Consider the following 57,671-nt stretch of genomic DNA (forward strand, 5'->3'; position numbering starts at 1 on the left):
CCCCTCCCCCCCCCGCGCGCCTCGCTGCCCCGGCCCGGCCCCGGCCGCCCCCCGCCGGGGGGGGGGCCGCCCCCCCCCCCCGGGCGGCGGGGGGGGGGGCCGGCCCCCCGCCGGGCCCCCCCCACGCCCGTACACACGTGCCTGGAAGGCGAGGACTACTGAGCGGCGCTCAGGATCGCCCGCGCCAGCTCGGCCGTCTCGGTCGGCGTCTTGCCGACCTTGACGCCCGCGGCCTCCAGGGCCTCCTTCTTCGCCTGCGCGGTACCGGAGGAACCGGAGACGATGGCGCCCGCGTGGCCCATGGTCTTGCCCTCGGGGGCGGTGAAGCCCGCGACGTAGCCGACGACCGGCTTGGTGACGTGCTTGGCGATGTAGTCCGCCGCACGCTCCTCGGCGTCGCCGCCGATCTCGCCGATCATGACGATCAGGTCGGTGTCGGGGTCCGCCTCGAACGCCTCCAGGGCGTCGATGTGGGTCGTGCCGATGACCGGGTCGCCACCGATGCCGACGGCCGAGGAGAAGCCGATGTCACGGAGCTCGTACATCATCTGGTAGGTCAGCGTGCCGGACTTGGACACGAGACCGATGCGGCCGGGCTTGGTGATGTCGCCCGGGATGATGCCGGCGTTGGACTGGCCGGGGGTGATCAGACCCGGGCAGTTCGGGCCGATGATCCGCGTCTTGTTGCCCTTGGCGGTCGCGTACGACCAGAAGGCGGCGGAGTCGTGCACCGCGATGCCCTCGGTGATGACGACGGCCAGCGGGATCTCGGCGTCGATCGCCTCGACGACGGCGGCCTTGGCGAAGGCCGGCGGGACGAAGAGGACGGACACGTTCGCGCCGGTGGCCTCGATCGCCTCCTTGACCGAGCCGAAGACCGGGACCTCGGTGCCGTCGAAGTCGACGGTCGTGCCGGCCTTGCGCGGGTTGACGCCACCGACGATGTTCGTACCGTCGGCCAGCATCAGCTTGGTGTGCTTCATGCCCGTGGCACCGGTCATGCCCTGGACGATGACCTTGCTGTCCTTGTTGAGGAAGATAGCCATGTGAGTCTGTGACCTCTGCCCTTACTTCGCAGCCGCGAGCTCGGCGGCCTTGTCGGCCGCGCCGTCCATGGTGTCCACGCGCTGCACCAGCGGGTGGTTGGCGTCCGACAGGATCTTGCGACCCAGCTCGGCGTTGTTGCCGTCCAGACGGACGACCAGCGGCTTGGTGACCGCCTCGCCCTTCTGCTCCAGCAGGGCCAGCGCCTGGACGATGCCGTTGGCGACCTCGTCACACGCGGTGATGCCACCGAAGACGTTGACGAAGACGGACTTGACGTCCGGGTCGCCGAGGATGATCTCGAGACCGTTGGCCATGACGGCGGCGGAGGCGCCACCGCCGATGTCCAGGAAGTTGGCGGGCTTGACGCCGCCGTGGTTCTCACCGGCGTACGCGACCACGTCGAGGGTGCTCATGACGAGACCCGCGCCGTTGCCGATGATGCCGACCTCGCCGTCGAGCTTCACGTAGTTGAGGTTCTTCGCCTTGGCGGCGGCCTCGAGCGGGTTCGCGGCCGCGTGGTCCACGAACTCCTCGTGGCCCGGCTGGCGGAACTCGGCGTTCTCGTCGAGCGAGACCTTGCCGTCGAGCGCGATGACGCCGCCGTTGGCGACCTTCGCGAGCGGGTTGACCTCGACGAGGAGCGCGTCCTCGGCGATGAAGGTGTCCCACAGGGTCACGAGGACCTCGGCGACCTTCTCCGCGACCTCGGCCGGGAACTTCGCCTGGGCGACGATCTCGCGGGCCTTCTCGATGGTCACGCCCTCGTTGGCGTTGACCGGGACCTTCGCGAGGGCCTCGGGGGTCTTCTCCGCGACCTCCTCGATGTCCATGCCGCCCTGCACCGAGGCCATGGCCAGGAAGGTGCGGTTGGTGCGGTCGAGGAGGTACGAGACGTAGTACTCCTCGAGGATCTCGGGAGCGGTCTCGGCGATCATCACCTTGTGGACCGTGTGGCCCTTGATGTCCATGCCGAGAATGTCCGTCGCCCGGGCGACAGCCTCGTCCGGGGTGGCGGCCAGCTTCACGCCGCCGGCCTTGCCGCGGCCACCGACCTTCACCTGCGCCTTGACGACCGACTTGCCGCCCAGCCGCTCGGTGGCCTCGCGAGCCGCCTCAGGCGTGTCGATGACTTCACCGGCCAGCACCGGTACACCGTGCTTGGCGAAGAGGTCCCTCGCCTGGTACTCGAACAGGTCCACGCGCGTCCGTCCCTTGTCTTTTTTAAAGATTCGCAGTGATTCGCGGTTGTCTGCTATCTGCGTGGGCGTGCCGCGGAGGGCAACGTGACGGCGCTGTCACAAGGAAGGCGCACACGGTGACCGTGGACGCGGCATGTCCGTCCCGCAGGTTATCCCCGTGGGCCGTAGGTCCCTAAATCGCAGATCACACCTGAGCGGTGATACCTGTCACAGATCGCCTCACGGTTGAGCTGGAACTTCGTGCGATCTGCCGGTTCCCGGCCGCCCGGGACGGCGGGCGGCCGGGAGGCGGGGACGGCCGGAGGCGGGCGGCCGGTCAGGGCGCCGGTACGGGCAGCGGCCGCTTCTCCAGCGCCGCCGCCATCACCTCCGGGAACAGGTCGGGGGTGCAGGCGAAGGCCGGTGCGCCCAGCGCGGCGAGGGCGGCCGCGTGCTCGCGGTCGTACGCGGGGGCGCCCTCGTCCGACAGCGCGAGCAGGGTCACGAACTCGACCCCCGCCCCCTTCATCGCGGCGACCCGCTTCAGCATCTCGTTGCGTATGCCGCCCTCGTAGAGGTCGCTGATCAGGACCACCACGGTGTCCGCCGGACGGGTGATCTTCGACTGGCAGTGGGCGAGGGCGCGGTTGATGTCGGTGCCGCCGCCGAGCTGGGTGCCGAAGAGGACGTCCACCGGGTCGTCGAGCAGGTCCGTCAGGTCGACGACGGCGGTGTCGAAGACGACGAGGCGGGTGGCGAGGGAGCGCATGGAGGCGAGGACCGCGCCGAACACGGAGGCGTAGACGACGGAGGCCGCCATCGACCCCGACTGGTCGATGCAGAGGATCACCTCCTTCTTCACCGACCGCGCCGCCCGGCCGTAGCCGATCAGCCGCTCGGGCACGACGGTGCGGTGTTCGGGCAGGTAGTTCTTGAGGTTGGCGCGGATCGTGCGGTTCCAGTCGATGTCGTGGTGGCGCGGCCGGCTGATCCGGGCGGACCGGTCCAGGGCCCCGGTGAGCGTGGCCCGGGTGCGGGTCGCGAGCCGCTCCTCCAGCTGCGCGACCACCGCGCGGACCACGGCCCGGGCCGTCTCCCGCGTCGTCTCGGGCATGGCCTTGTTCAGGGAGAGGAGGGTGCCGACCAGGTGGACGTCCGGCTCGACCGCCGCCAGCATCTCCGGTTCCAGGAGCAGGGCGGACAGACCGAGCCGCTCGATCGCGTCGCGCTGCATGACCTGGACCACCGGGGCCGGGAAGTACGTACGGATGTCCCCGAGCCAGCGGGCCACCTGCGGGGCGGACCCGCCGAGCCCGGCCGACCGCTCCCCCGGGGCCTTGCGGGAGCCGCTGCCGCCCCCGCCGTACAGGGCGCCGAGCGCGGAGTCCATCGCCGCGTCCCGCCCGCTGAGCGCGCACCCGGTGCCGTCCGCCTCGCCTCCGCCGAGCACCAGCCGCCAGCGCCGCAGCCGCTCGGCCGCGTCCTGCTCCCCCGGCGCCGCCGCGGGTCCGTCCGTACCGCTCATCTGCCCGTCCCCCTGCACTCGTCCGTACTCGTCGCTCGTCCCGTCCCGCGGACCGGTCCGCATCCGGCGCCGCCCTCCCTGCCCGTGCGCCGCCCCTCGCCCGGCGGGGCCGCCCGGCGGGGCCGTCACCCCGGCGCTGCGGGCTCCCTCGCGGTCGCGGCGCCCAGCAGCAGCCGGACCAGGTCCACCACCGCGTCGGCGCGGGCCCGGTCCAGCTCCGGGGCGAAGCCCTCGGGGGCGGCGCCCGGGCCGGTCGCCGCGGGCGGGGCGCCGGGGCCGCGGCGGACCAGCTCGCCGAGGGTGCGCTTCACTCCCGGCTCGTACGCCCCGAACGTGCGCCGCAGCAGCGGCAGCACGTCCGTGAAGGCCCGCTCCGGCACCCCCGTCAGCCAGGCGTCGATCAGCCCGAGCAACCGGTCGTCGTGGACCAGCAGCGTGCCGCCGCCGGCGCCGCCCGCGAACCCCTCGATCCATCCGGCCGCGTCCGCCGGTGAGGCCGCCGGGGACAGTGCCAGGCCCATCAGCCGGGCGGTCTCCTCCGCCGCCGGCCGGCCGTCGTCGAGGAGCAGCCGGGCCGCCCGGCCGCGTATGAGGCCCGGGACGGTGTCCCGGGCGGCCAGCGTCCGCAGCACCGCGGCCCAGCGGTCCCGCAGGCCCTCGTCCGCGTCGGCCAGCAGGCCGACCGCGCCGTGCACCCCGTCCACGTGCCCCCGCAGTTCCGCCGCCGCGTCGGCGTCCAGTCCGGCCGCGCAGGCGGGCGGCAGGGCGACGCAGATCCGCTCGGCGAGCCCGGCCGCGACCGTGCCGAGCGCCGCCGCGTCGGTACCGCGGACGTCGCCGTACCGCAGGGAACGGGCCAGGGCCGGCAGGGCTTCGGCGAGCCGGGCCACGTCGGTGTCCAGCGCGGCCCGGTCCGCGAGGGCCCGCAGCACGGCGGGCAGCGCGTCGGAGAGGCCCGCCAGCAGGCACCGCTCGGCCAGGGCCGTCACCTCGCCCAGCTGCCGCGCGCCCGCCGCGTCCGCCTCGGCCCGGGCGGTGGCCGCCGCGAGGACGGTGGTGCCCCAGATCCCGGCCTCGGCGACCCGTACCGACAGCTCCGGTTCCCAGCGCAGCCGCCACGTCTCCCGGAACGTCCCGGTGCTGCCCCGCGACGCGGTGGGCGCGCCCCAGTCGACGCCGAGCAGCCTCAGCCGGTGCAGCAGCAGGGACTTGGCCGTGTCGGTGTCCTTGCGCAGGTCGAGCTCCAGCTCCCGGTCCTGGGCCTCGGCCTTGAGCCGCAGCGAGCGCTGCTGCCGGGTCAGGTCCCGCATCAGCGGGACGGCGGGCGCCGCGTCCGGGACCTCGCCGAGCACGTCGCCGACGACGAGGCGTTCCTCGATCAGCGCGAGCGGTACGTCGGAGCCGTCGCACATCACCGCCCGGACCGCTTCCAGGGTCTCGGTCAGTCCGGCCAGCGGCCGGCCGCGCATCGCGGCCAGGGTGTCGGCCAGCCGGACGGCCTCGATCACGTGCGCCGGGGAGACCTGCCGGTCCTCCTCCCGCAGCAGTCCGGCGACCTTGGTCAGCCAGCGTTCGACGGGCCGGTCGGGGGCCGCGAAGAGGTGGGCGTACCAGCCGGGCGAGGCGATGCCGGCGCCGTACCCGCCGGCGCGGGCGAGCCGGCGGTGGGTCCAGGGCACCCAGGTGGTCTCCACCTTGACCTTGGGCAGGCCGGTGAGCAGTGCCCTGTCCGCGGCGACCGTGGTCCTCGCGCGCAGGGCCGGGACGTGCCAGGCCCCGCAGACCACGGCGTAGGCGTCGCCGAACTCCCGGCGGGCGGCCCGCATCCGCTGCCGCATGTGCGCCTCGCGGATCAGGTCCCGGCGGTGGCCGCCGTCCCCGTAGGCCTCGCGGAGGGCTCCCATGGCCTCGCCGAGGGCCTCGAACGCGCCGAGCGGGTCGTACCGCTCCGCCGGGGTCCCGCGGTGTTCCACGACGTCCTCCCACCAGCGCTCGGGATCGTCGTACCCGGCGGTCTCGGCCAGGACCGCGAGGGGGTCCAGGCGTACGGAGTCCTGCGCGCCGGGCTCCTGTTCCGCCGCGGCCGGTTCCCCCGCGGCCGGCTCTCCCGCGGCCGGCGCCCCGGGAGCGAGCGAGTGCGCGGCCGGGAGGTCGATGAACCGCACCGGTACGCCCGCCTCCTGGGCCCAGCGGACGGCGACCCACTCCGGGGAGAAGTCGGCCAGCGGCCAGAACGCGGCCCGTCCCGGGTCGTCGGCGGCGTGGGCGAGCAGGGCGACGGGCGGCCGCATCCCGGGGTCGGCGGCGAGCGCCAGCAGGGCGTCCCCCTCGGGCGGTCCCTCGACCAGCACGGCCCGCGGTTCGGCGGCGTCGAGGGCGGCCCGTACGGCGCGGGCCGATCCGGGGCCGTGGTGCCGTACGCCGAGCAGCAGCGGCCCCGGGGTGGCCGGCGTCACGCGGTCACCTCCCGGCAGGCGCGGTAGAAGTCCTTCCAGCCGTCGCGCTCGCGCACCACGGCCTCCAGGTACTCCTGCCAGACGACCTTGTCGGCGGCCGGGTCGCGGACGACGGCGCCCAGGATTCCGGCGGCCACGTCGGAGGGGCGCAGGACGCCGTCGCCGAAGTGGGCGGCGAGGGCGAGCCCGCCCGTGACGACGGAGATGGCCTCGGCGGTGGACAGGGTGCCGCTGGGCGACTTGACCTTCGTCCGGCCGTCCTCGGTGACGCCGTCGCGCAGCTCCCGGAAGACGGTGACGACGCGGCGGATCTCCTCCAGGCCCTCGGGCGCGGCGGGCAGGTCGAGCGCCCGGCCCATCTGGCCGACGCGGCGGGCGACGATGTCGACCTCGGCCTCGGCGGTGGCGGGCAGGGGCAGGACGACGGTGTTGAACCGGCGGCGCAGGGCGCTGGAGAGCTCGTTGACCCCGCGGTCGCGGTCGTTGGCGGTGGCGATGAGGTTGAAGCCGCGGACGGCCTGCACCTCGTCGCCGAGCTCGGGTATGGGGAGGGTCTTCTCGGACAGGACGGTGATGAGGGAGTCCTGGACGTCGGCGGGGATGCGGGTGAGCTCCTCGACGCGGGCGGTCATGCCCTCGGCCATGGCCCGCATGACGGGGCTGGGGACGAGGGCCTCGCGGCCGGGGCCGTGGGCGAGGAGGCGGGCGTAGTTCCAGCCGTAGCGGATGGCTTCCTCGGGGGTGCCCGCGGTTCCCTGGACGAGGAGGGTGGAGTCTCCGCTGACGGCGGCCGCGAGGTGTTCCGACACCCAGGTCTTGGCGGTGCCGGGGACTCCGAGGAGGAGCAGGGCGCGGTCGGTCGCCAGGGTCGTGACGGCGACCTCGACGATGCGGCGCGGTCCGACGTACTTCGGCGTGATGACCGTGCCGTCGGGGAGTTCGCCGCCGAGCAGGTAGGTGGCCACGGCCCACGGGGAGAGTTTCCAGCGGGCCGGTCGGGGCCGGTCGTCGGCCGCTTCCAGGGCTTTCAGTTCGTGCGCGAAGGCGACTTCTGCGTGCGGTCGAAGCGCCTCGGCGGCCGTGTTCGTCTCGGACATGGTCATGCTCCCCCTCCACTGCTCGACAGCCGTTCCCGACTGCTGTGTCCACGGTGCACCACGGCACTGACAACGGGCCTTGTGTGCAGCGTTGTTGCTGGTCAGAGGGATTGTCAGTGGGGCTGCGTACGGTGGTTCACATGACTGAGCAGGGGGTCCGCTGGACGGCGGAACAGGTACTGGCTCTGGCTCCTGACGATGCCTCGCGCAAGGCGGGGGGCAGACTCGGCGGGGCGGGGTCGTGGTCACAGATCGGAGGTTCCGCTTCCGGTTCTGTATGGGGGATGTGCAAGGGCAGCGGCAGCACGCCGTACCGGACGGTCGTGGACCTGACGGGCCCGGCCTACGCGTGCTCGTGTCCGAGCCGGAAGTTCCCGTGCAAGCACGCGCTGGGACTGCTGCTGCTGTGGTCGGCCGAGGGGACGGGCGAGCCCGGGGAGGCGCCGGACTGGGCTTCGGCGTGGCTCGCCTCCCGGGGGGAGCGGGCCGCGCGGACGGCCGCGGGACCGGCCCGGCCGGTGGACGGGGAGGCGGCCCGGCGCCGGGCCGAGCGGCGGGCGGCGCGCGTCGGCGCCGGCGTCGCGGAGCTGGAGCAGCGGCTGACCGACCTGCTGCGCGGGGGCCTCGCGGGCCAGGAGCAGGCGGGGTACGCGGCGTGGGAGGAGACCGCCGCCCGCATGGTCGACGCCCAGGCGCCCGGACTGGCGGGACGGGTGCGGGAGTTGGGGACGATACCCAGTTGCGGCCCCGGCTGGCCCGCACGGATGCTGGAGGAGGCGGCGCTGCTGCACCTGCTGGACCGGGCCTGGATGGGGGTGGAAGGGCTGCCGGAACAGCTCGCTGCGACCGTGCGCAGCCGAGTGGGACTGCCGGCCTCCGGGGAGGGGGAGGCCGTACGGGACCGCTGGCTGGTGCTGGCCCAGTACGACTCGGTGTCGCCGGACGGCCGGCTCACCACCCGGCGGATCTGGCTGCGCGGGCTGGGGAGCGGGCGGCCCGCCATGGTGCTGGACTTCGGTCCGCCGGGGCGGCCGCCCGGGATGGCGCTGCCGGTCGGGCTGGTGCTGGAGGCGGAACTCCGCTTCCGGCCGGGTTCGGCGGGGTTGCGGGCGGACCTCGGCGAGCGTTCCGCGGCGGCGGCGCCGTGCGCGGAGGTTCCGCCGGGGGTGACCACGGGGGCGGCGCTGGAGGCGTACGGGGCGGCGCTGCGCCAGGACCCGTGGCTGGAGTCCTGGCCGGTGGTGCTGGGGGCGGTGGTGCCGATACCGGGGGAACTCGGCTGGCAGCTGGCGGACGCACGGGGAACCTGCGCCCTGCCGGTGCCCGTCACCGGGCCGGGCAGCCGGTCCCGCGGGGGCCTGTGGCAACTGGCGGCGCTGTCCGGCGGGGGTCCGCTGACCGTGTTCGGCGAGTGCGGCCATCGGGGCTTCACGCCGCTGACGGCGTGGCAGCCGGGCTCGGCCGAGCCCGTCCCGCTGGTCTGACGGGGCGGGGAACAAGGGAAATCGCAGGGGGCCTGGGGGCCCGTGTGCCATCGCCGGAGACGGCGGGGAGGGGATCGGTACGCGGCGCGGGAGCGCCGTACGGGAGGGAGCGGCGGCGCGGGGGCGCCGACGTGCGACAACGAGACAGCCGGGGGGCTCTTGTGAACGACAACCACGCCAGCTAGCAGGCGGAACGGACCGACCGACGACGACTACGACGACCACACAGACTGCTCCGGTCCCGCGGAGGGGGCGGGACCGGAGCACCGGCACAGGAGAGGGAGGGGTCCGATGGAGAAGCCCGACGAGGAGTACGGCGACTGGGAGGCGCTGGTCGCCGCCGCGCTGCTGGGCACCGACCGGCGGCGGGGCGGGGGCCCCGCCGGCTCGCCGGAGGCACTGCTCGACGCGGCCGCCGTGCACGCCGTACGGCGGCGGGCCGGGCTCCGGCCCGCCGAGGCCGCCGCCCGGCCCGGCCCCGCGCCCCGCGATCCGCGTCCGGCCCCGCCGGACGCGGCGCGGCGGCGCCTCGCGCAGCTGCTGGCCGGCCGCACCGCCGGGAGCGGGTCGGGCCGCCGGGGGGCCGCGCCCGACCTGACGGAACTCCTGCCGCAGTGGCTGGCCGCCGCCGGGCGGCACGGGTACCGCGCACCGGCCGCGCTCGTACCGGCCCTGCTCGACGCGGCCCGGGCCCGTACGGACCTGCGGCCGCAGGCGCTGGCCCTGGCCGGCTCGCGGGGGCTGTGGCTGGCGCGGCTGAACCCCGACTGGCGGTTCGCGCTGCGCGGCGGGGCGGGGGGCGCGGGGGAACTGCCGGCGGCGACCGACCCCGACGGGGTGGAACGGCTGTGGCAGGAGGGCCTGTTCGCCGAGCGGGTGGCCCTGCTGGGGCTCGTACGGGCACACGAGCCGACGGCGGCGCTGCGGTTGCTGGAGACGACCTGGACCACGGAACGCGCCGAGGACCGGCTGATGTTCCTGGACTCGCTGCGGGCGGGCCTGTCCGGGGCGGACGAGCCGTTCCTGGAGGCGGCCCTGGGGGACCGCAGCCGCAACGTCCGGGCCACGGCCGCCGAGCTGCTGTCGGCGCTGCCCCGTTCGGCGCTGGCGGCGCGGATGGCGAAACGGGCGCTGGCCTGCGTGGGGCCGGACGGGGTGGTCCCGCCGGCCGAGTGCGACCCGGGCATGCTGCGGGACGGGGTGGTCAGCCGGCCGCCCGCGGGGCGCGGAGAACGGGCTTGGTGGCTCGGCCAGTTGGTGGAGGCGGCGCCGCTTTCCTGCTGGGGCGGGCGGTTCGGGGGTCGCTCACCGGAGGAGATCGTGGCACTGCCGGTGGCCTCCGGCGAGGGCTGGGCGGAGGAGCTGCACGCCGCGTGGTGCCGGGCGGCGGTGCGCCAGCGCGACGCGCCGTGGTCGCGGGCCCTGCTCGGCCCGCCGTCCGCGCCGCCCGCGGCAGGACCGGGCACGCCGTCGCTGGCGGAGCGGGCGAAGCTGCTGGAGACGCTGCCTGAGGGGGAACGGGCGGCGTGGGTCGCGGAGTTCATACGGGCCCACGGCCTCTCGGAGGCGTTCCAGCTGCTCGGCGTCTGCGTGGTCCCGTGGGCCGGGACGCTGGGCCGGGCGGTCGTGGAGTCGCTGGACTCGGCGCGGGAGGCGGGCAGCTACCCGTGGAGCTTCAGCGGGGTGATGGGCCTGGCGGAACGCTGCCTGGACCCCGCGGAGGCCGGCTCCCTGGAGGTGCTGACCGCCGCCGCGCAGGACCCGCCGGACGCGTCACCGGGGGCCGCCGCGTACTGGGCGGAGGCCTTCCAACGGCTCACGGCCACGCTGCGGTTGCGCGCCACGATGCTCGGGGAACTCGCCCCGGCCTGACCCGGCCATCCCCGTCCGGCCCGAGCAGAAGCGGCCCGCACGGCCGAGCGGCGGACCAGGCGCAGGACCGGACCGGACACGATCCCGAACGGCCCGAGCCCGATCGGGCGCGCCGGCGCAGCGCCTGCCGACGCGGCGCGGGACCCGGGAACGCGACCCCGGGAACGCGACCCCGAGCACGCGACCCCGATCGGGCGCAGGCCCCCCCGGCGCGAGCCGGCCTGCCCGTCCGGCCTGCCCGGGCGGAACGGGTCGGGCGGGACGGGTCGGGCGGCCGGGGGCGGGGTGCTCCCGACCGGGCGGCCGGGGGCTACTGGCGGACGTTGCCGCGGACCCAGTCCACGATCGCCGTCGTCGTCGCGCCCGGGGTGAAGATCTCGGCCACGCCCTTCGCCTTCAGCGGGGCGATGTCGTCCTCCGGGATGATCCCGCCGCCGAACACCTTGATGTCCTCCGCCTCGCGCTCCTTGAGGAGCTCCAGGACGCGCGCGAACAGCGTGTTGTGCGCGCCGGACAGGATCGAGAGGCCGATGGCGTCGGCGTCCTCCTGGATGGCGGTGTCCACGATCTGCTCGGGAGTCTGGTGGAGGCCGGTGTAGATGACCTCCATGCCCGCGTCCCGCAGCGCCCTCGCGATCACCTTGGCGCCGCGGTCGTGGCCGTCGAGACCCGGCTTGGCCACCACCACACGGATCGGACCGGTCACACCCATCGCACTGCCTCCCGAGTGAACGAACGTTAAGTACAGCATCGCGCACGCCACCGTTTCGCGGTCAACCGGGAGGGGGAAATCACACGTGGGACGGCGTTGATTCACCGGCCGCGCTCCCGCGCCGACAGCCGCACGGCACGGGGGCGCGGCCGGCGTCCGTCCCGAGAGGCTCAGGGGAGGCCTGCGATGGCGCTGTCCATACCCGTACCCAAAGCCGTGTCCGGCGCCGCGCTGCGGGCGGGCGCGCTCGAGATGGTCGTCCTGGGCGGGCACCTGCTGCTCTATCCCACCGGAGTGTTCCAGGAGAAGGTCGCCGCCGCACCGCGGGTGACACGCCCCCGCGCGACTCACCCGCCCGGGGCCGACCCCCACGCGACCGGCCTCCACGCGCCCGGCCTCCACGCGCCCGACCCGCCCGCGCCCGGCCCCCACGCGACACACCCGGCCGCGACCCGCCCGCCCGTGCTCCTGCTCCACGGGTTCACCGACAACCGCTCCGTCTTCGTCCTGCTGCGCCGCGCCCTCGGCGCGGACGGCCTGCGGCACGTGGAGGCGTACAACTACTCGCCGTTCACCCGCGACCTGCGCGTCACGGCCCGCCACCTCGCCCGGCGCGTCGAGGAACTGTGCGAGCGCACCGGCCAGGAGCGGGTGGACCTGGTCGGCCACAGCCTGGGCGGACTGGTCGGGCGCTACTACGTGCAGCGCCTCGGCGGAGACGCCCGGATCCGGACGCTCGTCACGCTCGGCACCCCGCACTCCGGCACGCGCGTCGCCCCCTTCCTGAACGCGCACCCGCTGGTGCGGCAGATGCGCCCCGGCTCCGAGGTGCTGGCCGAGCTGGCCGCACCCGCGCCCGGCTGCGCGACCAGGTGCGTCGCGTTCTGGAGCGAGTTCGACGCGGTGATGTCCCCCGTCGGGACGGCCCGGATCGAGCATCCGGACCTGCGCGTGGAGAACGTCCAGGTCACCGGGATCGGACACCTCGCGCTCGCGGCCCACCCGACGGTCATCGCGGCGGTCCGGCGCGCCCTCGACGGAACCGCCCGGGCCGTCGCGGCGCTCCCGGAGGCGGCTTCCGTCGCGTAGCCGCTCCGCGTCCTCCAGTCGAACGCATTTCGAACTCAAGGCCAAGGCCGCGTCTTTCGGCGACCGAAAGACGGCCGAATGCCCGGTTCCGGGAATACCGGAGCCCGTCGAAGATTGTCGTTGCCAGTAACCGGCGGGTACAGTCACGCCACTGCTCTCCTCCGGGGAATCTCCCATTCCCCGGCCACCCAGGCCCCCACTGCCGAGGCGAAAGAGAAGTTGGTGAACGACCGCCCCCCGTCGGGCCAGTACCCAGATGTTGGGTACGACGGCCTTACCACCACCGCTTTCGCTGGTGACTCGTCCTACGTTTCCTATGAATCGCAGGGTCAAGGGGTCAACTACGCAGCGTACGGCGCCTACGAGACGGGCACGTACGACACCACCGCCTGGACGTCCCAGGACCCGTACCTCTCCACGATCCCGAGCCAGGGCATCCCGGAGGACACCACGGGCCAGTGGGACGCGAGTGCCTGGAACGCGCAGGGCGCGGACCACTCCGGTTATGCGACGGAGTACCAGCAGCCCGCGGCGTTCGGCTACGACACCTCGGCCGAACAGACCGGCCACTGGGCGGTCCCGGGCTACGGGACCCCCGGCTCCGCCGAGACCGGCGCCTACGACGCCACCGCCTGGAACACCGTCGCGGAGCCCCAGGCCCCGGCACCGTCCCAGCCCGAGGCGGCCTACGGATACGAGTACGCGCAGCAGCCCCAGCAGCACCCCCAGCCGCAGCAGGAGTACGCGCAGCAGGAGTACCCGCAGCAGGGGTTCGCGCAGGACTACGCCTACGAGACGTACGAGACCCCCGCCCCGTACGCCTACGAGACCCCGGCGCCCGCCACCGGCGCCGTCACCGAAGCGGACTTCGCCGGAACGGACTTCGCCGGGACGGCCTTCGCGGAGTACAGCGAGACCGCCCTCTTCGAGGTGCTCTCCGACGCGACGGACGGAAACGCCGGAACCGACGGGACCGACGGGACCGACGCGGCGCACGCTGCCGCCGACGGGCCCCACGCGGTCCACGACCTCCCCACCCAGGCCATGCCGGTGACGCCGGCGCCCCCGCGTTCCGCCCGCCGGTCCGCCGGCAAGGGCGCCGCCGCGGCCAAGCCCACCCCCCGGCCCGCCGGCGGTTCGAGCCGTCGCCGCACCCCGGCGAAGCGTTCCGCCCTGCTGACCGTGGCCGTTCCCTCCGCCTGCGTGATGGGCGTCGCGGGCGTCGCCGCCGCCTCCGTCGGCGGTCTCACCGGGACGGAGAAGCCCGCCGAGGACACCACCACGCTGGCCGCGCCCGACCCGGCCTCGGTGAAGCCGGTCGCGGCGAACACCAAGCTCGACACCCAGCTGGCCGCGCTCAGCGCCGACGCGGGCGACTTCGCGGACCGCGCGAGCCGCACCCAGGAGCGCATCGACCTGCGCCAGCGCCAGGACGAGGAGAAGAAGAAGAAGGCGGAGGAGGCCGCGGCGAAGGAAGCGGCCCGCCCCAAGTTCTCGCTCCCCGTCGCGCAGCAGGGCCTCAGCGCCAACTACGGTCAGGCCGGCGGCATGTGGATGTCCGTGCACACCGGCATCGACTTCCCGGTCTCCTACGGGACCCCCGTCATGGCGGCCACCGACGGCACCGTGCGCACCCAGTACAACAGCGCCTACGGGAACATGGCCATAGTGACCTCGGCCGACGGAACCGAGACCTGGTACTGCCACCTCAGCAGCACCAAGATCCGGGGCGGCAAGGTCAAGGCCGGCGAGGTCATCGCCTACTCCGGCAACTCCGGCAACTCCACCGGCCCGCACCTCCACTTCGAGGTACGGCCCGGCGGCGGGTCCTCGATCGACCCCCTGCCGTGGCTCCGCAGCCACGGCCTGGACCCCACGTAGCCCCCACCGCGAGGCGGCGGGGTCCCGTGGTCCCGCGTCCTACAGCTTCTGCACCGGCGCGTACCGCAGCAGCAGCCGCTTCGGCTTGTCGTCCCCGAAGTCGATGGTGGCCTGCGCGTCCGCGCCCGCTCCCTTGACCTCCATGACGGTCCCGAGCCCGAACTGGTCGTGCGTGACCCGGTCCCCGACCACCAGCGCGACGACCGGCTTGTCCGTCGCCCGGCGCGTGGCGAAGCCGGAGGGGCCCGACTTCGTGCGCGACGAGGACAGGAACGACTCGGGCGAGGTTCCGAACGTCGCCTTGCCGCCGCCGGAGCCCGAGCCGTATCCCGATCCCGACCCGTAGCCGGAACTGCGCATGGGACCGGCCGGCTTCTGCGAGGCACCGGTGCGCTTCCACGTCAGGTACTCGGCCGGGATCTCCTCCAGGAACCGCGACGGCGGGTTGTAGGAGGGCGTCCCCCACGCGCTGCGCATCGAGGAACGGGTCAGGTACAGCCGCTCCCGGGCGCGCGTGATCCCGACGTACGCGAGGCGGCGCTCCTCCTCCAGCTCCTTGGTCTGGCCGAGCGCGCGCATGTGCGGGAAGACCCCGTCCTCCATGCCGGTCAGGAAGACCACCGGGAATTCGAGGCCCTTGGCGGTGTGCAGGGTCATCAGCGTGATGACGCCCGAGCCGTCCGTCTCCTCGTCCGGGATCTGGTCGGAGTCGGCGACGAGCGCGACCTGCTCCAGGAACTGGGCGAGGGTCCCGGGTCCGGCGGCCGCGGCCGCCGCGTCACCCGCGTCGACACCGTCCTCGTCGACACCGTCCGCGTAGACACCGTCCGCGCCGGCAGCGTCCGCGCCGTCCGTTCCCGCACCGCCGGGGGCGGCATCCTGAGCGGCGGCGGCCCCGTCCGCTGCGGCCTCGGCCTCGGCCTCGGCCGCCGCGGCCTCGCGCGCCTGCTCGAACTCCAGCGCCACCGCCGCCAGCTCCTGGAGGTTCTCGATCCGCGTCTCGTCCTGCGGGTCGGTCGACGCCTGGAGCTCGGCGAGGTACCCCGTACGCTCCAGCACCGCCTCCAGCACGACCGCCGGGCCCGCGCCGGAGTCGACGATCGTACGGAGCTCCTCCATCAGCACGTTGAAGCGCTTCACCGCGTTCGTCGAGCGCGCCGCCATGCCGAAGGCCTCGTCCACGCGCCGCAGCGCCTGCGGGAAGGTGATCTTCTCGCGCATCGCGAGCGCGTCGATCATCGCCTCGGCGCGGTCGCCGATGCCGCGCTTGGGCACGTTCAGGATCCGGCGGAGCGGGACGTTGTCCTCGGGGTTCGCGAGGACGCGCAGGTACGCGAGGACGTCGCGCACCTCCTTGCGCTCGTAGAAGCGGACGCCGCCGACGACCTTGTAGGGCAGCCCGACCCGGATGAAGATCTCCTCGAACACGCGCGACTGCGCGTTCGTCCGGTAGAAGATCGCGACGTCGCCGGCCTTGGCGTCGCCCGCGTCCGTCAGCCGGTCGATCTCGTCCGCGACGAACTGCGCCTCGTCGTGCTCGGTGTCCGCGACGTAGCCGGTGATCACCGCGCCGGTGCCGGCCTCGGTCCACAGGTTCTTGGCGCGGCGGTTCTCGTTGCGCTCGATGACCGCGTTGGCCGCGGAGAGGATCGTCTGCGTGGAGCGGTAGTTCTGCTCCAGCAGGATCGTCGTCGCGTCCTGGTAGTCCTCCTCGAACTGGAGGATGTTGCGGATGGTCGCGCCGCGGAAGGCGTAGATCGACTGGTCGGCGTCACCCACCACGCACAGCTCGGCGGGCGGCAGGTCCGGGTAGCCGGTGCCGACCAGCTCGCGCACCAGCGTGTACTGGGCGTGGTTCGTGTCCTGGTACTCGTCGACGAGGACGTGCCGGAAGCGGCGCCGGTAGTGCTCGGCGACGTCCGGGAAGGCCTGGAGCAGGTGGACGGTGGTCATGATGATGTCGTCGAAGTCGAGCGCGTTGGCCTCGCGCAGCCGCCCTTGGTACATCGCGTACGCCTGGGCCAGGGTCTTCTCGAAACCGTCGGCGGCCTGGTCGGCGAAGGCTTCCTCGTCGATCAGCTCGTTCTTCAGGTTGGAGACCTTGGCGTTGAAGGCCTTCGGCGGGAACTTCTTCGGGTCCAGGTCGAGGTCGCGGCAGACGAGCGCCATCAGCCGCTTGGAGTCGGCCGCGTCGTAGATCGAGAACGAGGACGTGAAGCCGAGGCGCTTGGACTCGCGGCGCAGGATGCGCACGCACGCGCTGTGGAAGGTGGACACCCACATGGCGTTGGCGCGCGGGCCGACGAGGCCCTCGACGCGCTCCTTCATCTCGCCGGCGGCCTTGTTGGTGAAGGTGATCGCCAGGATCTGGCCGGGGTGGACCTGCCGCGCCGACAGCAGGTGCCCGATGCGGTGGGTCAGCACCCGGGTCTTGCCGGAGCCCGCGCCGGCCACGATGAGCAGCGGGGAGCCCGCGTGCACCACGGCGGCCTTCTGCTCGGTGTTGAGGCCTTCGAGGAGCGTCGCCGGGTCGATGACGGGCCTGGGGGCGCCGTCCCGGTAGTACGCGTCCCCGGTCAGGGGCATGTCGAACCGGCCCCCGAAGAGATCGTCCGCGCCCGCTTCCGGGGCGGCGTGCTCCTCGGGCGGCGGGGGGACCTCGTCGGAGGGGGTGAAGTCCGCCAGGAAACTGTCGTCAAAGAGGCTGCTCATCGCCATCCGAGTCTAGGGGGCCGGACCGACAGCCGGCCCCGGGCCCGGAAAATCGCGGAATCCGGCTCCGGAGCGGCGCCCGCTACGCCCCGGTGTCCTTGAGGACGAGCTCCAGCAGCCCGGGGAAGCGGGACTCCAGGTCGTCGCGGCGCAGCACGAGGAAGAGCTTGCGGCCGCGGGGCCGCTGGCAGATGACCCCGCTCTCGCGCAGCGCCTTGAGGTGGTGGGTGACGCTCGACCTGGGCAGGTCCGGCACGACCTCTCCGCAGAAGGCCTCCTCGCCGGAGGCCAGCCTGCGGACGATCTCCAGCCGGACGGGGTGGCCCAGCGCCGCGAGCACCTCGACCAGTGCGATGCGGTCGGCGGCGGGGTGGGCCGGTTCGGCGGCGGTGAGGGCCATGGGCCCACTGTACGGAAATCCCGTACGGATCGGCCACCACCCCTGTCACACCGTTCGAAAATCTCGTACAGTCGCCCCATCGTACGAAAACTTCGTACGGTCATTCCGCCGAGGACACCAGGACGCCCCATGCCCGCGCACTCCCCCCTCCCGCTCGACGACGCCTCCCTCGCCGCCTCCCTCGACGGCGGGTTCACCAGCCACCGCGCCGAGGTCAACGGCACCCGCCTGCACTTCGTGGACAGCGGCCCCGAGAGCGCCGGAGAGCCCCTCGTCCTCCTGGGCGGCTGGCCCCAGACCTGGTGGCAGTGGCACAAGGTGATGCCGGCCCTGGCCCGGCGCCACCGGGTGATCGCGGTCGACCTGCGCGGCATGGGCGGCTCCGACAAGCCCGTCGGCGGGTACGACAAGAAGACGATGGCCGCGGACGTCCACGCGCTCCTCGGCCACCTGTCCCTCGCCTCGGCGCACTTCGCCGGGCACGACATCGGCGCGATGGTCGCCTACGCCCACGCCGCCAACCACCCCGCGGCGACCCGCCGCGTCGCCCTCCTCGACGTGGCCCACCCCGACGAGGACTGGGCCCGGATGACCCTGCTCCCCCAGCCCGGGGCCACCCACCTGTGGTGGTTCGCCCTCAACCAGGTGCACGGCCTGCCCGAGCAGCTCCTCGCCGGCCGCTACCACCACCTCCTGGACTGGCTGTTCGCCCACGGCGCCGCCGACCCGGCCGCCGTCGACGCGCACTCCCGCGCCGTGTACGCCCGCGCGTACGACGCCCCGGACGCGATCCGGGCCGGAAACGACTGGTACCGGACCTTCGGGCAGGACATCGCCGACCTCGCCTCGTACACCCCGGTGACCGGCCCGCTGCTCGCCCTCGGCGGCGAGCACAGCAACTACGAGCTGCTCACCCGCGCCGTCCCGGCACTGGGCACCGACACCCGGGTCGTCCGCGTCGACGGCAGCGGCCACTACCTCCCGGAGGAGCGGCCGGAGGCCGTCGTCGCCGAGCTGACTCGATTCTTCGGCTGATCACACCGGTGCCGGACCGGCCGTGGTCAGAATCCTCACCGCCGCCCTTCGGCGCCGATCCGCTCCGGTCCCGAGCGGCCGCATCCGGTCGCATCAGGCCACTTGTGATCACCCGTCATCTGCCCGTTACCTCCGGGTCTAGCGTCCTCCTCCAGCAAGCACCGACAGAGCACCGACGAGGAAGGACGTGAGGCCCGCGTGGCCAGTCACCGAAAGCCCAGGCAGCGCCCGTTCTCCGGCGGCACCGTACGGACCGCCGCCACCCTCGCCCTCGCGGGCGCTGCCACCGCCACCGCGTTCGAAGGCACCTCCCAGGCCGACCCCCGGCCCACCCCCGCCCAGGTCGAGGCGGAGGTGAACCGGCTCTACGAGGAGGCCGAGGCCGCGACCGAGCGGTACAACGGGGCGAAGGAACAGGCGGACGAGGCCGAGCGGGCGCTGACCGGCCTGCGCGACGAGACCGCCCGCAGGACCGACCGGCTCAACACCGCCCGCGGCGCGCTCGGCACCCTGGCCGCCACCCAGTACCGCGGCGGCTCCCTGGGCACCGCCGTACGGCTCGCGCTGGCGGCCGACCCGAAGCAGTACCTCGCCCAGGCCGCCTTCATCGCCCGCGCCGGCGACCGCAACGCCGCCGGGATCACCGCCGTGCGCCGCGGGCTGGACGAGGTCGGCAAACTGCGGACGCAGGCCGCCGGGAGGGCCTCCGACCTGCGGGTCAAGCGGGACGAACTCGCGGGGCACAAGGCCGAGATCGAGGCCAAGCTCGCCGCCGCCAGGCAGCAGCTGGCCAAGCTCACCGCCGAGGAACGCGCGGCCTACGAGGCGCGCACGGCCGCCGCCTCCGCCCCCGCCGCCGCCCCTTCCGCGGCCGCGGCCCCCGTACCCGCGCGGCGCGCGGACCCGGCGCCGTCCGACGGTTCGCGCGCCGCCCGCGCCGTGGCCTTCGCGTACGGGGCGATCGGCAAGCCGTACGTCTGGGGCGCGACGGGCCCGGGATCCTTCGACTGCTCGGGGCTGACCCAGGCGGCCTGGAAGTCGGCCGGCGTCGCGCTCCCCCGCACCACGTACACCCAGATCAACGCCGGCCGCCGCGTCTCCCGCGACCAGCTGGCCCCCGGCGACCTGGTGTTCTTCTACTCCGGCATCACGCACGTCGGCCTGTACATCGGCAACGGCCAGATGATCCACGCGCCGCGACCGGGCTCGACCGTCCGGGTCGCCCCGCTCGACTCGATGCCGTGGGCCGGCGCCTCGCGCCCCGCCTAGCCTGGCGCCGTACTCGTCCCGTTACGGCGTCACGGCGCCTTGACCTGCGTGGTCAGCCAGCCGAAGGTCTGCGGCAGCTGCTTGGACCACGATTCGAGGTTGTGGCCGCCGGTCACCTTCTCCGCGTGCACCACGGTCGGGCTCTTCGCGGCGCCCTTGAGGTCCATGCCGGACAGGTAGCCGTCGTTCTGGGCCCCGGACATCCACAGGGACACCGCGGGCGGCGTCGGCGCCGCCTTCAGCAGGTTCAGCAGGTTGTGGGTGCGGCGCAGCTCCGGGTCCTGGGCGACCAGCGAGGACGGCTCCTGGCCCGGGTCGTTGTACCCGGACAGCGAGACGGCGGCGGCGTAGCGGTCGGGGTGGGCGATGGCCAGCTTGGCGGCGCAGTACGCGCCGGCCGAGTAACCGGCCACGCCCCAGGTGCGCGCCTCGTCCGACGCCCGGAAGTTGTCGACGACCATCTTGCGGACGTCGACGCTGAACCAGCTGTCCGCGTTGACCTTGCCGGGGAGGTTGGCGCAGCCGGTGTCGCCGTTGCCGAGCAGCATGGCGCGCGGCGAGACGAGGATGAACGGCTGCACCGTGCCGTTCTTCATCAGCGGCTCCAGCACCTCGTGCGCCTTGAGCCCCTGGAACCAGGACTTGCCCGTCCCCGGGATGCCGGGGATCAGCTCGACCACCGGGAACTTCTTGTCCTTGTAGGCCGGGTCGTCGTACTGCGGCGGCAGCCACACCAGCACGTCGCCCTTGACCCCGGAGACCTTCCCGTCGAGCTCGGTCTTCTGCACCCGGCCGCCGAGGCCGTCCACCGGCTGGAACTGCTGGCGGACCTTCGGCGCCTCCTGCACCTCCCGCGCCTTCTTCCCGCCGAGCCCGTCCGGGCCCAGGTCGGGGGCGGCGGTGACGTACTTCCCGGTGCCGAGCAGGTCGCCCCAGGAGGTGTAGAAGTTCATGTCCCGGTTGATGCCTATGAACACCAGGGCGACGGCGGTGGCCTGCGCGAAGACGAGCATCGTGCCGCGGGTGGCGACGCGCACGGCGGCAGGGCCGCGCACCCTGCTCCACACGGCCAGCGGCAGGACGACGGCGATCACGGTCAGCGCGACCGCCGCCGCGAAGAGGGGGGTCCCCGTCAGGCTCATCACGCCATCAAAGAGGGCGGCGCCGCGCCTTCCGGTTGCCCACTCCCCCTGCGGGGTGGATCACACGCACCGGGACGGCCCGGCGGATCGGCCGGGCCCGGCGGGCCGGACCGGCCCCGTCCCGGCCGGGCCCCCGGTCCCCGGTCCGCGGATCAGACCAGCCGGCGGGCCGTGGCCCAGCGGGTCAGCTCGTGCCGGTTGGACAGCTGGAGCTTCCTGAGCACCGCCGAGACGTGCGACTCGACCGTCTTCACCGAGATGAAGAGCTGCTTGGCGATCTCCTTGTACGCGTACCCGCGCGCGATCAGCCGCAGCACCTCGCGCTCCCGCTGCGTGAGCCGGTCCAGGTCCTCGTCCACCGGCGGCGCGTCCGTCGAGGCGAACGCGTCGAGCACGAAGCCCGCCAGCCGTGGCGAGAACACCGCGTCGCCCTCCTGCACGCGGAAGACGGAGTTCACCAGGTCGGAGCCGGTGATGGTCTTGGTGACGTAGCCGCGCGCGCCGCCCCGGATGACCCCGATGACGTCCTCGGCGGCGTCCGACACCGACAGCGCGAGGAAGCGCACCGGGTTCTCGACGGCCCCCATCAGCGGGGCGCAGCGCCGCAGCACCTCGACGCCCCCGCCGCCGGGGAGGTGCACGTCGAGCAGGACCACCTCGGGCCGGGTGGCGGTGATGACGGTGACGGCCTGGTCGACGTCGGCCGCCTCGCCGACGACCTCGACGCCGGTGCGGTCGGTCTCGCCGATCTCGGCCTGCACGCCGGTGCGGAACATGCGGTGGTCGTCGACGAGGACCACCCGGACCCGCCTGGTCGGTGCCGTTCCCGTGCTCTCGTCGGACATGCTGCCTCCGGTCATCCTGCGTTCGCCGCCCTCTCCATCTCCAGCTCGACCTCGGTGCCGCCGTCGGGAGCGGACCGCAGCCGCGCGGTCCCGCCGTTGCGCTGCATCCGGCCGATGATCGATTCTCGTACGCCCATGCGGTCGTCCGGTACCGCGTCGAGGTCGAAGCCGGGCCCGCGGTCCCGTACGGACACGAACACCGTCTGCCCCTCCACCTCGGCGTAGACCTGCACCGGCCCGCCCTCGCCACCGTACTTGGCGGCGTTGACCATCGCCTCGCGCGCGGCCTGGACCTGCGCCGCCAGCCTCTCGTCCAGCGGGCAGTCGCCGACGACGACGACCTCGATGGGCACCCCGTGGTGGTCCTCCACCTCGGCGGCGGTCTTCTTCACGGCCTCCGCCAGCGTGGTGGGCTCCTCGGCCTCGTCCTTGCCGGTGCCCTCGGGCTTGTACAGCCAGTTCCGCAGCTCGCGCTCCTGGGCCCGGGCCAGGCGGCGCACCTCGCCGGCGTCCTCCGCGTTCCGCTGGATCAGGGTGAGGGTGTGCAGCACCGAGTCGTGGACGTGGGCGGCGACCTCGGCGCGCTCCTGGGCGCGGATGCGCATCAGCCGTTCCTCGGACAGGTCCTGGGTCATCCGGATCAGCCAGGGTCCGGCGAGGAGGGCGACGCCGACGAGGACGGCGAGGGTGGCCGTCAGGACGTTGCCCAGCTGGGCCGCCGATCCCCGGACGACGATGAAGACGGTCAGGCCCACGCCGACGAGGACGACGCCGGCGAGCGCCCGGGCGGTCTGGAGCAGGCGGGCGTGCCGTCCGGCGGCGGCGTTCCAGTGGGCGCGGCGGGCGTTGTCGGCCTGGCGCCACACGAGGACCACGCCGGCGCCGACGAGCAGCGTCGGCCACACGTACCGGCCGGACTCGCCGCCGAGCTGGACCTTGGAGATGAAGATGCCGGCCCCGATGAACAGGGCGATCAGCGCGGTGACCTGCCCGCGGTCGGGCTTGCGCAGCCGGCGGGTGCCGTCGGCGCAGGTCTCCCAGAGCGAGCCGTTCGCGGTCCGGCCGCCGACGCCGAGCGGTACGAACACCCAGAACGCGGCGTACAGCAGGACGCCGAGGCCGTCCCCGAACATGAACAGGCCGAGGAACGCCAGCCGGACCCAGATCACGGGCAGCCCGAGGTGGCCGGCGAGCCCGCGCGCGACCCCGCCGAGCATCCGGCCGTCGGCGCTGCGGTAGAGCCTGCGCGTCGGTGCGGGCTCGGGCAGGGGTTCCGATGCGTGCGGGGTGCGGGGTGCGGCGGCTGCGGGCATGTCACTGATGGTCACACGGGCGCGGGGGGCCCGGCATCAGGGCATCCCCCCAGTTCCGTCGGGGGGATATCAGGGTTGCGCCAGGGTCGGGCCGGGTGCCGCGGGGCGCCGCGGCCCGTCACCATGGACGCATGACCGAAGTACACGACGCCCCGCCGGCGGACCCCGCGGCCGCACCGCCCCCTGCGGTCCGGCCGCCCCTGCGCCGCGCCCGGCGCGACAAGGTCCTCGCGGGCGTGTGCGAGGGGCTGGGCCGGCACTTCGACCTGGACCCGGTGGTCTTCCGGATCTTCCTCGGCGTCCTCGCGGTCACCGGCGGCGTCGGCCTGATCTTCTACGGGTTCGCGTGGCTGCTGCTCCCGCTGGAGGGCGAGGAGGAGAGCGAGGCGAAGAAGCTGCTGACCGGCCGGGTCGAGGGCGCCACGCTCGCGGCGGTGTTCGCCGCGCTGGTGGGCTGCGCGCTGTTCCTGTCGATGCTGGACAACGGCGAGATGGCGGTCTTCTCGATCCTGGTCATCCTGGCGCTGGGCGTCGCCTCGTACTGGTCCCAGCGGCGCCGGGTCGCCGCTCCCGAGGCGGAGGCCCCCGCCTCGCACCGGCCGGCGCACTCGCCGGCCCCGCCGGAGACGAAGGCGCCGCCCGCCCCCGGCGGCCCGTCGTGGTGGCGGGACCCGCTGGTCAAGGACGGCACCACCGGCCCGGTCGGCGCGACGGGGTACCTGTGGGGGCCCGACGACGAAGTCGTCGGCGCCCGGAGCGGCGCCCCGGCGGCGCCGGCCGCGCCCTCCGTCCCGGTCCGTCCGCGCGGCGGCATCGGCGGCCGGGTGTTCGTCCTGGCCGTGCTGGCGGGGGCCGGGTCCGCGTCCTCCGTGTGGGAGGGCGGCACGATGACCCACGCCCTGCAGATCGGTCTGGCGTCGGCCCTGGCCGTGTTCGGCCTGGGGCTCGCGGTCAGCTCCTTCAAGGGCCGTACGGGCTTCGGCACCGTCCTCCTCGCCCTCGTCACCGCCGGGCTGCTGGCGGGCGCGTCGGCGCTGCCCGCCGAGATCGGCACGGACTGGCGCCGGGTCGACTGGCGGCCGGCCGCGGTGGCCGACGTACGGCCCTCGTACGCGGCGGGCACCGGGCTCGCCACGCTGGACCTGAGCCGGCTGGACGTGCCGAAGGGCGCCACCGTGGCGGTCCGCGCCTCGCTGGACGCGGGCCGGCTGAAGGTGATCGTGCCGCGGGAGGTGACGGCCGTGGCCGACGTGTCGGTCCGGTTCGGCGACATCCACCTGCCCGGTGAGACCAGCCGGGACTTCCGTGTCCGCCGCGGCGGCGAGACCCTGGGGGCGACGCTGCCCCCCTCCCCCGGCACCGAGGCCGGCGGGACGATCGAGCTGCACCTGGACACGGGTGTGGGACAGGTGGAGGTGGCCCGTGCGGCGTCATGAATTCCAGCCGGGCCGGCTCCTGGCGGGCCTCGTCCTGATCGCCGCGGGCGTGCTCTACCTGCTCGACGCGACCGGCCGGGCCGATCTGCCGTGGTTCCTGGTCATCCCGATGGCCGCGGGCGGGCTGTCGCTTGCCGCACTGCTCGGGATGGTGACCTACGCCGTGCGCAGGGACCGCCGTGAGCGGATCAGCGCGTCGAGCGACCAGTAGGGGGCTCCGGCGATGATCAGCGGGGTCCAGGCCATCAGGTAGACCAGGTCGTTGCCGTAGTAGTACGGGGACACGGCCCACGACACCGTCAGCCAGAGGCTGAGCGCGATCAGCGCTCCGCCGAGGGCCGCGATCCGGGTCAGCAGGCCGGCCAGGACCCCGAGGCCGACGAGGAGTTCCCCGAGGGCGATGACCGTCCCGAAGGCCACGGGGGCCTCCAGCGCCATGTCGACCATGGCCGGGATGGCGGAACTGTCGCGCACGGCGCGCATCTGGTCGCCGATGGAGCCGTCGCCGGTGGCGGCGAGGAACGCGGAATCGGTCAGCTTGTCCAGGCCGGCGTAGACGAAGGTCACGCCGAGGAAGATCCGCAGGGGCAGCAGCGCGTACCGGGCCGCGCGCTCCTTCAGCGGGGAGGGCTTCGACGGGGCGACGTCAAGTACATCGGTTCGATTCACGCGACATGTGTACCCCGATCACTCGGCCACGTCGATGGTGCAGCGGTTGGATTCCACTCCTGCGGCGGTCACCACTTGGACGTCCACGCGCCCCGGTTCCACTTCCGCGGGGACCGGCACCGTCAGCACGGCGTCCGAGGGGTTGGTGAACCCACCCGCCACCGGGACCAGCGGCACGTGCACGTGCACCGCCCCGATCCGTACGACCAGCCGGGCCAGCATCTCCGGGGTCTGCGCCCCGGGCGGCACGAAACCCACCCCGCGGATCTCGATGTCGTCCCCGGGGCGGACGGCGGCGTCCAGGTCCCCGGGCTCCCGTCTGCGCACCACCGACAGCACGAGCGGGCGGCTGCCCTCCGCGTACTTGGCCGCCAGGTAGACGGCGGCCGACAGCGCCACCAGCAGGGCCAGTGCCCACGGCAGCCGGGGCAGCCGGTCCGGGAAGCGGGCCAGCGACACCGCCGCGTGGACCAGCACCACCGCCGAGACCAGGACGTACTGCGCGTCGGGGAAGGAGCCGCGCCCCGCGTCGTCGGTCAGCAGGTCCGCCCCGCGCGGCCGGTCCGCGGGCAGCTTCTGCAGCCGCTGGCCCATGATGCGTACGGCGACCACCCGGCGGACCAGGACGGCCACCGTCGAGGTCAGAGCGACGACCGCCAGCAGCGGCAGCGCGCCCTCCAGGGCGAACCCCGCGTACAGGGCCTGCCGCTCGGGGCCGGGCACCGACGCCGCGAGCCGCAGCGCGGGCAGCAGCACGGCGAACGCGGCCAGCACCACCCAGGCGCTCGGGACGGCCTTGGAGGTGGAGAGCCGGTTGTCCTCGCCGACGAGCGGCGCCAGCAGTCCGCCGCGGACGGACTGGGCGCGCGCCGCGACGGTGAGCAGCCCCGCGAGCAGCAGGGCCGCCAGCAGTCCGGCGGTGCGCGCGGTGGACCATCCGGTGCCGAGCGCGGCGGCGACCTGGACCAGCAGCAGGACGCCGGCGACGATCCAGACGGCGAGCACGGCCCGCCGGGAGAACAGGTACAGCCAGGAATTGCCGGCCTCCCGGCCCCGGTCGGCGACGGTGCGGGCCGACAGGGTCAGCTCGTCGGAGACCCACTGCCGGGACGCGCCGAGGGAGTGGGCGACGGCGGCCGGCACGCCGTGGCCGGCGGCGAACTCGTCCCGCTTCTCCAGGAACGCGGCGACGGCGCGCCGGTGGCCTTCCCGTGCGCACTCCTCACAGGCGCAGGCGGTGGTGTGGGTGCTTCGGGAGACCTCTTGGACAGCCACGTGCGTGCCGCCTCTCTGAACTACGGTGCAATGCCAGCGAATTGTGCACCACTGCGGCAGTGCTCCGGATTGCGCACGATGTCAGAGCAGGTGATGAGCAGTTCATGATGTTGACGCCACCGGTCGCGGGGCCGTCTGGCGCAACGGCTGGTAGTTCGCCCAGGCGGCCAGATCGGACCCGAACCGCTCGCGCATCAGCACCGCACCGCGGTGGTCGACGGGCACCGGCTTCCCGGCCGCCCGCGCGGTCAGCTGCACCTGCGCCGCCCGCTCGGCGGCGACGAACCACCAGACGGCGGCGTCAACCGTGTCACCGACCGTCAGCAGTCCGCGGTTGCGCAGGATCAGCGCCTTGTACGGTCCCAGCGCCCGCCCGATGCGGTGCGGGTCCTCGGCCGCGGAGCACTCGTCGAGGAGCGCGTGGTCCCCGTAGAAGGCGCAGGCCTCCTGGGTGATCGGGGCCAGCAGTTCGCCGAGCGCGGCCAGCGCGCCGCCGTACGGGCCGCGGGTGCGGACGACGGCCACCGCCCCGGGGCGCTCCCGGTGGACGGCCGCGTGCACGGCGAAGGCCAGACCGTTGACGCGGCGCCCGCCCTGGAGCACCCGTCCGTCCCCGTCGACCAGCAGCAGGTCGTCGGGGGTCAGCGTGGCGAAGGCCCGGCCGAAGGGGTTCACCCAGTAGCAGTCGTCGAACTCCGGGTCCCGGGCGCTGACGTGCCCGGCCACCCCGTCCTCGTACCCGAGGGCGCCCAGCAGCCGCAGTGCCTCGGCGAGGCGTTCCTTGCGGTACGCGCGTTCGTCGGCGGGGTCGGCGTGCCCGGGCGGCATGTCGAAGCGCAGCCGGTCCACCGGCACCGGACCGGGGCGCGTCCCGGGCACCGGACCGGGGCGCGCGTCCGGCACCGGGCCCGGCCGCGTGCCGGGCGCCCGGCCGGGCCGCACGTCCGCCGCCGCCGTCTCGTCGGCCATCGCTCGCTCTCCTCGTCGGTCGTCCGCGTTCCGCCGCTCGTCGGCGCAAGGTACTGGCCGCCGCGCGAGGAGAACAGGGCCGCGCACCGGCGAAAACGAAGGCGCCGCCGCTCAGCCAGGCTGAGCGGCGGCGCCTTCGTCGTACGCGGGTCAGGACCCGGTCACTCCCACTCGATGGTGCCCGGGGGCTTGCTCGTGCAGTCGAGGACCACGCGGTTCACGTCCGGCACCTCGTTGGTGATCCGGGTGGAGATCCGGGCGAGCACCTCGTACGGCATGCGCGTCCAGTCCGCGGTCATGGCGTCCTCGGAGGAGACGGGGCGCAGCACGATCGGGTGGCCGTAGGTGCGGCCGTCGCCCTGGACGCCGACGCTGCGGACGTCCGCGAGCAGGACGACCGGGCACTGCCAGATCTCGCGGTCCAGACCGGCGGCGGTGAGCTCGTGGCGGGCGATGGCGTCGGCCTCGCGCAGCAGGTCCAGGCGCTCGCGCGTGACCTCGCCGACGATGCGGATGCCGAGGCCGGGGCCGGGGAAGGGCTGGCGCTGGACGATCTCGTCCGGCAGGCCCAGCTCCTGGCCGACCATCCGGACCTCGTCCTTGAACAGCTGGCGCAGCGGCTCGACGAGCTCGAACTCGATGTCGTCGGGCAGGCCGCCCACGTTGTGGTGGGACTTGATGTTCGCGGTGCCGGTGCCGCCGCCGGACTCGACGACGTCCGGGTACAGGGTGCCCTGCACCAGGAAGGCCACGTCCGCGCCGCCCTCGGCGATGATCTCGGCCTGCGCCTGCTCGAAGACGCGGATGAACTCGCGGCCGATGATCTTGCGCTTGGTCTCCGGGTCGGAGACGCCGGCCAGCGCGTTCAGGAAGCGCTCCTGCGCGTCGACGACCTTCAGCTGGACGCCGGTGGCCGCGACGAAGTCCTTCTCGACCTGCTCGGTCTCGCCCTTGCGCATCAGGCCGTGGTCGACGTAGACGCAGGTGAGCTGCGAGCCGATGGCCTTCTGGACGAGCGCCGCGGCGACCGCGGAGTCCACGCCGCCGGAGAGGCCGCAGATGGCGCGCTTGTCGCCGACCTGCTCGCGGATGGCGGCGACCTGCTCCTCGACGATGTTGCCGGTGGTCCAGGTGGGGGCCAGGCCGGCGCCGCGGTAGAGGAAGTGCTCCAGGATCTGCTGGCCGTGCGTGGAGTGCATGACCTCGGGGTGGTACTGGACCCCGTACAGCTTCTTCTCGTCGTTCTCGAAGGCCGCGACCGGGACGACGCCGGTGGACGCGGTGACCGTGAAGCCCTCGGGGGCGGCGGAGCACGCGTCGCCGTGGGACATCCACACCGACTGGTTGTCGGGGGTGCCCTCGAAGAGGGTGGAGCCGGACTTGGAGACGGCCAGCGGGGTGCGGCCGTACTCGCGGGCGCCGGTGTTGTCGACCTGGCCGCCGAGGGTGACCGCCATCAGCTGGAAGCCGTAGCACATGCCGAAGACGGGGACGCCGGCCTCGAACAGGGCGCGGTCGATGGTGGGCGCGCCGTCCTCGTACACGGAGGAGGGGCCGCCGGAGAGGATGATCGCCTTGGGGTCCTTGGCCAGCATCTCGGCCACCGGCATCGTGCTGGGGACGATCTCGCTGTAGACCCGTGCCTCGCGGACGCGGCGGGCGATGAGCTGGGCGTACTGGGCGCCGAAGTCGACGACGAGAACCGTGTCCGGGGCGCTGTCTTGGGCGGCGGAGGGTGCTTCTGGCACGGGGCGGCCTTCCGGCGGAAGAGGTGGCTGTTTTGTCGATTCTAACGGGGGACCCGGGCCCCTCTTCGTCTCACCATCCGAACCGGCTTGGCCTCAACGGGGACGGAAGGTCATAATCCGTTCCATGCGCGAGCAGCTGAGCTTCCTCTTTACCTATGGCACCGGTCGGTCCGGTCGCCATGGGTCCTCGTGATGCTCGCTTGAGCCGCTGACTTCCCAGAGAGCGCCCCGGTCCGACAGGACCGGGGCGCTCCTGCGTTCCCGCTCCTGCCGGCCGCGTCCACCCCGCGAACCACAGCCACAGGAGATCCGCCATGACCACGACGACCACCACCCCCGAGCAGCTGATCGCCGACTCCCGCACCCGCATCGACGCCCTCGACGACCGCATCATCGGGCTGATCCAGGAGCGGATGGCCGTCTCCACGGTCATCCAGGAGGCCCGGATCACCTCCGGCGGCCGCCGGGTGCACCTGTCCCGCGAGATGGAGGTGCTCTCGCACTGGAGCAGCGCGCTGGGCAAGCCCGGCACCACCCTGGCGATGACCCTGCTGGAGCTGTGCCGGGGCCGGGTCTGACGCCCGCGGCCGCGAACCCGTGTCACGCCCGTTCGTCACCCGTCCGGACCGTGACCGGCCCCGCGGCCCTTCGTTGGTGAGGGTGGCCGCGCCAGCCAGGCGCGGGACCGCAGCACCACGCGTGGCTCCGCCGGAGCGATGAGACGCACGCCCCGTGGAGCGTGTGTCGTGGGACCTCGCTCCTCAGCGTGACCGGACGGCAGGGGACAGCAGCCCGGTCCGTGACGGGACGGCCGGTCCGGGGGACGCCCCGGGCCGGCCGTTCCGCGTGTGCGGCCCCGCCCCGCCCCGGCCGGCCGCCCCGAGCCCGGGTAGGCCCCCCTCCCCCGACGGCCCGCCCTTCACCGTGTGACGGACGCCACGGACCGGGAGCGCTGGTTCCGGTACAACCATCCGTGCGGGCCACGTGTCACCACATGCGTGCGGGGACTGCGCTCGGAGGGGGAGCGCAGTCCCCGCCCGTACGTGCGTCGCCGCGCGTCCCGCCGGCCGCGCGTTCCCGCTACGGCGCCTCCGGCTTCGCCGGCACCTCGGGGATCCCGAGGAACGGCAGCCGCAGCGCCCCGAAGGCCTCCTTCGGCACCGCCGGGCTGACCGGTTCCACCGCGGGGAGGCGGACGTACGCCGCTCCCTGCTCCGGCCGTGCGTCCTGCTCGCCCTTGTTCGGCCAGTACGACATCGCCCGCTCCGCCTGCGCCGTGATCGTCAGCGACGGGTTGACCCCGAGGTTGGCGGAGACGGCCGAGCCGTCCACCACCGAAATGCCCGGATGTCCGTAGAGCCGGTGGTACGGGTCGACGACGCCTTCCTGCTCCGACGCCCCGATCGGGCAGCCGCCGAGGAAGTGCGCGGTGAGCGGGGTGCCCATCAGCTCGCCGATGTTGCTGCCCGCGAAGCCGTTGATCTCCTCCGCCAGCAGGGACGCCGCCCTCGTGGCCTCCGCGATCTGGACCGGGTTGGGGGCGCCGTGGCCCTGTCGGGCGGTGAGCAGGCCCTTGCCGATGCCGCCCGGCTTGCGGTAGGTCGTGAGGGAGTTGTCGAGCGACTGCATGACCAGGCCGATGATCGTGCGCTCGGACCAGCGCCGGTTCGACAGCGAGCGCGCCATCTGGAGGGGGTGGCGCGCAGTCCGGGCGAACCAGGCCCGGACCCGGTGCCGGGCGTAGGGCACCTGGAGGATCGTCATGAACCCCATCGCGTTGGAACCCTTGCCGTAGCGGACGGGCTCGATGTGGGTGTCGGCGTCGGGGTGGACCGAGGAGGTGATCGCCACGCCGTGGGTGAAGTCGGCGCGGCGGTCCGCGCCGTGCCGCCTGCGGTAGCGGCGGTCGTCGGTCTGCGCGCCGACCAGGCCCTCGGAGTTGGTCCGGGTCAGCTCGCCGAGCCGCTCCGACAGGCGCGGCAGCTCCCCGCGGTCCTTCATGGTGTGCAGCAGGGTCTGGGTGCCGTACGTCCCCGCCGCCACGACCACGTACGCGGCGCGCAGCACCTTCGCCCGGCCGCCGCGGCGGCGGTCGGTGGGGACCGTGCGGACGCGGTAGCCGCCCTCGGGGTCCTCGGAGAGCGCGGTGACGGTGGTCATCGGGTGGATGACGGCGCCCGCGCGCTCGGCGAGGTGCAGGTAGTTCTCGTTCAGGGTGTTCTTCGCGCCGTGCCGGCAGCCGGTCATGCACTCGCCGCACTCGGTGCAGGCGCTGCGGGCGGGTCCGGCGCCGCCGAAGTACGGGTCGGCGGCCTCCTCGCCGGGCCTGGCCCGGGCGGTGCCCGCGCCCTGCTCGCCGTTCTCGCCGTCCTTGCCGTCGCCGAAGAAGACGCCGACGGGCGCCATGTGGAAGGAGTCCCCGACGCCCATCTGCTCGGCGACGGCCTTCAGGTGGACGTCGGAGGCGGTCATGGTCGGGTTCAGGCGCACCCCGAGCATCCGCTTGGCCTGGTCGTAGTAGGGGGCGAGCTCGCTGCGCCAGTCGGTGATGGACGCCCACTGCCGGTCCTCGAAGAAGGCGGCGGGCGGCACGTAGAGGGTGTTGGCGTAGTTGAGCGAGCCGCCGCCGACCCCGGCGCCGGCCAGCACCATGACGTTGCCGAGCAGGTGGATGCGCTGGATCCCGTACAGCCCGAGGGCCGGGGCCCACAGGTAGTTGCGCAGGTCCCAGCTGTTCTTCGGCAGGCTCTCGCGGGTGAACCGGCGTCCTGCCTCCAGGACGCCGACCCGGTACCCCTTCTCGGTCAGGCGCAGGGCCGAGACCGACCCGCCGAACCCGGATCCGATGACGATGACGTCGTAGTCGTACGCGTGCGACACGGCTGGGCCCCTAACGCAGTCGGAGTGCCTTCATGACCTGGAGGCTGCGGGTCATGAACGCCGCGTACTTCTCGTCGTCCATGCCCAGCGAGGGCGCCATCGGCAGCAGCCGCTGGTGGGCGACGGTCTGGGCCTCGGTGTACTTGAGGATGCCCTCGGAGCCGTGGCGGCGGCCGAGGCCGGAGTCCTTCATGCCGCCCATGGGGGCCTGGGCGCTGCCGTAGGCGGGGGCGTAGCCCTCGTTGATGTTGACGGTGCCGGTGCGCAGGCGGGCGGCGACGGCGTGGCCGCGGCGGGCGTCCTTGGTCCACACGCTGGAGTTGAGGCCGTAGGCGGTGGCGTTGGCCTGGGCGATGACCTCGTCCTCGTCGGTGAAGCGGTAGACGGAGACGACCGGTCCGAAGGTCTCCTCGCCGCACACGGCCATGGGCGACTCGACGCCGTCGAGGATGGTGGGCTCGTAGAAGAGGGGGCCGATGTCGGGGCGGGCGGTGCCGCCGGCGACGAGGACGGCGCCCTTGGCGACGGCCTCGTCGACGTGCCGCTGGACGGTCTCCAGCTGGCGCGTCCCGACCAGCGAGCCCATGTCGGCGCCGTAGGCGAGGGAGCTGCCCAGGCGCATGGCCTTCGTGCGGGCGGCGAAGCGCTGGACGAACGTGTCGGCGATCGAGGCGTGGACGTACAGCCGCTCGATGGAGATGCACAGCTGGCCGGCGGAGGAGAAGCAGGCGCGGACGGCGCCGGCGGCGGCCTTCTCCACGTCGGCGTCGTGCAGGACGAGCATGGCGTTCTTGCCGCCGAGTTCGAGGGAGACCCCGACGAGGCGGTCGGCGGCGCCCCGGGCGACCTCGCGGCCGGTGCGGGTGGAGCCGGTGAAGGAGACGTAGTCGGCGTGCCGGACGACCTCCGGGCCGACGACGGGTCCCTCGCCGAGGACGATCTGGAAGACCTCGGCGGGCAGCCCGGCCTCGATGAGCAGGTCGCGGGCCCACAGGGCGGTGAGCGCGGTCTCCGTGTCGGGCTTCATGACGAGCGCGTTGCCGGAGACGAAGGCGGGCAGCGCGTCGCCGACCGACAGCTCCAGGGGGTAGTTCCAGGGGGCGATCTGGCCGACGACGCCGCGCGGCTGGCGCAGCTCGGTGACCTTGGTGAGGGTGGGCATCGCACCGGTGTGGCCCTTGGGGCGCAGGTACGAGGGGGCCTTGCGGCCGTAGTGGCGGGCGGCGACGGCGACCGCCTGGACCTCCTCGTGGGCGTGCAGGCGGGCCTTGCCGGTCTCCAGCTGGATGAGGTCGAGGACCTCGGCCTGCCGGGCGAGGACCAGGTCGTGGAAGCGCAGCAGCACCGCGGCCCGCTTGCGTACGGGGACGGCGGCCCAGGCGGGCTGTGCGGCGCGGGCCCGGTCGAAGGCCTCCGCGACGTCCTCGGGGGTGGCCTCGGGGAGCTCGGCCAGCCGGTCCCCGGTGAACGGGGTGTGGTTGGCGGTCCGGCCGGAGCCGATGATGCCGCGGGTCAGCCGGGCGACCAGATCGGGGGTGACCACGTCGGCGGCGGTGCGGACGCCCGCCGGGGCCGGGGCGACCGGGTTGGTGGGCTGCGGTGCGGCGCGGAGGGGGGCGGCGGGGGCCTGCGAGTCCGTCATGGCGGTGAGCGTATTGCGCCCGCGGGCCTTTGGGTACCCGTGGGTAACCGGATTTTGGGTTTTCCGCCAGTGATCGCTGGCACGATCGCTGCGTTTGGCGGGATCACCACCCGTACGGCGGGATCACCAGCCGTCCGACGGGATCAGCGCCCCTTGGCGGGCGGCGCCCAGCCGCTGAGCACCGTGTCGAACTGCTGGCGGGTCGTGCTCCACCCGGCGGCGGGGCTCGACATGTAGATCGCGTACTCGACCTCGTCGGGCGCGATGTACATCTGCTCGATGGCCCGGCGCGGACCCGCGTGCGTTCCCTTCTCGGTGTACGTGAACTCCCAGAGCGCGGACCGCTGGCTGTCACGGAAGGTGTTCGGCTTCAGCAACAGCTGCTTGTAGTCCGTCCGCTTCTGCACCTGCTTCTCCAGGTCGAGCAGGTGCGCGTACGCGTCCCGGTAGTCCGGCGTGGTGTCCACGGCGATCCGGATGAAGTGCTTCCCGTTGTCCGGGGTGTAGTCGATCTGGTTGCCGTCCATCTGGCGCGTCCAGCCCTCCGGGACGAAGAGGGTGAACCCGGTGGGATCGGTGACCTTGTTCCAGCCGGCCGGCGGCTCGGCGGGTTCCTGGACCCGCGGGTCGCCGGCCGGGTTCTGCTGGTCGGGGACGCTCGCGTTCTTGTCCGCGCCGCCGTCCTTGCCGGTGTCGCCGTCACCGGTGAACTTCAGCACCCCGAAGACACCGCCGCCACCGAGCAGCGCCGCCACCAGGGCGACCGCCGCCGCGCGCCGGACGCGGCCCTTGGCCCCGCCGCCGGGATCGGACCGGTCCGGGAGGGTGGCCGTCGCGGCGGCGCCCCCCGAGGGGCCCTGCGGGGGCCGGGCGGCGTGCGCACCGTCGTGCGCCCCGCTCTCCGGGCGGTGGTCGGGCCGGTCCTGCGCCGGGGCCAGTTCCTCGCTGGTCACCGCGCGCGTGGGGACGTACGCCTGCGCCGCCTTCGGCTGCCGGCCCTCCATCGCCTCCAGCAGCATCCGCTCGGTCTCCGCGGCCGAGGGCCGCTCGGCCGGGTCCTTGCGCAGCAGGGCCGTGATGACCGGCCCCAGGGCGCCGGACTGGCGCTGCGGCGGCGGCTCGTCGTTGACCACGGCCTGGAGGCTGGAGATCGGCGAGGTGCGGCGGAACGGCGAGCGCGCCTCGACGGCCGTGTACAGGGTGGCGCCCAGCGACCACAGGTCCGACGACGGGTCGGGGGCCCCGCCGGTGACCCGCTCGGGTGCCAGGTAGTCGATGGAGCCGACGATCTCGCCGGTGCGCGTGATGGAGGAGTCGCCCTCGATCGCCGCGATGCCGAAGTCCGTGAGCAGCACCCGGCCGTCCTTGGCCAGCAGCACGTTGCCCGGCTTCACGTCCCGGTGCAGGACGCCGACCGCGTGCGCGGCGCGCAGCGCGCCCAGGACGTGCAGCCCGATCCGGGCCGCCTCGCCCGGCTCGATCCGGCCGGCGGCCTTGGCCGCCTCCGCCAGGGACGGGCCGTCGATGTACTCCATGACGATCCACGGCCGGTCGTCGTGCTCCAGCACGTCGTGCACGGTGACGACCGCGGGGTGCTGGATGCGGGCCGCGGCCCGGGCCTCCTTCTGCGTCCGGGCGTGCAGGACCTCCCGGTCGGCCTGGGCCACGTACAGACCCGCCGTCAGCTCCTTGACCGCGACGGTCCTGTGGAGCAGCTCGTCATGAGCGCGCCACACCTTGCCCATGCCACCGCTGCCGATCGGCTCGATGAGCCGGTACCGGCCCGCGAGCACGGTGCCCCCACCTGTCTGCTGTTCCACGAAACCTCGCCGCTCTCTGCACTTCAGGACAGGTTACGGAGCGCACGGGCGCTGCCGGAACCGCCCGGGCGCCCAGAGACAGCACTGTGACGCAATCGCCGTACTGACCGGCCGTCAGGAATCCCTCAACCGCCCGCCCGGTAACTCGCCGTGGCCTTCTCGAAGACCTCGGTGACCTTGCCCGACTCGTCCTCCGGACCGGTGACGATGACGACGTGGTAACTGCCGCCGAGGGCGACGACGAAGTTGCGCGCGAAGACGTTGCGGCCGTTGCCGTCGATCCACGTGTACCGGGCGGTGACCCTGAGCTGCTGGCCCACCGTGGTCTTCTTGATGTCGCCGACGGAGGACCAGGTGGAGCTGCGGTACGGGTTGAGTTCCGGCTCCTTGTCCTTCTGGTACGCCTCCGGGTCCGGGTTGCCCTGGACCTTGTCCCGGCCGGGCACGACGGTGAGGACGAACTGCCCCTCCGTGAAGCGCACCTGGCCGGCCTCGTTGATGCCGTTGCGGTCCCAGCCCTCGGGCACCGCGATCTGGAAGTGCTCCGGATCCTGCTGGACGGTGTAGCCGGGCGGCGCCGGCACGGTCGGCGCCGCCGACGGGGGCGGGGTCGTCGTCTGGGGCGCCGGCTTCGACTCGGGCGTGCCGGCGGGCGTCTGCGACGGGCCCTGACTCTGCTTCTGGGGGGTCGGGCCGGCGCCGGCCCGCCCGTCCTGCTCACCGGCCCGGGGCATGAAGAGCATCGCGTACGCCACCGCCCCGGCGAGCAGGGCCAGCACCCCGACGAGCAGCGTCCGGCCGAGGGAGCGGGGCGCGCGGGAGCCCGCGGGATTGCGGTGCCTGCCGTGGAGTTCGCCGCGGCGGCGCACGACGGGCAGCCGCGCGGGGTCGGGTTCGGCCATCGGCAGGATCCCGAAGCCGGCCTCCGGCTCGGGGGCGGAGCGCACGAGCGAGCGGAGCCAGCCGCGCAGCTCCTCGAAGTCGGGGCGCTCGGTGGGGTCCTGACGCAGCAGCGACTCGACGATCGGGCGCAGCGCGCCGCACTCCTCCGCGAAGGCCGGCGGCTCCGCGCAGACCATCTCGACCAGTTCGGCGACGCTGTCCTCGGGGTACGGGGCGTGCCCCTGCACGGCGCGGTACAGCAGCGCACCGAGGGCCCAGAGGTCGGTGGCCGGGCCGACGGGGGCGGCCAGCTGCCAGTGGCCGTGCACCGGACCGGCCTGTTCGGGGGCCCACCGCTCGGTGACGGCCCCGACGACGGCCATCCGCGTCTGCCGGGCCCGCTCGGCGTCCAGCCCGGTGCGCGGGCCGTCCCAGCCGGGCCGCGGGGCGGGGCCGCCCGGGACGGGCTGTCCCGGCGGCGCGGTCCGGCCCGGGCCGGGGGCCGGGGCCGGCTGCGGCCGCGCGCCCCAGCTGCCGGCCCGGGCGGGCCGGGGCGGTCCGGCGCTCCGGACGGCACGGCTCGGCTCCGGGGAGCCCGCCGCCGGCGGTCCGTCCCCGTCCGGGGCGTCGGCCTGCCGGTACCCCTGCGGCAGCGCGAGCCGCGCGGGCAGCGGCGCCCCGGGGTGCGCCTGCGGGGCGGCCGGCGGCTGCGGGGTGCTCTGCGTCCGGGGGGCCGGCGGGTACGGCTCGGTGCGGTGCTCCGGGTACGGCTGCGCGTGCGGCTGCGCCGGCGGGGCCGGGTACGCCTCGGGGCGCGGGGCCGGGTACGGCTCCTGTCGCCCGGCCGCTCCCGGGTCGGCCGGGGCGTACGGCTCGGGACCGGCCTCCGGGCGCGGGGCGGCGCCCGCCTCGGGCGCGGCGGGGTCCGGGGCCGGGGCCGGGGCGGCGGCCGGGTCCGCCGGGCGGCCGGGTCCCGGCGGGAGCGCCTGACGGCGCGGGGTGGCCCCGTGCCAGGGGGCGCGGGTGCCGGCGGCTCCGATGGCGCCGGTCTCCGGGCCGCCGTACGGGTACGAGTACCCCTGCGGGAGGTTCGACCCCTCGGGCCGCGCCTCCTCGACGGCCTTGCGCTGCTCGGTGACCCGGGCGGCGGCGGCCTGCGCCCCGGCCCGGTAGGCGGCGATGGCGCCGGCGCGCGCGGCGGCCTTCAACTCGGGCCGCTCGTCCGGACGTTCGGGACGCACGGGGCGCTCGGGACCGTCGGGGGTGATGTGGTCGGTGTAGCGCGGACCCGTGTCGTACCCGGGGGCCACGAGCGGCGCGTACGCGGCGGCGGGCGGACCCGGCCGCGCCGCGGGCGGCACGGGCGCGTCCGGACCGGCGTAGGGGCCGGTGCCCGGACCGGCGTACGGACCCTCGGCCCCGTACGGACCCTCGGCCGTGTACGAGCCCTCGGCCGCGTCCGGACCGGCGTACGGGCCGGCCGTCGCGTCCCGGCCGGCCGTCGGGTAGGGGTCGGCGGAACCCGCGCCCGGGCCCGCCGCCGGACCGGCGAACACCTCCAGCCCCGCACCGGGCTGCCCGGAACCCCCACCGGGGTGCGGTCCGGCCGCCGGGCCCTGGTGCGGCAGCGGCCACGGCCCGGCCGCCTGCCCGGGAATCCCGGCGTCCGTGCCGGGAGCGGCGTACGGCCCCGGGGGCGGGCTCTGACCCCACCCCGCCTCGGCGCCGAACGCGGGTCGCGGGACCGGGTCGTACCCGCACAGGGCCTCCTCGGCGGCGCCCGCCGCGAGCCCGGTCAGCACGACGCGCCCGTCGTCGCAGACCAGCACGGTCCGCACGGTGATGTTGCGGTGCGTCCACCCGTGCGCGTGCAGCACCCGCAGCGCGGTCAGCACGTCCGACGCCACCTCGGCCGCCCGGTACGCGCTCAGCGGCTCGTCCGCTATCAGTGCGGCCAGCGGCCTGGCCGGGACCAGTTCGCTCACTATCCAGAGCGAACCGCCCTCGGCGAACACGTCGAAGACCTGGTCCAGCCGGGGGTGGTCCGGAATCGCGGCAGCCGCCTGCGCCGCCTCGATGGCGCGCCGGACGGCGGGCAGTTCGGCCACCCCGCCGCGGCCGGGCGTCGGGGTGACCCGGTTGCCGTCCAGCAGCTCGGCGTCCACGACCTCGGGCAACGGCACCTGCCGTACGAGCACTTCCTGCCCGCTGCGCGTGTCGAAGGCCCGGGTCTCGACCAGCTCGTACTCGTCCGACGGCGGCAACGGCAGACGGTAGCGGTGGGCCAGGATCCGGCCCGCGTACTCCTCCACATCGCCTCCCCCGAGTGCGGCGGCCCCCCATGGACCCGCTGACACGATACGACGCGCAGGGCGCCCGCGTCCCGGGGTCAGCCGAGCGTCTGGAAGGTCTCGAAGGCCGTGGTGCGCATCTGCGTGCACTCCGGGGCGTCCCACTGGTCCGCCGGGCAGCTGATCATGATCGCGTAACCGTGCTTCGCGTCCATCTTGAAGCCGCGGTTGAGGACCCGGACCTTGGTGCCCTTCTGCTCGCGCTCGAACTCCCAGTCGGCGACGGTCGGGTAGCCCCGGTAGTCCACCGTGTCTATGCGGATCTGCCGGTAGTTGTCGCTGCTGGCCGCGGTCGACACCGCCAGGGCGAGCCACGCGGCCTTGGCGTCGTTGCCCGGGGTGGGGGTGAAGTCGACCTGGATGCGCGGGAACCCGCCGTCGCGGCTGTATATGGCGCCGGAGTTCTCTCCCGCCGTGGCCGTCCGGCGGAAACCCTCGGGCATCGCCATCGAGAAGTGGAACCCGGGATCCGAGATCGTGGCGTACCCGGCCGGCAGCGCGCCGGCACCGGGACCGGACCCCTGGCCCTGGCCCTGGCCTTGGCCCTGGTCGGCGCCGGGCGTCTGCTGGCCCTGGCCCTGGTTCTGACCCTGGTTCTGGCCCTGGTCCTGCCCCTGGCCCGGTTCGCCGGCCGTGTTGCCGCCCGGCTGGCCCGTGTTCGGCGAGGCGGCCGGTGACTGCTGCGGGGTACCGCCCGCGGAGGGGTTGCCGGGCGCGGTCGGGGTGGGCTGTCCGCCCTTGCCCTCGTCCTTGCGGCCGTCCTTGTCGTCCCCGCTGACCAGGTAGGCGATCAGGGAGCCGAGCGCGGCCAGCACCACGACCACGGCGACGATCGCGAGGACGATGGTGCGGCGCGGCACGACGTCGGTGAGCGACGCGGCGACGGGCGACGCCTTGGCCTTGTGCTTGGTCTCGGGCGCGGGCCCCGGTGCCTCGGCGGCCGTGGCGGCCGAGGCGGCGGCCGCGACGACCGCGGCCTTCCGGGCGGACTTCAGTGCGGCGCGGGCCCGTTCGCGCTGTTCCCGGTCCCGCCGTTCGCGCTCCTTCTTCGCCGCCTTCTCGGCCGCCTTCTCCGCCTTCTCGGCCGCCATCCTGTCGGCGGCCTCCTTGGCGTCCGCGAGCGATGTCTGCCGGGTCTCCTCCGCGGTCGGGGAGGCCACGGGCGCAGGCGGGGGCTCGGGGGCGTCGAGGACGGCGGTGAGCATCGCCCGGGCCCGGGTGTCGTCGAGACGGTGGGCCGGATCCTTGGCCAGCAGGCCGTAGATGACCTCGGTGAGCGGGCCCGCGTTCTTCGGCGGGTCGACCGGCTCGGTCATCACCGCGGTCAGCGTCGCGAGCGCGGACCCCTTGTCGTACGGGGGCACGCCCTCGACCGAGGCGTACAGCAGGCCGCCGAGCGACCACATGTCGGCGGGCGGACCGGGCTTGTGGCCGCGGGCGCGCTCCGGGGAGATGTACGAGGGCGCGCCGACGAGCATGCCGGTGGAGGTGACCGAGGGGTCCCCCTCGACCTGCGCGATGCCGAAGTCGGTGAGGACGACGCGGCCGCTGGTTCCGGCGATGAGCACGTTGGAGGGCTTCACGTCGCGGTGCAGGATGCCCTGGCGGTGCGCGGCCCGGAGCACGTCGAGCACGGCGAGGCCGACCTCGGCGGCGCGACGGGGCGTCAGCGGGCCGTTCTCCCGGACGAACTCGGCGAGGGAGGGGCCCTCGATGAGCTCCATGACGATCCACGGGCGGGCGTCCTCGTCGACGACGTCGTAGACCGTGACCGCGCCGCCGCTCCGGATCCGGGCGATCGCCTTGGCCTCGCGGAGCGTACGGGTGATGAGCCGGCGCTTCTCGTCCTCGTCGACGCCGGTGCTGAACCGGAGTTCCTTGACGGCGACCGTCCGGCCGAGGATCTCGTCCTCGGCCCGCCACACGGTGCCCATCCCGCCCTTGCCGAGCACGGCGCTCAGCCGGTACCGGCCGGCGAGCAGCCGGCCCTCGTCCTTGCCCTCTTTCCCGGCGGGCTTGCCGGCGCCGCTGCGGCCGACGGCCTTGGCGTCCTCGCCCCGGCCGGCCGGCTTCACGACCTCGATCTCGGCGACGGGGGTGGCGTCGTCGATCGCCCGCCCGGCCTTCGCGTTCCCGGCCGCCGGCTTCGCGTCCTCGACCGCGGCAACGGGCTCCGCGGGCTCCGCCGCGTCGGGCCGCGCGTCCTCGGGCTCCGCCACGGAGGCGTCCCGGCCGCCGGCGGCTCCCGAGGGAACGCTGTCGGCCTTCCCGGGCACCGCACCCTTCGCAAGCACCGGCTTCGCGGGCCCGGCCTTCGCCGAAGCGGACTCGGCGTCCGCACCCTTCACGAGCGCAGGCTTCGCGGACGCAGGCTTCGCGGACGCAGGCGCAGGCTTCGCGGGCGCCGGCTCGGCGGCTCCGCCCTTGGCAGGTGCGGCCTTCGCCCCCTCAGCCTTCGCCGACGCGGAGTCAGCAGCCCCGGCCTTCACGGGTACGGGGTCCGCCACCTCCGCCTCCGCGTTCGCGGGCACCGGTTCGGCACCGCCGGTCTTCGCCGGCACCGGCTTGGCCTCCTCGGCCTTGCCCGGGCCGGGTATGCGCTGCGCCGTCGCGGGCTCGGCGGAGGCCGGGTTGACCGGCCCGGACTTCACCGCGTCCGCGTCCGCCTTCGCGTCCCCGGCCTTGGCGGCGGCCCCGGGCTTCGCGGTACCGGCCGCGGACTCCGCCCCTTGGGGCGCCGAGCCTTCGGGCGCCGCAGGAGTTCCGGCGGGCGCACCGTCAGGCGAACCCCCCGACGGCCCACCGCCAGGTGATTCGGCAGGCGCCTGCGCAGCCGAACCCGCATCGTCCAGCTCCGCCGCAGGCGACTCGGTGTGCTCCGGCTTCGACATGCGTCCCCTCTGCGATCGTGCCGCCCGCTCCGGCGGCGCCGGCGGACCCGGCGACGCCGACGGACCCGGCAGCGTCCGGGGTCCGCGGTAACCCGCCCCGGCAGGCCCCTCATTGTTCCTCACTCCGCAACGGACGGACCCCCCGGGTCCGCGGTTCCCCCTTCCACATCCCGGAGTTACAACGGAACGATGTCGGGCGCCCCCAGCCGCGCCGCGTCCGCCGTCTGGTCGTCGGGCTGGCGCTGCGATTCCCGCTCCGCCTGGACCCGCTTCTCGTAGTGTTCCACTTCCTTCTCGACCTGCTGTTTGTCCCAGCCCAGCACCGGCGCCATCAACTCCGCGCACTCCCGTGCCGACCGCGTGCCCCGGTCGAACGTCTCGATCGAGATCCGCGTCCGCCGCGTCAGTACGTCGTCCAGGTGCCGCGCCCCCTCGTGCGAGGCGGCGTACACGATCTCCGCCCGCAGGTAGTCGTCCGCCCCGGTCACCGGCTCGGCCAGTCCCGGATCGGCGGCGATCAGGTCCAGCAGTTCCTCCGTCAGCGAGCCGTACCGGTTCAACAGGTGCTCCACCCGCACCACGTGAAGACCCGTCCGGGCGGCGATCCGCGCCCGCCCGTTCCACAGGGCCCGGTAGCCCTCGGCCCCCACCAGCGGCACGTCCTCCGTCACGCACTCCGCCACCCGCTGGTCCAGCCCGTGCACGGCCTCGTCGACGGCGTCCTTCGCCATCACCCGGTACGTCGTGTACTTGCCGCCCGCCACGACCACCAGCCCCGGCACCGGGTGGGCCACGGTGTGTTCCCGCGACAGCTTGCTCGTCGCGTCCGACTCGCCGGCCAGCAGCGGCCGCAGACCCGCGTACACCCCCTGGACGTCGTCCCGGGTCAGCGGGACCGACAGCACCGAGTTCACGTGCTCCAGCAGGTAGTCGATGTCCGCGCTCGACGCCGCCGGGTGCGCCTTGTCCAGGTCCCACTCGGTGTCCGTGGTGCCCACGATCCAGTGGCGCCCCCACGGGATGACGAACAGCACCGACTTCTCGGTCCGCAGGATCAGCCCGGTGCTCGAATGGATCCGGTCCTTCGGCACGACCAGGTGGATGCCCTTCGACGCCCGGACGTGGAACTGCCCGCGCTCCCCGATCAGCGCCTGGGTGTCGTCCGTCCACACCCCCGTCGCGTTCACGACCTGCTTCGCGCGGATCTCGTACTCCCCGCCGCCCTCCACGTCCTGCACCCGCGCGCCGACGACCCGCTCCCCCTCCCGGAGGAAGCCGACCACCCTCGCCCGGTTGGCGCAGTGCGCGCCGTACGCGGTGGCGGTGCGGACCAGCGTGGCGACGTACCGCGCGTCGTCCATCTGGGCGTCGTAGTACTGCAGGGCCCCCACGAGCGCGTCCTTGCGCAGGGCGGGCGCCACCCGCAGCGCCTGCCGGCGCGACAGGTGCCGGTGTACGGGCAGGCCACGGCCGTGCCCGCTGGAGACGGACATCGCGTCGTACAGGGCGACGCCCGAGCCTGCGTACAGCCGCTCCCAGCCCTTGTGCTGCAAGGGGTAGAGGAACGGCACCGGCTTCACCAGGTGCGGGGCGAGCCGCTCCAGCAGCAGGCCGCGCTCCTTGAGCGCCTCCCGCACCAGGGCGAAGTCGAGCATCTCCAGGTACCTGAGGCCGCCGTGGATCAGCTTGCTCGACCGGCTGGACGTGCCCGACGCCCAGTCCCGCGCCTCCACCAGACCCGTCGAGAGTCCTCTGGTCACCGCGTCGAGCGCGGTGCCGGCGCCCACCACGCCCGCGCCCACGACCAGCACGTCCAGTTCCCGCTCGGCCATCCGGGCAAGGGCCTCGGCGCGCTCCGCCGGCCCCAGTGTCGCTGTCCTCACGGCTGCCTCCCGTTGGTGCGGGTCTACCCCGCTTCGTGCGGGTGATCCCGCTCACATCACCCGTTCATGATTCTGACCGCCCCTACCCACATCAGCCACCGCCTGTGGACAACACACGAACGACCACCGCCGCAGAATGCGGCATATCTGTCATATATACGCCTAGTCTGACATTGCGCCAGCTCCCCTCCGGCACCCCTGTCCACAGGGCTTGCGCACGCATCCCCCTCATGTCAGGGAAGGGACGGCACCCCCCAATGCCCGCAGATCTCGCCGTCATCGGACTCGGCCATCTCGGCCTCCCCCTCGCCCAGGCGGCCGTCGCCGCCGGGATCGAGACGGTCGGCTACGACAGCGGTCCGGTCACGGACTCCACCCTCACCGCCGCCGAGATCCGCCGCATGTCGGCGGCCGGCTTCCGGGTCACCACCAACCCCGCCGAGCTCGGCCGGGTCCGCACCGCCGTCATCTGCGCTCCTACCCAGCTCGGCGCCGATCGTGCACTCGACCTCTCCGCCGTCGGCGAGGCCGGCCGCGCGCTCGCCGCCCGGCTGCGCGCGCACACCACCGTGATCCTCGAATCGGCCGTCCACCCGGGCGTCACCGAGGACTACCTCCGCCCGATCCTCGAAGAGGGATCCGGACTGCGGGCCGGCCGGGACTTCCACCTCGCCTACTCCCCCAGCCGCCTCGACCCGGGCAACCGGACGCACGGCATCGCCAACACCCCCAAGGTGATCGGCGGCCTCACCCCCGCCTGCACCGAGTCCGCGCACGCGTTCTACACCCGCCTCACCGAGAAGGTCGTCCGCGCCCGCGGCCTGCGCGAAGCGGAGACCGTACAGCTCCTGGAGACCAACTACCGGCACGTCAACATCGCCCTCATGAACGAGATGGCGGTGCTCTGCCACGACCTCGGCGTCGACCTCTGGGACGTCATCCGCTGCGCCGAGACCAAGCCGTACGGGTTCCAGGCCTTCCGCCCGGGCCCCGGAGTCGGCGGCCACGGCGTCCCCCTCGACCCCAACTACCTCCCCCACACCACCCGCACCCCGGGCCACCCCCTGCGCATGATCGGTCTGGCGCAGGAGATCAACAACCGGATGCCGCAGTACGTCATCCAGCGGTCCGCCACCCTGCTGAACGAGCACGGCAAGTCCGCCCGCGGCGCCCGCGTCCTCCTCCTCGGCGTCACCTACAAGCCCGACCTGGCCGACCAGGAGGGCTCCCCCGCCCGCGAGATCGCCAGCCGCCTCATCGACCTCGGCGCGCTGATCAGCTACCACGACCCGTACATCGCGGGCTGGCGCGTCCGCGACCAGCCGGTCCCCCGCGCGGAATCCCTGTACGAGGCCGCCGCCAACGCCGACCTCACCATCCTGCTCCAGCACCACCGCACCTACGACCTGCAAGGACTCGCGGTGAAGGCCCAGTTGCTGCTGGACACCCGCGGCGCCAGCCCGGCGGGCGCGGCCCACCGCCTCTGAGGCGCGAAGAATCCCCCCGGTGGATGTCCGAGACGGGTGCTAGCCTGCGGCGTCACTTATCTCGCACTTACGTCCCGTGGACACCCGTGCGTCCGATTTCCCTGGGGGGATTCCCAATGGCCCAGAGCTTCCAGCCGCCCGCGCCCGACTCCTACACCGCGGCCCCCGCCCCGGCCCCGGCCCGCAGGGGCAACGTCGGCCTCGGCATCCTGGCCGCCGTCGTCGCGGCCCTGGTCGCGGCCGGCGCGTACGGCGGCATCATGAACGCCATCGACCGCCAGGTCGGCTACGCCGCGGTCGCCGTCGGCGCCCTCGTCGGCCTCGCCGCCGGCAAGATCGGCGGGAAGAACCCGGTCCTCCCCGTGGTCAGCGCGGTGCTCTCGGTCGGCGCCGTCTACCTCGGCCAGCTGTTCTTCATCGCGCTCGCGCTGTCCGAGTTCGCCCACATCGGCCTCGGCGACGTGCTGAGCGACCCGGGCATCGGCGGCCTGAACGACATCTGGAAGGAATCGGCCGAGGCCATGGACTACCTGTTCCTCGTCATCGGCGGAGTGGTCGCCTTCGGCGCAGCCCGCAAGGTCAGCGACTGACCCGCGCCCGCACACGCCGGAGGGCCGGCACCCCGCTCGGGGTGCCGGCCCTCCGGCGTTCGGGCGTGGTGCCCGGTCAGCGGCTGTGCTGCGAGTCCGCGACCGTGACCTCGACCCGCTGGAACTCCTTGAGCTCGCTGTAGCCGGTGGTGGCCATCGAGCGGCGCAGCGCACCGAAGATGTTCATCGAGCCGTCCGGGGAGTGCGACGGCCCGGTGAGGATCTCCTCGGTGGTGCCGACGGTGCCCAGGTCCACCTTCTTGCCGCGCGGCACGTCCTCGTGGACGGCCTCCATGCCCCAGTGGTTGCCCTTGCCGGGCGCGTCGGTGGCACGGGCCAGCGGGGAGCCGATCATGACGGCGTCGGCGCCGCAGGCGACGGCCTTCGGGACGTCGCCCGACCAGCCCACGCCGCCGTCGGCGATGACGTGCACGTAGCGGCCGCCGGACTCGTCCATGTAGTCGCGGCGGGCCGCGGCCACGTCCGCGACGGCCGTGGCCATCGGGACCTGGATGCCGAGGACGTTGCGCGTCGTGTGCGCGGCGCCGCCGCCGAAGCCGACCAGGACGCCCGCGGCGCCGGTGCGCATCAGGTGCAGGGCCGCCGTGTAGGTGGCGCAGCCGCCCACGATGACGGGGACGTCGAGCTCGTAGATGAACTGCTTCAGGTTCAGCGGCTCGGCCGCGCCCGAGACGTGCTCGGCCGACACGGTGGTGCCGCGGATGACGAAGATGTCCACGCCCGCCTCGACGACGGCCTTGGAGAACTCGGCGGTGCGCTGCGGGGAGAGCGCGGCGGCGGTGACGACACCGGAGTCGCGCACCTCCTTGATGCGCTGCCGGATCAGGTCCGCCTGGATCGGGGCGGCGTAGATCTCCTGGAGACGGCGCGTGGCGGTCTCCTCGTCCAGCTCCGCGATCTCGTCGAGCAGCGGCTGCGGGTCCTCGTACCGGGTCCACAGGCCTTCGAGGTTCAGCACGCCGAGGCCGCCGAGCTCGCCGATGCGGATCGCGGTCTGCGGGGAGACGACCGAGTCCATGGGGGCGGCCAGGAAGGGGAGCTCGAAGCGGTACGCGTCGATCTGCCAGGCGATCGAGACCTCCTTCGGGTCCCGGGTACGCCGGCTCGGGACGATGGCGATGTCGTCGAACGCGTACGCCCTGCGGCCGCGCTTGCCGCGCCCGATCTCGATCTCAGTCACGTGTGGTGGCCTTTCCTGTGGGTCTGCCCGTCCAGTATCCCCGACTGGCGGAGGACTGCGTTTCGGTGACCGCTGTACGGACGCACCCGCGCGCGCACGGCGAAGGGGCGGGCCCGGCCGGCTGTGGACAACGCCGTACGGGACCCGCCCCTCACGTCACGCGGTTCAGCCCTTGCGGCTGTAGTTCGGTGCCTCCACCGTCATCTGGATGTCGTGCGGGTGGCTCTCCTTGAGGCCCGCCGAGGTGATCCGGACGAAGCGGCCCCGGTCCTGCAGCTCCGGAACGGTGCGGCCGCCGACGTAGAACATCGACTGGCGCAGGCCGCCGATGAGCTGGTGCACGACCGCGGAGAGCGGGCCGCGGTACGGGACCTGGCCCTCGATGCCCTCGGGGATGAGCTTGTCGTCGCCGCCCACGCCCTCCTGGAAGTAGCGGTCCTTGGAGTAGGAGCGCTGGTCGCCGCGGGACTGCATCGCGCCGAGCGAGCCCATGCCGCGGTACGACTTGAACTGCTTGCCGTTGATGAAGAGCAGCTCGCCCGGGGACTCCTCGCAGCCCGCGAGCAGCGAGCCGAGCATCACGGTGTCGGCGCCGGCGACGAGCGCCTTGGCGATGTCGCCGGAGTACTGGAGGCCGCCGTCGCCGATGACCGGGACGCCCGCGGCCTTGGCGGCGAGCGCGGCCTCGTAGATGGCGGTGACCTGCGGGACGCCGATGCCGGCGACGACGCGGGTGGTGCAGATGGAGCCGGGTCCGACGCCGACCTTGATGCCGTCGCAGCCGGCGTCGATCAGCGCCTGGGCGCCGTCGCGGGTGGCGACGTTGCCGCCGATGACGTCGATGCCGCCGTTCGACTTGATCTTGGCGACCATGTCGCCGACCAGGCGGGAGTGGCCGTGGGCGGTGTCGACGACGATGAAGTCGGCGCCCGCCTCGATCAGGGCCTGGGCCCGCTCGTACGCGTCACCGGCGACACCGACGGCCGCGCCGACGAGCAGCCGGCCGTCCTTGTCCTTGGCGGCGTTCGGGTACTTCTCGGCCTTGACGAAGTCCTTGACCGTGATGAGGCCCTTGAGGATGCCGGCGTCGTCGACCAGCGGGAGCTTCTCGATCTTGTGGCGGCGCAGCAGCTCCATGGCGTCGACGCCGGAGATGCCCACCTTGCCCGTGACCAGCGGCATCGGGGTCATGACCTCGCGCACCTGGCGGCTGCGGTCCGACTCGAAGGCCATGTCGCGGTTGGTGACGATGCCGAGGAGCTTGCCCGCCGGGTCGGTGACCGGTACGCCGGAGATGCGGAACTTCGCGCAGAGCTGGTCCGCCTCGCGCAGCGTCGCGTCCGGGTGGACCGTGATCGGGTCGGTGACCATGCCGGACTCGGAGCGCTTGACCAGGTCGACCTGGTTGGCCTGGTCGGCGATGGAGAGGTTGCGGTGCAGCACGCCGACGCCGCCCTGGCGGGCCATCGCGATGGCCATGCGGGCCTCGGTGACCTTGTCCATGGCGGCGGAGAGCAGCGGAACGTTCACGCGGACGTTCCGCGAGATGAGGGAGGAGGTGTCGATCTCGTCCGGCGCCATGTCCGACGAGCCCGGCAGCAGCAGGACGTCGTCGTAGGTAAGCCCGAGCGTGGCGAATTTGTCGGGCACTCCGTCGGCGTTGACAGTCATGACACCTTCCCAAATGGTCTTGCTCAGCGGGGATGTCCATGCTAACGGGATCCCGCCGCGTCTCATTCCACGACCAAGGCCGAGCGGAAGTTTTGTCACTTCCTACGATGGACAGTCCTACTGCTCGGCGAGTGCCCGCAGACGGCTGAGGGCCCGGTGCTGGGCCACCCGCACCGCGCCGGGGGACATGCCGAGCATCTGGCCGGTCTCCTCGGCGGTCAGCCCGACGGCCACCCGCAGGACGAGGAGCTCGCGCTGGTTCTCCGGGAGGTTCGCCAGGAGCTTCTTGGCCCAGGCGGCGTCGCTGCTGAGCAGGGCGCGCTCCTCCGGACCCAGCGAGTCGTCGGGCCGCTCCGGCATCTCGTCGGAGGGCACGGCCGTGCTGCCCGGGTGCCGCATGGCGGCCCGCTGCAGATCGGCGACCTTGTGCGCGGCGATGGCGAAGACGAAGGCCTCGAAGGGCCGGCCGGTGTCGCGGTAGCGCGGCAGGGCCATCAGGACGGCGACGCAGACTTCCTGCGCCAGGTCCTCCACGAAGTGGCGGGCATCACCCGGAAGGCGGGAGAGCCGCGAGCGGCAGTAGCGGATGGCGAGGGGGTGCACGAAGGCGAGCAGGTCGTGCGTGGCCTGCTCGTCGCCCTCCACCGCGCGGCGTACGAGCGCGCTGACGGCTCCGGCGTTGCCGCCTCGGGCGGCGCCGGTGGGGCCTGTGGGCTCGGGTGACCCCGGGGCCTCGTCGTCGCGCATCAATCCATGGTGCCTTGACGCCGGAGGATTCGCGGCACCATGGCCCTGGTTGTGCGTCGAAGCGTTATGAGCGGGTGCGCCGGAACTCATGCTCTGCGCCTCCCCTCCCGCTCGGCCGAATGGTCCCCGAGGACGGGGACCCCACATCTCCAAGAATGCGGCACACCCCCAAGGATGCGGCATCGCGCTGGAAGCGACACGTCCCGCGGGCCGTGCTCCGCGAATTCCCGGGTCCGCCGCCCCGTCCGCCGGCGGCGGACGGGACCGCTCGGACGGTCCGCCGTCGGCGGACCGGTCCGGGTCCGGGGCGGGTCAGCGCACCAGGCCCCAGCGGAAGCCGAGCGCCACGGCGTGCGCCCGGTCGGACGCGCCGAGCTTCTTGAACAGCCGCCGGGCGTGGGTCTTGACCGTGTCCTCGGAGAGGAAGAGCTCGCGCCCGATCTCCGCGTTGGACCGGCCGTGGCTCATGCCCTCCAGCACCTGGATCTCGCGCGCGGTGAGCGTGGGCGCGGCGCCCATCTCGGCCGAGCGGAGCCGGCGCGGGGCCAGTCGCCAGGTCGGGTCGGCGAGGGCCTGGGTGACCGTGGCCCGCAGTTCGGCGCGCGAGGCGTCCTTGTGCAGGTATCCCCGGGCGCCGGCGGCGACCGCGAGGGCCACGCCGTCCAGGTCCTCCGCGACCGTCAGCATGATGATGCGGGCGCCGGGGTCGGCCGAGAGCAGCCGGCGAACCGTCTCCACACCGCCGAGCCCGGGCATCCGTACATCCATCAGAATGAGGTCGGAGCGGTCGGCACCCCAGCGGCGGAGGACTTCCTCGCCGTTGGCAGCCGTCGTCACACGCTCGACGCCGGGCACGGTGGCAACCGCACGACGGAGCGCCTCTCGGGCAAGCGGGGAGTCGTCGCAGACGAGGACGGATGTCATGACCGCCCTCCGCAGCTGCTGATGCGCGTCACCTTGAGCCTCCAGGCTGGTACGTATCGTCACCTGTGCGGTCGATGTCCCCGGACACCTGTCCGAGAACTTCTTGGTTCAACCGCCTTCGCACTCTCAACGATGGTCACTCGAAAGAGTTACGGGTCGGACGGACACCTTCAGCACTCTACGTGAGGACGCGATCACGTCGGAGGAGGCGCGGGCTCCGTGTCGTCCATATGGAGCTATGCCCTATTTGGCGGCTTTCCTTCCGTTTGGCACGTGTCTGAGGCTAGATTCCCAATGAGTCATATTTACATCTACTCCGACAGTAGGTGTGGAGACATGGACCGTATCCGCCTCAGTACCGGCACCAAGAGGGACTACCAATGGCAGATTTCTCCCGCCTCCCCGGACCGAACGCCGACCTCTGGGACTGGCAGCTCCTCGCCGCCTGCCGCGGGGTCGACAGCTCCCTCTTCTTCCACCCGGAAGGCGAGCGGGGCGCGGCCAGGAGCGCGCGCGAGGCCTCGGCTAAAGAGGTCTGCATGAGATGCCCGGTGCGTTCGGAATGCGCCGCGCACGCACTCGCCGTCCGCGAGCCCTACGGGGTGTGGGGCGGCCTCACCGAGGACGAGCGCGAGGAGCTGATGGGCCGGGCCCGACACCGTCTGATCCCCGCGTCGACGGCGATCGGGCCGAACGCGCAGCAGCACTGATCCGCACCCTCGAAACGTCAGAAGGAACGTTTCTGTCCCGCCCTCGCCGATGAACCGGCGGGGGCGGGGCCGGGGCCGGGCGCGCACCGGCCACGGGCACCGCCGTGCCCGCGGTCAGCGCGCGCCGGCCCGGACCAGCTCGGCCAGGGTCGCGGCCACGGCCGGGACCCTGGCCAGGTCGGGCAGGGTCAGCGCCACGACCTCGCGCTCCACGGCCGGCTCCACCCGGACCGTGCTCACGCCCTTGGCCCGTACGGACTCCACCGCGAGCTCCGGCAGCACCGCCACGCCCAGCCCGGCGCCGACCAGGCCGACCACCGCCGGGTAGTCGTCGGTGGCGAAGTCGATGCGCGGGGTGAACCCGGCGCCCTCGCACACCTCCACGAGGTGGCGGCGGCAGCGCGGACAGCCCGCGATCCAGGCCTCGTCGGCCAGCTCCGCCATGCCCACGCGCTCGGCCCCGGCCAGCCGGTGCCCCTCGGGGACCAGCCCGACGAGCCGGTCGGTCAGCAGCGGCCGGACCACGAGGTCTTCCCACTCCGCGGCGGCCGCCGGCGAGCCCCCGTACCGGAAGGCCAGCGCCACGTCGCAGTCGCCCTCGCGCAGCATCTCCACCGAGCGCGGCGGTTCGGCCTCGACGAGCGAGATGCGGGTTCCGGGGTGCTCGGCCCGCATCGCCGCGAGGGCGGTGGGCACCAGCGTGGAGCTGCCGCTGGGGAAGGACACCAGCCGGACCCGGCCAGCGCGCAGCCCGGCGATGGCCGCGACCTCCTCCTCGGCCGCGGTCAGCCCGGCCAGGATCCCCGCGGCGTGCCGGACCAGGGCCTCGCCGGCCTGGGTCAGCCGCATCTCGCGGCCGGTGCGGATGAGCAGCGGAGTGCCGGCCGACTGCTCCAGCGCCTTCATCTGCTGGGAGACGGCGGGCTGGGTGCAGCCCAGCTCGCGGGCTGCGGCGGAAAAGGAGCCGGTCCCGGCGACGGCGCGCAGGACCCGGAGATGACGTGCCTCGATCACCCTGGGAGCATAAGCCCTGCTTTGACCGCAGTGCGAATATCCGTACGACTCTTTGGGGCCGTTCGGCTAGCGTGTCCGCATGGTCCCCATGCATCTGATCTCCGTGAACGTCGGCCGGGCCGAGGCCGTCGAATACGCCGACACCGGGACGACCGGCATCGGCAAGCGCCCCGTTCCGGGGCCGGTCCGCGTGTCCGCCCCGGGGCCGAAGGCGACCGGCGCCGGCAGCGGCCTGGAGGGCGACGTCATCTGCGACCGGCGCCACCACGGCGGCGACCACCAGGCCGTGTACGCGTACGCCCGCGAGGACCTGGACTGGTGGGAGGGCGAGCTGGGGCGCGAGCTGCCGCCCGGCCTCTTCGGCGAGAACCTGACCACCAGCGGCGTGGACCTGAGCGGGGCGGTGCTCGGCGAGCGCTGGGAGGTGGGCCCCGATCTGGTCCTGGAGGTCTCCTCGACCCGCATCCCGTGCCGGACCTTCCAGGGGGTCCTGGGCGAGCCCGGCTGGGTCAAGCGGTTCACCCGGGAGAACCGCCCGGGCGCCTACCTGCGGGTGGTCCGCGAGGGCCGGATCTCCCCCGGCGACCGGATCGTGATCACCCACCGGCCGGAGCACGAGGTGACCTCGTCGTTCCTCTTCCGTGCCTGGACCACCGAGCGCGCACTGCTGCCGCGGGTCCTGGCCGCGGGCGACGCGCTGGCGCCCGACGTGCGCGAGACCGCGCTGGCGTACGCCGCCAAGCACGGGGCGCGCTGAGCCGTCAGCCGGGGCAGCTAGGTTGCGCCTATGACGACTGCGTTGATTACGGGATCCACGGCGGGCATCGGCGCCGCCTTCGCCCGGCGGCTCGCCGCCCAGGGGCACAACCTGGTCCTGGTGGCACGGGACACGAAGCGGCTCGGCGCCCAGGCGACCGAGCTGCACGACCGGCACGGCATCGAGGCCGAGGTGCTGGCCGCCGACCTCGCCACGGAGGAGGGGATCGCGGCGGTCGAGCAGCGCCTGGCCGACCGCACGCACCCCGTCGACCTGCTGGTGAACAACGCCGGCTTCGGCAACAAGGGCCGCTACCTCGACGTCCCGATGGCGGACGAGCTGAGCATGCTGAAGGTGCACGTCGAGGCGGTCCTGCGGCTGACCTCGGCGGCGGCCGGGCCGATGCGCTCGCGCGGCCGCGGCGGCGTGATCAACGTGGCCTCGGTGGCCGCGTTCCTGCCGCGCGGCACGTACGGGGCGAGCAAGGCCTGGGTCGTGCAGTTCACCCAGGGGGCGGCGAAGGACATGGCGGGTTCCGGGGTGCGCCTGATGGCCCTGTGCCCCGGCTTCGTCCGGACGGAGTTCCACCAGCGGGCCGGCATGGGGACGGACAACATCCCGGGCTGGCTGTGGCTGGACGCCGACAAGCTGGTGACCGCGGCCCTGGCCGACCTGGCCCGGGGCAAGACGGTGTCGATCCCGGACCCGAGGTACAAGGCGCTGATGGGCGTGGTGAAGCTGACGCCGCGCGGGCTGCTGGGCGGGATGTCCTCGCGCACGGGCCGCAAGTACGGGCCCCAGTAGTGCGCGGGGTTCCGGCTTCCCCGGTGACTGGCGAGTAAACCCACCAAATGGGTGAAATCTCCCTAAACTGGACGTGTCCCATCCACCCCGGGAGGCGACACGATGACATTCGTACAGGCAATCGATTACGAGACCAGCCGGTTCGACGAGATGAACGCGCTCATCGACCGCTACACGGAGCAGACCAGCGGCAGGCGCACGGTCACCCACACCATGATCGGCCGGGACCGGGACGCCGGGACGCACTACGTCGACCTCGTCGAGTTCCCCTCGTACGAGGACGCGATGAAGAACTCCCGGCTCCCGGAGACCGACCTGATGTTCCAGGAGATGGTGGCCCTCTGCGAGGGCATGCCGACGTTCACGAACCTGGACGTGGTGCGCGACGAACACCTCGACAAGCAGGTCGCGCGGCGGGTGTTCGAGGACATCGCCTGCAAGGGCGACCTCGACGCCGTCGACGCGTGCTTCGCGGCCGGCTACACCGACCACGACGTCATGGAGGTCCCGGGCGGGAGCGACGGGCGCGACGGCATGCGGCGGACCATCGGCATGTGGCGGGACGCCTTCGACTTCTCCTTCGACCTGACGCGGCAGATCGCCGAGGGCGACTGCGTCACCACCCTGTGGGACTGGAAGGGCACCCAGAAGGGCGAGTTCATGGGGGTCGCGCCGACCGGCGGGGAGGTGGCCATGTCGGGCTGCACGACCTTCCGGATGGAGAACGGCATGATCGCCGAGGGCTGGTGGTACTACGACGCACCCGGCCTGATGCGGCAGATGGGCATGATGCCCGGCTAGCCGCCCCGGCCCGTGCCACGACCCGTGCCCCGGCACGGGGAAGCCCCGGTCACCCCCGCTTGGCAGCGGTGACCGGGGCTTTCTCGTGGAACGTGGAGCGGGGTGCTGCGATCAGTGGCTGTGGCCGTGACCGTGGCCGTGACCCGCGTCGCCCTCGTCCTCGGCCGGCTTCTCGACGACCAGGGTCTCGGTCGTGAGCAGCAGGGAGGCGATGGAAGCGGCGTTCTCCAGCGCGGAGCGGGTGACCTTGACCGGGTCGATGACGCCGGCCTTGACCAGGTCGCCGTACTCGCCGGTGGCGGCGTTGAAGCCCTGGCCCTTGTCGAGCTCGGCCACCTTCGCGGTGATGACGTAGCCCTCGAGGCCGGCGTTCTCCGCGATCCAGCGCAGCGGCTCGACGGCGGCGCGGCGCACGACCGCGACACCGGTGGCCTCGTCGCCGGTCAGGCCGAGGTTGCCCTCGAGGACCTTGACGGCGTGGACGAGCGCGGAGCCACCGCCGGAGACGATGCCCTCCTCGACCGCGGCGCGGGTCGCCGAGATGGCGTCCTCGAGGCGGTGCTTCTTCTCCTTGAGCTCCACCTCGGTGGCGGCGCCGACCTTGATGACGCAGACGCCGCCGGCGAGCTTCGCCAGGCGCTCCTGCAGCTTCTCGCGGTCCCAGTCGGAGTCCGTGGACTCGATCTCGGCCTTGATCTGGTTGACACGGCCGACGACTTCCTCGTGGCTGCCGCCACCGTCGACGATGGTCGTGTCGTCCTTGGAGATCGTGACGCGGCGGGCGGTGCCCAGTACGTCCAGACCGGCCTGGTCGAGCTTGAGGCCGACCTCCTCCGCGATGACGGTGGCACCGGTGAGGGTGGCGACGTCCTGGAGCATGGCCTTGCGACGGTCACCGAAGCCGGGGGCCTTCACGGCGACCGCGTTGAAGGTGCCGCGGATCTTGTTGACGACGAGGGTGGAGAGCGCCTCGCCCTCGACGTCCTCGGCGATGATCAGCAGCGGCTTGGAGGCGCCGGCCTGGATGACCTTCTCCAGCAGCGGCAGCAGGTCCTGGATCGAGGAGATCTTGCCCTGGTGGATCAGGATGTACGGGTCATCGAGGATGGCCTCCATACGCTCCTGGTCGGAGACCATGTACGGCGAGAGGTAGCCCTTGTCGAAGGCCATGCCCTCGGTGAACTCCAGCTCCAGGCCGAAGGTGTTGGACTCCTCGACGGTGATGACACCGTCCTTGCCGACCTTGTCCATCGCCTCGGCGATGAGCTCGCCGACCTGCTGGTCCTGCGCGGAGAGCGCGGCCACGGCGGCGATGTCGGACTTGTCCTCGATCGGACGGGCGGTCGCGAGGAGCTCCTCGGAGACGGCCTTGACCGCGGCGTCGATGCCCTTCTTCAGGGCGGCCGGGGACGCGCCCGCGGCGACGTTGCGCAGACCCTCGCGGACCAGCGCCTGGGCCAGCACGGTGGCGGTGGTGGTGCCGTCGCCCGCGATGTCGTTGGTCTTGGTCGCCACCTCCTTCACGAGCTGCGCGCCCAGGTTCTCGTACGGGTCGTCCAGCTCGACTTCGCGAGCGATGGTGACACCGTCGTTGGTGATGGTGGGGGCGCCGAACTTCTTGTCGATGACGACGTTGCGGCCACGGGGGCCGATCGTCACCTTGACCGTGTCGGCAAGCTTGTTGACGCCGCGCTCGAGGGCGCGACGGGCGTCCTCGTCGAACTTCAGGATCTTCGGCATGGGAGCGGTTCAGTCCTCTCGTTGCGATCCTCGGCCGCTCACCGCGACCTCCACCGCCTAGAACGAACTACGCCCCTCGCCGCCCGGCATCAGCAGGGTGACCAGGGGCGCAGCTCAAACAAAATCTGGAAGCGAATTACTTCTCGACGATCGCGAGCACGTCGCGAGCCGAGAGGACGAGGTATTCCTCGCCGCTGTACTTCACTTCGGTGCCGCCGTACTTGCTGTACAGCACGATGTCGCCGACGGAGACGTCCAGCGGGAGACGCTGGCCGTCCTCGAAGCGACCCGGGCCCACCGCGAGGACGACGCCCTCCTGGGGCTTCTCCTTCGCGGTGTCCGGGATGACCAGGCCAGAGGCCGTGGTCTGCTCGGCGTCGAGCGGCTGGACCACAATGCGGTCCTCGAGCGGCTTGATGGCAACCTTGGAGCTGGCGGTCGTCACGATCCGACCTCCCCCTTCGGAGATCCGGGGTTAACTGTCTGAGGTGGCGACCAGGTCGATCCGTCGTCGCGGGTGCCGGACCTGCCTGTCGCTGTGTTGGCACTCACCAGGGGTGAGTGCCAGGTGCGACACTATTCCGGCGATTAGCACTCGGTCAAGCGGAGTGCCAATTCTCGCCGCCGGGTGTGGCGCGCGACGACCCCCGGACACGGCGAAATCCCGGTATCCAGCGCCTTCCTGACCGTTTTTCCTCCCACCGCGAACGCGCCGGATCCGGTGCGCGCGGCGGCGCTCCCGCATCCGGCCGTCCTCGGTCCACGACCGATATGTGACGCTTGAGCCGTGCGCATCCTGGTGGTCGAAGACGAAGTGGGGCTCGCCGAGTCGCTGCGGCGCGGTCTGTCCGCCGACGGGCACCTGGTCGAGGTGGCCCACGACGGCCACACCGGCCTGGACCTCGCCCTCGCGGGCGGACCGTACGACGTCGTGCTCCTCGACCTGATGCTCCCCGGCGTGAACGGCTACGAAATCTGCACCCGCATGCGCGCCCACGGCGACACCACCCCGGTGCTGGTACTCACCGCCAAGGACGGCGAGTACGACGAGGCCGAGGGCCTGGACTCCGGCGCCGACGACTACCTCACCAAGCCGTTCTCCTTCGTCGTCCTGGCCGCCCGCATCCGGGCGCTGGCCCGCCGCGCGGGCGCCCCCGACCGCACCGCGCTCCAGGCCGGCGACCTCGTCCTCGACCCGCAGGGCCGGCGCTGCCGGCGCGGCACGCGGGAGATCGAGCTCACGGCGCGCGAACTCGGCGTGCTCGCCTGCCTGATGGAGCAGCCGGGCCGGGCGGTCGCCAAGCAGGACATCCTCGACGAGGTCTGGGACGCCCCGCACGGCATCGACCCGAACATCGTCGAGGTCTACGTCTCCTCGCTGCGGAAGAAGATCGACGCGCCGTTCGGCCGCCGCTCGATCCTGACCATGCACGGAACCGGGTACCGGATGGCGCCCGACGGTGGCTAGGGGGTGTCGTCGAAGTCGTTCCGTACGCCCGGCGACCCTGCGGGCGCGGGCCGCGGCGGCGGCCGCCCTCGCCATGGCCGCCGTCCTCGGCGCCGGCGGGCTGTGGCTGTTCGGCCTGCTCCGCGCCAACCTGCTCGACAACACCACCGGCCGCACCGAGCTCGCCGCCCGCAAGGTCGCCGCCCAGCTCGACGCGCGGGCCGTGCCGCCCGGCGGACGGCTGCCCGCGCCCGAGGGCGGGGTGGACCTGGTGC

At 73.5% G+C, this 57,671-nt stretch carries 44 protein-coding genes and 1 pseudogene (1 of these 45 only partly in view); 17 read left to right on the top strand and 28 right to left on the bottom strand.

The window, feature by feature from the left end; genetic code table 11:
* Window positions 1–155: 155 nt before the first annotated feature.
* From sucD to ACZ6S8_RS11000, 5 genes are all read right to left on the bottom strand, one after another.
* Window positions 156–1,046 (bottom strand): succinate--CoA ligase subunit alpha, encoded by an 891-nt coding sequence (gene sucD / locus ACZ6S8_RS10980; protein WP_383932951.1) that lies wholly within the window; start codon window positions 1,044–1,046, stop codon window positions 156–158.
* A 21-nt stretch (window positions 1,047–1,067) separates the two neighbouring features.
* Window positions 1,068–2,246 (bottom strand): ADP-forming succinate--CoA ligase subunit beta, encoded by a 1,179-nt coding sequence (gene sucC / locus ACZ6S8_RS10985; RefSeq protein ID WP_469454494.1) that lies wholly within the window; start codon window positions 2,244–2,246, stop codon window positions 1,068–1,070.
* A gap of 316 nt (window positions 2,247–2,562) precedes the next feature.
* Window positions 2,563–3,750 (bottom strand): VWA domain-containing protein, encoded by a 1,188-nt coding sequence (locus ACZ6S8_RS10990; RefSeq protein ID WP_469454496.1) that lies wholly within the window; start codon window positions 3,748–3,750, stop codon window positions 2,563–2,565.
* A gap of 125 nt (window positions 3,751–3,875) precedes the next feature.
* The gene (locus ACZ6S8_RS10995; RefSeq protein WP_469454910.1) at window positions 3,876–6,224 is read right to left on the bottom strand and encodes a DUF5682 family protein; all 2,349 of its coding nucleotides are present in this window, start codon (window positions 6,222–6,224) and stop codon (window positions 3,876–3,878) included.
* Window positions 6,203–7,309, bottom strand: coding sequence for an ATP-binding protein (locus tag ACZ6S8_RS11000; protein WP_469454498.1), 1,107 nt, complete (start codon window positions 7,307–7,309; stop codon window positions 6,203–6,205). Before ACZ6S8_RS11000 ends, ACZ6S8_RS10995 begins: the two co-directional genes overlap by 22 nt.
* Before the next feature lie 134 nt (window positions 7,310–7,443).
* On the opposite strand from ACZ6S8_RS11000, the gene ACZ6S8_RS11005 reads away from it, so the two are divergent.
* Together ACZ6S8_RS11005 and ACZ6S8_RS11010 are read left to right on the top strand one after the other, a co-directional pair.
* Window positions 7,444–8,787, top strand: a complete 1,344-nt coding sequence (locus tag ACZ6S8_RS11005) for an SWIM zinc finger family protein (protein ID WP_469454499.1) — start codon at window positions 7,444–7,446, stop codon at window positions 8,785–8,787.
* 291 nt (window positions 8,788–9,078) lie between these two features.
* Complete coding sequence (locus ACZ6S8_RS11010; RefSeq protein ID WP_469454502.1) at window positions 9,079–10,659, top strand: DUF5691 domain-containing protein; 1,581 nt, start codon at window positions 9,079–9,081, stop codon at window positions 10,657–10,659.
* A 310-nt stretch (window positions 10,660–10,969) separates the two neighbouring features.
* Here the strand turns inward: ACZ6S8_RS11010 and ACZ6S8_RS11015 are convergent, their stop codons facing one another.
* Complete coding sequence (locus tag ACZ6S8_RS11015; protein ID WP_469454504.1) at window positions 10,970–11,371, bottom strand: cobalamin B12-binding domain-containing protein; 402 nt, start codon at window positions 11,369–11,371, stop codon at window positions 10,970–10,972.
* 186 nt (window positions 11,372–11,557) lie between these two features.
* On the opposite strand from ACZ6S8_RS11015, the gene ACZ6S8_RS11020 reads away from it, so the two are divergent.
* Both ACZ6S8_RS11020 and ACZ6S8_RS11025 read left to right on the top strand, forming a co-directional pair.
* Window positions 11,558–12,460 (top strand): esterase/lipase family protein, encoded by a 903-nt coding sequence (locus ACZ6S8_RS11020; RefSeq protein ID WP_469454506.1) that lies wholly within the window; start codon window positions 11,558–11,560, stop codon window positions 12,458–12,460.
* A gap of 222 nt (window positions 12,461–12,682) precedes the next feature.
* Window positions 12,683–14,341, top strand: coding sequence for a M23 family metallopeptidase (locus ACZ6S8_RS11025; RefSeq protein ID WP_469454508.1), 1,659 nt, complete (start codon window positions 12,683–12,685; stop codon window positions 14,339–14,341).
* Between the two features lie 39 nt (window positions 14,342–14,380).
* Here ACZ6S8_RS11025 and ACZ6S8_RS11030 read toward each other — a convergent pair whose 3' ends face one another.
* Together ACZ6S8_RS11030 and ACZ6S8_RS11035 are read right to left on the bottom strand one after the other, a co-directional pair.
* The gene (locus tag ACZ6S8_RS11030; protein ID WP_469454509.1) at window positions 14,381–17,053 is read right to left on the bottom strand and encodes an ATP-dependent DNA helicase; all 2,673 of its coding nucleotides are present in this window, start codon (window positions 17,051–17,053) and stop codon (window positions 14,381–14,383) included.
* 82 nt (window positions 17,054–17,135) lie between these two features.
* A complete protein-coding gene (locus ACZ6S8_RS11035) occupies window positions 17,136–17,453 on the bottom strand; it encodes an ArsR/SmtB family transcription factor (RefSeq protein WP_469454511.1) in 318 nt (105 codons plus the stop codon).
* Between the two features lie 129 nt (window positions 17,454–17,582).
* Here ACZ6S8_RS11035 and ACZ6S8_RS11040 point away from each other — a divergent pair, with 129 nt between their 5' ends.
* Window positions 17,583–18,488, top strand: a complete 906-nt coding sequence (locus ACZ6S8_RS11040) for an alpha/beta fold hydrolase (protein ID WP_469454513.1) — start codon at window positions 17,583–17,585, stop codon at window positions 18,486–18,488.
* 198 nt (window positions 18,489–18,686) lie between these two features.
* On the top strand, window positions 18,687–19,757 hold the full coding sequence (locus tag ACZ6S8_RS11045; RefSeq protein ID WP_469454515.1) for a C40 family peptidase: 1,071 nt from the start codon (window positions 18,687–18,689) through the stop codon (window positions 19,755–19,757).
* Between the two features lie 29 nt (window positions 19,758–19,786).
* Here ACZ6S8_RS11045 and ACZ6S8_RS11050 read toward each other — a convergent pair whose 3' ends face one another.
* The 3 genes from ACZ6S8_RS11050 to ACZ6S8_RS11060 all read right to left on the bottom strand — a co-directional run bounded on the left by ACZ6S8_RS11050 (window position 19,787) and on the right by ACZ6S8_RS11060 (window position 23,057).
* A complete protein-coding gene (locus ACZ6S8_RS11050) occupies window positions 19,787–20,899 on the bottom strand; it encodes an alpha/beta hydrolase (protein WP_469454516.1) in 1,113 nt (370 codons plus the stop codon).
* A 152-nt stretch (window positions 20,900–21,051) separates the two neighbouring features.
* A complete protein-coding gene (locus ACZ6S8_RS11055; protein ID WP_469454518.1) occupies window positions 21,052–21,744 on the bottom strand; it encodes a LuxR C-terminal-related transcriptional regulator in 693 nt (230 codons plus the stop codon).
* An 11-nt stretch (window positions 21,745–21,755) separates the two neighbouring features.
* Complete coding sequence (locus ACZ6S8_RS11060) at window positions 21,756–23,057, bottom strand: ATP-binding protein (protein ID WP_469454520.1); 1,302 nt, start codon at window positions 23,055–23,057, stop codon at window positions 21,756–21,758.
* A 131-nt stretch (window positions 23,058–23,188) separates the two neighbouring features.
* Between ACZ6S8_RS11060 and ACZ6S8_RS11065 the strand changes: the two genes are divergently transcribed.
* Together ACZ6S8_RS11065 and ACZ6S8_RS11070 are read left to right on the top strand one after the other, a co-directional pair.
* Window positions 23,189–24,493 (top strand): PspC domain-containing protein, encoded by a 1,305-nt coding sequence (locus ACZ6S8_RS11065; RefSeq protein ID WP_469454522.1) that lies wholly within the window; start codon window positions 23,189–23,191, stop codon window positions 24,491–24,493.
* Window positions 24,480–24,704 (top strand): hypothetical protein, encoded by a 225-nt coding sequence (locus tag ACZ6S8_RS11070; RefSeq protein WP_469454524.1) that lies wholly within the window; start codon window positions 24,480–24,482, stop codon window positions 24,702–24,704. The genes ACZ6S8_RS11065 and ACZ6S8_RS11070 overlap by 14 nt, the downstream gene beginning before the upstream one ends.
* On the opposite strand, the gene ACZ6S8_RS11075 is transcribed toward ACZ6S8_RS11070, so the two are convergent.
* The 4 genes from ACZ6S8_RS11075 to guaA form a co-directional block, all read right to left on the bottom strand.
* Complete coding sequence (locus tag ACZ6S8_RS11075; protein ID WP_469454525.1) at window positions 24,650–25,162, bottom strand: DoxX family protein; 513 nt, start codon at window positions 25,160–25,162, stop codon at window positions 24,650–24,652. The two genes, ACZ6S8_RS11070 and ACZ6S8_RS11075, sit on opposite strands and share 55 nt — an antisense overlap.
* 18 nt (window positions 25,163–25,180) lie before the next feature.
* Entirely contained in the window at window positions 25,181–26,437 is a 1,257-nt protein-coding gene (locus ACZ6S8_RS11080; RefSeq protein ID WP_469454527.1) for a hypothetical protein, read from the bottom strand.
* A 102-nt stretch (window positions 26,438–26,539) separates the two neighbouring features.
* Window positions 26,540–27,406: a class II aldolase/adducin family protein gene (locus ACZ6S8_RS11085; protein ID WP_469454528.1), complete on the bottom strand. Its 867-nt coding sequence runs from the start codon at window positions 27,404–27,406 to the stop codon at window positions 26,540–26,542.
* Between the two features lie 161 nt (window positions 27,407–27,567).
* A complete protein-coding gene (guaA, locus tag ACZ6S8_RS11090) occupies window positions 27,568–29,154 on the bottom strand; it encodes a glutamine-hydrolyzing GMP synthase (protein WP_469454530.1) in 1,587 nt (528 codons plus the stop codon).
* Between the two features lie 296 nt (window positions 29,155–29,450).
* Here guaA and ACZ6S8_RS11095 point away from each other — a divergent pair.
* A pseudogene (locus ACZ6S8_RS11095) lies at window positions 29,451–29,732 on the top strand (chorismate mutase); the annotation flags it as partial.
* A 502-nt stretch (window positions 29,733–30,234) separates the two neighbouring features.
* Here ACZ6S8_RS11095 and ACZ6S8_RS11100 read toward each other — a convergent pair.
* The 6 genes from ACZ6S8_RS11100 to ACZ6S8_RS11125 all read right to left on the bottom strand — a co-directional run bounded on the left by ACZ6S8_RS11100 (window position 30,235) and on the right by ACZ6S8_RS11125 (window position 43,503).
* Window positions 30,235–32,034 (bottom strand): GMC oxidoreductase, encoded by a 1,800-nt coding sequence (locus ACZ6S8_RS11100; RefSeq protein WP_469454532.1) that lies wholly within the window; start codon window positions 32,032–32,034, stop codon window positions 30,235–30,237.
* Between the two features lie 10 nt (window positions 32,035–32,044).
* On the bottom strand, window positions 32,045–33,676 hold the full coding sequence (locus ACZ6S8_RS11105) for a succinic semialdehyde dehydrogenase (protein ID WP_469454534.1): 1,632 nt from the start codon (window positions 33,674–33,676) through the stop codon (window positions 32,045–32,047).
* A 143-nt stretch (window positions 33,677–33,819) separates the two neighbouring features.
* Complete coding sequence (locus ACZ6S8_RS11110) at window positions 33,820–35,496, bottom strand: protein kinase domain-containing protein (protein ID WP_469454535.1); 1,677 nt, start codon at window positions 35,494–35,496, stop codon at window positions 33,820–33,822.
* Window positions 35,497–35,621: 125 nt separating this feature from the next.
* On the bottom strand, window positions 35,622–38,690 hold the full coding sequence (locus ACZ6S8_RS11115; RefSeq protein WP_469454537.1) for a protein kinase: 3,069 nt from the start codon (window positions 38,688–38,690) through the stop codon (window positions 35,622–35,624).
* Window positions 38,691–38,767: 77 nt separating this feature from the next.
* Entirely contained in the window at window positions 38,768–41,620 is a 2,853-nt protein-coding gene (locus tag ACZ6S8_RS11120; RefSeq protein WP_469454539.1) for a serine/threonine-protein kinase, read from the bottom strand.
* Between the two features lie 176 nt (window positions 41,621–41,796).
* Complete coding sequence (locus ACZ6S8_RS11125) at window positions 41,797–43,503, bottom strand: glycerol-3-phosphate dehydrogenase/oxidase (protein WP_469454541.1); 1,707 nt, start codon at window positions 43,501–43,503, stop codon at window positions 41,797–41,799.
* A 257-nt stretch (window positions 43,504–43,760) separates the two neighbouring features.
* Between ACZ6S8_RS11125 and ACZ6S8_RS11130 the strand changes: the two genes are divergently transcribed.
* Window positions 43,761–44,990 (top strand): nucleotide sugar dehydrogenase, encoded by a 1,230-nt coding sequence (locus ACZ6S8_RS11130; protein ID WP_267723156.1) that lies wholly within the window; start codon window positions 43,761–43,763, stop codon window positions 44,988–44,990.
* 116 nt (window positions 44,991–45,106) lie between these two features.
* Window positions 45,107–45,580, top strand: a complete 474-nt coding sequence (locus ACZ6S8_RS11135; RefSeq protein WP_469454543.1) for a hypothetical protein — start codon at window positions 45,107–45,109, stop codon at window positions 45,578–45,580.
* A 76-nt stretch (window positions 45,581–45,656) separates the two neighbouring features.
* Here ACZ6S8_RS11135 and ACZ6S8_RS11140 read toward each other — a convergent pair whose 3' ends face one another.
* From ACZ6S8_RS11140 to ACZ6S8_RS11155, 4 genes are all read right to left on the bottom strand, one after another.
* Window positions 45,657–46,781, bottom strand: a complete 1,125-nt coding sequence (locus ACZ6S8_RS11140; protein ID WP_267723154.1) for a GuaB3 family IMP dehydrogenase-related protein — start codon at window positions 46,779–46,781, stop codon at window positions 45,657–45,659.
* A 165-nt stretch (window positions 46,782–46,946) separates the two neighbouring features.
* Complete coding sequence (gene guaB, locus ACZ6S8_RS11145) at window positions 46,947–48,452, bottom strand: IMP dehydrogenase (RefSeq protein WP_469454545.1); 1,506 nt, start codon at window positions 48,450–48,452, stop codon at window positions 46,947–46,949.
* A 117-nt stretch (window positions 48,453–48,569) separates the two neighbouring features.
* The gene (locus ACZ6S8_RS11150) at window positions 48,570–49,199 is read right to left on the bottom strand and encodes a sigma-70 family RNA polymerase sigma factor (protein WP_267723152.1); all 630 of its coding nucleotides are present in this window, start codon (window positions 49,197–49,199) and stop codon (window positions 48,570–48,572) included.
* 312 nt (window positions 49,200–49,511) lie between these two features.
* Window positions 49,512–50,123 carry a response regulator transcription factor gene (locus ACZ6S8_RS11155; protein WP_003948568.1) on the bottom strand — a complete coding sequence of 204 codons (612 nt, stop codon included), beginning with the start codon at window positions 50,121–50,123 and terminating at the stop codon, window positions 49,512–49,514.
* A gap of 380 nt (window positions 50,124–50,503) precedes the next feature.
* Here ACZ6S8_RS11155 and ACZ6S8_RS11160 point away from each other — a divergent pair, with 380 nt between their 5' ends.
* Entirely contained in the window at window positions 50,504–50,833 is a 330-nt protein-coding gene (locus tag ACZ6S8_RS11160) for a WhiB family transcriptional regulator (protein ID WP_267839842.1), read from the top strand.
* Window positions 50,834–50,947: 114 nt separating this feature from the next.
* Here the strand turns inward: ACZ6S8_RS11160 and ACZ6S8_RS11165 are convergent, their stop codons facing one another.
* Complete coding sequence (locus ACZ6S8_RS11165; RefSeq protein ID WP_469454547.1) at window positions 50,948–51,847, bottom strand: LysR family transcriptional regulator; 900 nt, start codon at window positions 51,845–51,847, stop codon at window positions 50,948–50,950.
* Between the two features lie 88 nt (window positions 51,848–51,935).
* Here ACZ6S8_RS11165 and ACZ6S8_RS11170 point away from each other — a divergent pair, with 88 nt between their 5' ends.
* The 3 genes from ACZ6S8_RS11170 to ACZ6S8_RS11180 all read left to right on the top strand — a co-directional run bounded on the left by ACZ6S8_RS11170 (window position 51,936) and on the right by ACZ6S8_RS11180 (window position 54,209).
* Window positions 51,936–52,604, top strand: a complete 669-nt coding sequence (locus ACZ6S8_RS11170) for an MOSC domain-containing protein (RefSeq protein WP_469454911.1) — start codon at window positions 51,936–51,938, stop codon at window positions 52,602–52,604.
* Between the two features lie 30 nt (window positions 52,605–52,634).
* Entirely contained in the window at window positions 52,635–53,408 is a 774-nt protein-coding gene (locus ACZ6S8_RS11175) for an SDR family NAD(P)-dependent oxidoreductase (RefSeq protein WP_469454549.1), read from the top strand.
* Between the two features lie 102 nt (window positions 53,409–53,510).
* A complete protein-coding gene (locus ACZ6S8_RS11180; protein WP_469454550.1) occupies window positions 53,511–54,209 on the top strand; it encodes an ester cyclase in 699 nt (232 codons plus the stop codon).
* Between the two features lie 111 nt (window positions 54,210–54,320).
* Here the strand turns inward: ACZ6S8_RS11180 and groL are convergent, their stop codons facing one another.
* Together groL and groES are read right to left on the bottom strand one after the other, a co-directional pair.
* Complete coding sequence (groL, locus tag ACZ6S8_RS11185) at window positions 54,321–55,949, bottom strand: chaperonin GroEL (RefSeq protein WP_386530435.1); 1,629 nt, start codon at window positions 55,947–55,949, stop codon at window positions 54,321–54,323.
* Between the two features lie 136 nt (window positions 55,950–56,085).
* Window positions 56,086–56,394: a co-chaperone GroES gene (gene groES, locus ACZ6S8_RS11190; protein WP_030230757.1), complete on the bottom strand. Its 309-nt coding sequence runs from the start codon at window positions 56,392–56,394 to the stop codon at window positions 56,086–56,088.
* 342 nt (window positions 56,395–56,736) lie between these two features.
* On the opposite strand from groES, the gene ACZ6S8_RS11195 reads away from it, so the two are divergent.
* Window positions 56,737–57,417: a response regulator transcription factor gene (locus tag ACZ6S8_RS11195; protein WP_469454552.1), complete on the top strand. Its 681-nt coding sequence runs from the start codon at window positions 56,737–56,739 to the stop codon at window positions 57,415–57,417.
* Window positions 57,410–57,671, top strand: partial view of a sensor histidine kinase gene (locus ACZ6S8_RS11200; RefSeq protein ID WP_469454554.1) — the beginning only. 1,265 nt of this gene lie beyond the right edge of the window; 262 of the gene's 1,527 nt are visible here — the first part of the coding sequence; it begins with the start codon at window positions 57,410–57,412; its stop codon lies beyond the right edge, outside the window. The genes ACZ6S8_RS11195 and ACZ6S8_RS11200 overlap by 8 nt, the downstream gene beginning before the upstream one ends.

This window comes from Streptomyces sp. NPDC048461 (assembly GCF_055587105.1).

Coding starts and splice junctions, on each gene's coding strand:
- sucD (WP_383932951.1), bottom strand. CDS start 1,046: ATGGCTATCTTCCTCAACAAGGACAGCAAGGTCATCGTCCAGGGCATG.
- ACZ6S8_RS10990 (WP_469454496.1), bottom strand. CDS start 3,750: ATGAGCGGTACGGACGGACCCGCGGCGGCGCCGGGGGAGCAGGACGCG.
- ACZ6S8_RS11000 (WP_469454498.1), bottom strand. CDS start 7,309: ATGACCATGTCCGAGACGAACACGGCCGCCGAGGCGCTTCGACCGCAC.
- ACZ6S8_RS11005 (WP_469454499.1), top strand. CDS start 7,444: ATGACTGAGCAGGGGGTCCGCTGGACGGCGGAACAGGTACTGGCTCTG.
- ACZ6S8_RS11010 (WP_469454502.1), top strand. CDS start 9,079: ATGGAGAAGCCCGACGAGGAGTACGGCGACTGGGAGGCGCTGGTCGCC.
- ACZ6S8_RS11015 (WP_469454504.1), bottom strand. CDS start 11,371: ATGGGTGTGACCGGTCCGATCCGTGTGGTGGTGGCCAAGCCGGGTCTC.
- ACZ6S8_RS11020 (WP_469454506.1), top strand. CDS start 11,558: ATGGCGCTGTCCATACCCGTACCCAAAGCCGTGTCCGGCGCCGCGCTG.
- ACZ6S8_RS11030 (WP_469454509.1), bottom strand. CDS start 17,053: ATGAGCAGCCTCTTTGACGACAGTTTCCTGGCGGACTTCACCCCCTCC.
- ACZ6S8_RS11035 (WP_469454511.1), bottom strand. CDS start 17,453: ATGGCCCTCACCGCCGCCGAACCGGCCCACCCCGCCGCCGACCGCATC.
- ACZ6S8_RS11040 (WP_469454513.1), top strand. CDS start 17,583: ATGCCCGCGCACTCCCCCCTCCCGCTCGACGACGCCTCCCTCGCCGCC.
- ACZ6S8_RS11050 (WP_469454516.1), bottom strand. CDS start 20,899: ATGAGCCTGACGGGGACCCCCCTCTTCGCGGCGGCGGTCGCGCTGACC.
- ACZ6S8_RS11055 (WP_469454518.1), bottom strand. CDS start 21,744: ATGTCCGACGAGAGCACGGGAACGGCACCGACCAGGCGGGTCCGGGTG.
- ACZ6S8_RS11060 (WP_469454520.1), bottom strand. CDS start 23,057: ATGCCCGCAGCCGCCGCACCCCGCACCCCGCACGCATCGGAACCCCTG.
- ACZ6S8_RS11065 (WP_469454522.1), top strand. CDS start 23,189: ATGACCGAAGTACACGACGCCCCGCCGGCGGACCCCGCGGCCGCACCG.
- ACZ6S8_RS11085 (WP_469454528.1), bottom strand. CDS start 27,406: ATGGCCGACGAGACGGCGGCGGCGGACGTGCGGCCCGGCCGGGCGCCC.
- ACZ6S8_RS11105 (WP_469454534.1), bottom strand. CDS start 33,676: ATGACGGACTCGCAGGCCCCCGCCGCCCCCCTCCGCGCCGCACCGCAG.
- ACZ6S8_RS11120 (WP_469454539.1), bottom strand. CDS start 41,620: ATGTCGAAGCCGGAGCACACCGAGTCGCCTGCGGCGGAGCTGGACGAT.
- ACZ6S8_RS11130 (WP_267723156.1), top strand. CDS start 43,761: ATGCCCGCAGATCTCGCCGTCATCGGACTCGGCCATCTCGGCCTCCCC.
- ACZ6S8_RS11135 (WP_469454543.1), top strand. CDS start 45,107: ATGGCCCAGAGCTTCCAGCCGCCCGCGCCCGACTCCTACACCGCGGCC.
- guaB (WP_469454545.1), bottom strand. CDS start 48,452: ATGACTGTCAACGCCGACGGAGTGCCCGACAAATTCGCCACGCTCGGG.
- ACZ6S8_RS11150 (WP_267723152.1), bottom strand. CDS start 49,199: ATGCGCGACGACGAGGCCCCGGGGTCACCCGAGCCCACAGGCCCCACC.
- ACZ6S8_RS11155 (WP_003948568.1), bottom strand. CDS start 50,123: ATGACATCCGTCCTCGTCTGCGACGACTCCCCGCTTGCCCGAGAGGCG.
- ACZ6S8_RS11160 (WP_267839842.1), top strand. CDS start 50,504: ATGGCAGATTTCTCCCGCCTCCCCGGACCGAACGCCGACCTCTGGGAC.
- ACZ6S8_RS11170 (WP_469454911.1), top strand. CDS start 51,936: ATGCATCTGATCTCCGTGAACGTCGGCCGGGCCGAGGCCGTCGAATAC.
- ACZ6S8_RS11175 (WP_469454549.1), top strand. CDS start 52,635: ATGACGACTGCGTTGATTACGGGATCCACGGCGGGCATCGGCGCCGCC.
- ACZ6S8_RS11180 (WP_469454550.1), top strand. CDS start 53,511: ATGACATTCGTACAGGCAATCGATTACGAGACCAGCCGGTTCGACGAG.
- groL (WP_386530435.1), bottom strand. CDS start 55,949: ATGCCGAAGATCCTGAAGTTCGACGAGGACGCCCGTCGCGCCCTCGAG.